This window comes from Methanosarcina baikalica (genome assembly GCF_031461075.1).
In the GTDB taxonomy this organism is placed as follows: Archaea; Halobacteriota; Methanosarcinia; order Methanosarcinales; family Methanosarcinaceae; genus Methanosarcina; species Methanosarcina baikalica.
The window spans coordinates 1-40,562 of record NZ_JAVKPK010000031.1 but is presented as its reverse complement, the minus strand read 5'-3'; the positions used below and the strand labels follow the sequence as shown (position 1 = coordinate 40,562).

The window sequence follows — 40,562 nt, the reverse complement described above, 5'->3', positions numbered from 1 at the left end:
ATATCAATCTTGAGGAGAATTTCCAGTAGGAGAAGGATTAGTTTCACATTATATAATTAGTATTTATTTATATAAATAAGCTAATCTCAGAAATCAAAATTGATTCTCGAATCTCGGATTCTGGAAAATTAATCAAGGTTTCTGTTAATGAAAATTATTTTTGAAAATCTTACTGCTTAGGGATAAAATTGGTTTTGGGAGGAGCTCTATTTATAAAAAATTATAAAAATTGCTCCCAAAATCAGAAATTTATCGGAATTATCCATTTTTACTTTCCATCAAACCTTTTGAGAGAGCGAGGTGCCTCTTTGCCCTGCAGTATATCTTTCTGAGTTTGCGTATTCGACAAGTTTCCCACTTTCGAGCACGGATATTGAACCATGCCCACAGCAGATCAAGCACTTTTTACCTTTTTCGGCGAGTTCTCCGTCAATCTCAGAAATAAGAGAAAGGAGGGCATTTCGTTCTTCCCTGGCAAGCTTGCTATCGACATTTACAGAGGTCATAAGGTAATCAGCCAGAACATTATATTCTGTCCTATCGGGACTCAGGCTTTTGAAATTGATCACTGCGTCTTCAGGAAAGACCAACCCCTCTTCAGGGCAGAGATAGAAGATTTCTCCATGCATATGCCCACCCAGTCCTGCAAGGGCTTCAAAATTAAGGTCCCCCACCTGAAATCGAGCAATAACTGGAAATGTGCCTCGCCTTTCAATTTTTTTACCTGAAAGGGAAATTTCGGGAAAGAGTACTACGTTTGAAGGAGGAGTAAACCTGGAAAAAAGGTTAATTATCTTCGTATAAACTTCTTCCAGAATACAACCCTGGTTGCTGGACCCATAGGCTCTGCTAGTTTCCCGCGTAATCAGAAAAGTTTCGCGATTAAGATAGGACGGGACCGGAAAACAGCCTGCAGCTCCACAGTGATCGGCATCAGCGTGAGTAATGTAAATCCTTTTAAGCCGGCTTAAATCCCCAAGCCCGTAATGTTGGAGCATATTCAAGACGTCCTGGTAATAGATCCCATAACCGGTATCAATCATGACCCTTTCGGAAGGAGTATCGAAGAAATAGATATTCCCCCCGCAAGGAAGCTGAAAACAGAAGAGCTCGATATCGTTTTTTATTCTGACCCTCTGTACATCAGCGTAAAAATTCTCTCCAGACGTTCGCTTAAGGCAATCGCCGACTTTCAGAATACTTTCGAAAACCTCGATAGGGTCTTTCCGGAGATTAGAGAGTTCCTGAGCAATATGGTTAATATCATGCAGGAATCTCATCAAAAAAGCATCTTCAGCGCTTCCAATGAATGACCTGAGTTTCTGAGCCAACCGAAGATAAAATACCGTATCGTCAAGTTTCTCCCCGGTTATATCGTACTCCAGAATATCGAGCCTGTACTCGGACTTTAGATGGTTCAGAAGGGCATCTATCATGTCGGTATTTTCGATATTAAGGCCTACTACAAGCCTTTCAGGATGCTGTCCCCGGTCATCGAAATCAAGAAAAGTAATGTTTGCAGTCGAAGAGGTGATAGAATTCAGAAAATCAAATAAAGCCCCTGGACGATTCGGGAGGTAGACATGAAACTTCAGGAAAGCTACAGGCTGCAGGAAAGTCTGGAAATAACCTATTTCCTCCAGTTCTTTGCGGATTTTTTCATAAGCTTGTGAAGCAGCAGTCACCTCAAAAAAAACGGTATGCTTGTCGATCCTGCGGTCGTACTGAATCCTGTTAATGTTTCCTTCTTGTCGCGTGATAATTTCGGCTACCCTATGCAATGCTCCGGGTCTGTCAGGCATGCAGGCAATAAAAGAGAACTGTTCCATTAGACATCCCCTGATCAAATAATTTTATTTTTGATAACTTAGATAAAACCCGATTACCTTAAGCTTTCCTGTTAACATCAAAGAAAAGAAAATGGAAGGCTCACAGTTCAAGCATAAACGCAGAAAGCCCCAAAACTTCAAAAACTTCAGTGATCTCAGGAAAAGGGTTTTTCTTTCTGTAAAAAAGATGAGAATTACAGGCACAATCCGTACACCCGAAGCCGGATACCGAATCCCCTCCGATCCTGCTGGCAAGTGTACATTCAAGCCGGGCAGAAGTTGGGGCACAAACTGCTGAGATCAGCCTGAAAGAAGGGTTCAGATGAAGATAATCTACGTGCCATCTCGGATTCCTGTCTCTTTTTTTGGATAAATCAATGTGCCTTTTTACTCTTTTCAAACCCCCAGACCCCAGAGCTGAGCCTACATATATATGAAAGCCTGCAAGGAACGAAAACTCACCTTTCTTCCCTATCTCAAACTTACAGGCGCGATTCTCGAATATCAGACAGTAAACACCTTTTTCGGAAAAATCCATTTTCAAGACCTCACTTTAGTTCCTGAAACCTGAAAGTACTTTTCAAGCAGAGGCTCAACAATTTCTTCCAGTTTATCCTTTTCCCTGAGGGCTTTAGCCCAGGAAACAGGTACGGCTTCAACCCCCAGCTTTGCCCCAAGGATGCCTCCTGCCACGCTCCCGACTGAATCCGAATCCCCTGTAATGTTAACTGCGGTCTGTACTGCTTTTTTGTAATTATTCGGATAACGTAATATGCAGAAGTATGCCAGGGCAAAAGTTTCATCCGCATACCAGCCCTGCCCGAGTCTCTTCAAACCGTCTTTGTCTCCGATGCCACTGTAAGCCGTATTATAAGAACTTTCCAGGGCATGAGTGAATTCCTGAGAGATTCCCTGAGTCACCTCAAAAAGCGGTTCAAACATTTTCTCTGGTTTCACTCCATCAAGAGCCAGTTTCACTGCATATGCGCCTGCAATAGACGCAGCATCTGAAATCGGATGAGAGTGAGTGATTCTGCCTGAAATCAAAGCAGCTTTAACCAGTTTTTCAGGATCATTCCTATAGATGAAACCAAGGATTCCAATTCGCATCAGGCCTCCGCATGTTTTAGACCTGATCCCTGACTCGCTCCAGTGAACTCCTTTCCTGAGATTCAGCGCTGCACCTCTGGAAGTTGCTCCTGCTCCGAGGTCAGGTTCATCCAGCCAGATAACAAGTTCCTGAGCAATATCTTCCATTAGCTCGGGAATTTCACGTTCTGCTCCCCGAAGCAGGCCCCTTGCAAGTACAAGCATCAACTGGGCATCATCGGTCCAGGGAGAATCTGGAGGGATTTCAAGAATGCCTTTTTCTCCATATTTTTCTTTAATCTGCTCAAGGGTAAGGTGTTCCACAGGACTCCCCAGGGCATCTCCGCAAGCCATGCCAAAAAGATAGCCTCGAAGCTTTTTCTCGACATCCAGAGTATCCAGCAGGTTTCCTTTTCTCATTGTTTCAATCCTATGTTTCTCTTGATTTTTTTAATCATTAAGGCATATAAAGAAAAATTATCACACAAAATTCTCAGTAATAAGAGTGAGAAAGTGAGGAATGAATGTGTTGTTCAGTAAAATCAAAAACTCACTGAAAGTAAAAGAACTGGTTGCTAAGCCTTGAAGAAGAAAAAAATGAAATTTGCACAGAATCGCAGGAAGCCTGTACCCCATGCTCTTGAACATTTTATATTTCTTGTAATACTCTTTTAATTTTGATTTTCTTGCTATCTTTGCCTGGAATAAGCTCTTAGTAACCGCCGTGAAATAACTTGAGTAATACATTTTTATTTTTGAACAAAATCAATTAAGTCGCTGATGAAAATATTTAAGTACAGTGTAAAAATGTCCTTAAGTTATTTCGCAGTGGTTACTTACTTAATTTCTTAGCTCATCTTCATCCATTCAAACAACTACACCTATAGCTGTGTCTTTTTCCCCTTCAGGAGGGATCTTTTTTCCTCTTTCAGACAAATTTTCGTTAAAAGTATCTTCGAAATTCATAGTCGTTACATTTGCCCCCTCCGGCACATCAAACCTAAACTCAGAGTCCGGAATGCCAGTGTTGACTTTAAGATTTTGAATTTTTATTTCTACTTTCTGTGTACCTGCGTAGATCTCATATTTGAGAGGCATCCATGTTTCGTTGTCAACCCAGACTTTCATCCTGTCGATTGAATAGTCCTGGACGTCTCCCCCGGTTTCTTTTGGTTTTGCTTCAAGCAGATATGTATTTCTTCCGTCAATGATCTCAGTTCCAAGCAAAGAGACATTATATTCATTTAAGGTATTATTGAAGAACTGGAAATAATCAATTTCCGGTTCTTGATATTCGTCAGAGATTATTATTTTTTGAACGCTATTTGTCTCGGGATCATAATTCCATTCGACACTTCCATCCAAAACCATTAAAGTCTCTTTTCCCGCTTGCTTTGTAACTGTTTTCTTCATATTCGGCTTTTTGTACGTGATATTAAACTCATTTTCCTGGGTTTTTTCTCCATCAGAGTACATTGTCACATACACTGTATATGAAGAATCGTTAATGCTTTTTTCTTTTTCCTGCATTTTTGCAGAAATTTCTTCCATACTCAGCTCGAGTTCCTTTGTGTCTGGTTTGTCCATACATCCAGACACAAAAATGATATAGCCTGTTAGTAAAATAAACATGGCAACCATTTTCTTCTTTACCATATTCCCTGCTCCGATTGTTTATAATCAACCTCATTCCAAAATATTCATTGTTCCTTGCCCGTAAATTGAACAAAGACACAAAATATAAGACAGCTTGATTATCAATGCTGATAAAAGTACTTGCAGTTACATTGTTCACAATGTAATAAATCAGCAAATAATCATTTGTTCTTGTTATCAAAAATGAACTTAAAGTTGTGATTATATTTTCGAGCATATGGAATTCAAATGCACTTTTGGAGAGTAAAATTGAATTCGCAAAATCACTTTCCGTTAACTGTTTATAAATATTGCTAAATAAGTCTTAAAAATGACTGTTTGTATCAATTTTCGAATTTACAATTGTTCAATGATCCTTTCTTACTAGAAATTTAGAATAGCAGGCTTTATAATTACATATTCGGAAAATGAATTTCTAAACACTCATCTTTTGTCATCGGTTAACGAATTTTATGCACAACTTCGAATACCACGTATAGCGATTTTCCAACAGAATCCTCTTTAGATGTTGCATAAAAAATAGCATTTTTTGACTTTTTGTTCCTTAACCGAATACAAATGAATAACATTATAGATATAAATGACATTTAATCCAATTTTCAAAGGTAAGATATCCACAGGACGCCCCAGGGCATCTCCGCAGGCGGTGCCAAAAAGGTAGCCTCGAAGCTTTTTTTCGATACCGTCGGGTTTAGAGTGCATATCTACCATTATCTTGTTTTCAGCAATTAACCTTTCAGGTTGATACTTTCATTCTGGGAACATAAACAATGTGAATGGAATAAAAAAGAAAAATAGCGTATAGAATAGGGGCTCTTCGTTGTTTTATATGGGTTGAAAATAATTTCGTAGTTGCACAGTTGCCCGGCCAAAAGAAAAACATTAAGCTTGGATGTGATTTTCAACAACAAACTTTTCTAAATATAAGATATCTCACTCTCACATATAGGAAGTGGGTATAAATTACCCACTCAAAACAGCGAAGAGCCTAAATAGGGCAAAACATTAAACAAGTGCTGCCGATCAGCTTTTTTGTTTTGTGTCTTGGTGAGGGTAGAGAAGCCCTTTTGGCAAATGAAAAAGAAAGCATCCCTTATACTTCAATTAGTCATTAAGACGGCAATCAGGTAGTGATGGACGGCAGATATCTAATACAAACTAAATAAAAAAGGAGCACCTACCGAATCACTGCAACTAAAAGGCATCGGGAAAATTCTGGCAATTTCGGTTATGTTCATCCTATTACACAGTAAGGGCCGAGATATCAATCAACTGCGTAGTCCTGAAAACAAAACTGCACGAGCGTACCTATTACTTTCAATTAGGTGCGCCAAGACTCAGTTCCAAAATCTAATGATTTTTGCATTTTTTGATCGAAATCTTGAATTTCCAAGAAGAATTCAGTCTTCAATAAAACTAAATATTCGAGATCTTCCGGCATCAATCAATAGGTTATGTTCAAAATATTGTGACCATTTTCAAAATCTAGTGATTTTTAATTTTATGTTCATCACTAGATTTTGGCATTGTGTCTGCGCCAAGCAATTTTAATTAAAATAAGTTCTAAGTTGTGTTCTATTTCTTACTTTTAACCGGTTTACATCACATACTTAATCACTTATCTTCCAGGAAATCCCAATCTTAAGTTTTAGATCTTTGCCCGTAAAAGTGCCTGATTCCGGCCCGTAAGCTCCCCAGTTCGCATCTGCATTGTGCATATTAAACTCACCGGTTGATTCATTGGGTTCTAACCATACAGGGCCTGCCAAGATATCTCCCCTCGCATCACAGATACTCAGTTTCATAAAGTAATCGCATACATTTTTAACATTGGTGATCTCTGCTATTTTAGAGTCTGGCAGTGAAAGAAAACTACGACCGGTATACCAAATTGTGCGGTTGGGTGCTTCGTCATTAAAATATGCCCCCAAAAATATTTCGTATGGATTGGGTTTGGAAAACCGTTGAGATTCTATAACCAGATCTCTTACGGAGATAGGATCGGACATGCCCATCTCAATAGCGAATTTGCGTACACTATATGGTTTTCCAGAAGGATAAATAGAATTTAGGTTATCCAATACATTCATAAGGCTAATCATAAATATCATCACTGTAGAGCTATTAAAATTGGTATCAATTCCCGTCCTGTTTTTAGTGAACGTAATGCCTTACCAATAACCGCACCGAATGCTTTTACTGGATTATCTGCCTTCATTGCATGCCCTGGAGTTAGAGATGTTGTCAGCAGATCGCCAACTTCAATTGATGCATAATCTGCGTCTATTTTACAGTTCGCTCTTCCTATTAAGGCAAGAGGAACCCTATTTAAGTGTCCTTGTTGTCTGCGCAAAATAAGGCCTGGTTTCAGATCACCAGCTCCAGAAACGACACCTGCAACTTTCTTATCATATGGTTGTTTACTTTGTACCAATTTGCCGTCATCGTTGAGTGTCATGACAGTGCCTGGCTCAACAGGATCCAATGACGAAATTTCGAAATCTTCTGCGCAATCGGCTCCGCCCGTTAGAATTACATCTCCGGTAACCTTTAGATCCCCATTCACTTCTAATTTGGCTTGTGGTGTTGCCGTACCGATACCTATACTTCCATCGCTACCTCGTATAAACAAGCGCGATTCGGGATTAATACTGCCATTTTCATTTGTATTGCCATTTGCTGCATAAAAATGGATGTTGCCCCAGGTAGCGTGCATTCCAGCATATCCATAGTTTGCAGTGTGTGTACCAGCAGTTTTTAATTGATTATTAAAATCCATATATATATTGGTACCAAAAACGCCATTTCCGCCAGCTGAACCTGAAACTAATCCCCCGAAATTACCCTGCGCCATAATTGTTGGCCGATCTGTTGCTTCCACATGCAAGGCTGAAGCATTAATCGTGCCATTAACATCCAACTTACATTTAGGAGCTGTCGTCCCAATACCGACAAAGCCATCGCTACCTCGTATAAACAAGCGTGATTCGGGATTAATACTGCCATTTTCATTTGTATTGCCATTTACTGCATAAAAATGGATGTTGCCCCAGGTAGCGTGCATCCCAGCATATCCATAGTTTGCAGCGTGTGCACCAGCAGTTTTTAATTGATTATTAAAATCCATATATATATTGGTACCAAAAACGCCATTTCCGCCAGCTGAACCTGAAACTAATCCCCCGAAATTACCCTGCGCCATAATTGTTGGCCGATCTGTTGCTTCCACATGCAACTTCGCTTTCGGGTCACTTATTCCGATGCCGACATTGCCAGCAGCATCTATCCTCATTCTTTCTACAATAGGGTCTGGACTCTTTCTGGTCTCAAATGTGATGCCGCAACTGCCGTCATTTGATCCGATAGTATACATTGCTGCAAATTTATTCCAAGTTGGTATACCAGCAATGACACAATTACCTCTGACGATACCAATTTTCTTGGCTAAATCTGTTTCATTCAAAATTATACTTTCGGCCATAAGGCGATAACCTTCTAAAAATTCGTCGATATGTTCTTGAATCTCTTCTGGAAGTTCTGCACTATTTTCAACTTTTCCAAGAGTACTAAAGTCTACACCTATTTTCCCAGATTTAGCTGTTGGGGGATATTGATCATTTGGCATAATTCTTCCTCCATTATCTTAAATTTGTAGGCATTGCCCCCTTTTTTAGTAACAGTCTTATTATAGTTACACCCTCGGTTTCTTGAATTTGGGATTCAGTATATTATTACAGAGACTACACTAAGTGTCATTTTTTACAGATCTTGTCATACATGAGTTTACCAAAGATTCTCATAACTTACACAATAGAGGCTAAAAATTAAGTACAATAAACACTACAGTTTAAATTTACATTTTAGGCAGTTACAAGTTTAATGATATTGATTTTTTAGTTCAACTATGCAAGCCCCACAGTAATCTTCTGCTGTAAACAGAGCTAATATAGAATACTCATTTAAAAATAGGTTATCCGCATAGCGTACGTTTAGTTTACGCATAATTCACTTTGTATACATATAGGAAAACTTTTGAATTAAGTGAGAAGTATAGAAACTCGGTGTAGTATTTTGAAAACGCATCGCATTTCCACCACAATCTCGCAGAAACACTGGGAATTGTTGAAAAAGCATACAGAAGAATTCGAAACACAACAAAAAGTATTAGAAATCGCGCTGGAAAGCCTGGAAAAAAGCTCAAAACAGAGTCCAGCATTAACTGAGGAAGAAAGAATTTGGTTGACTCAAAGATCAATGAAAACGATATGTTCTATCCTGAAAGATAGCTTAAAAATACTATTGGAAACTGTTAATATTGAGATGTTTAATGAGTACTTGAACAAGTATAAACCCTTAGAATACATGATGGAGTACTACTTTCAGAAGCCTCTTAAGGAAATTAGTCTAAAAGAACTCCTCGATGGGATAGTTATTACGGCGGGTATGTCAAACTGGTTCGATACGATAGATAATACGGATGATGACGATCATTATACACTCTTAATTACTCATAGTTTGGGACTTAATAATTCTAAACTAAACAGGATGGTGATTGAAGACTCTCTTGAAACTTATGGAGTCAAAGTCGAGAGCACAATTTCTGAAAAGACGATTTTTATGAAGGTATATAAAAATTAATGATTAGTAACCTCACTTTACCTATCAAAGGACACTCCATTCAATGCTTCACGCCATTTATGTCGTTTTCTGCCACAATTAAATATATTCTTTCTAACTTACACACTTAAAGTATAAGATCAAATAAAATAGATAGTGTGTTTAAATTTAAATTTTGAGAGATATAGTATTAGTATTATTAGTATTAGATCTTTAAGTTCAACTGAGTAAGTCCTAAAAAAAGTCAAAAAAGGTTGTAAAAAAGAAAAGTGCTCCGATGGGGATTTGAACCCCAGTCGCAGGAGTGAGAGTCCTGAATGATTGGCCGAGCTACACTATCGGAGCGTGTTGTTATTATGCCTTGTCTCTCAGGCAGCATATCTTCAAGTAATTGATAAAATATAAATCTTTCGTCTGATTCCTGGAGAAAAGTAAAAATATAAAATTGTCGGAAGGACTTTTGTTCCTATCCGGCACAACTAAAGGAAGGCTCTCCTTCAGCTTGAAGGCGGCCCTCCGTTTCAGCTTCCATGACCTTGTTATACGAACATAGCCTGAGGAATTGAGGGTTCCTGAACGTTTACAACCTTTTCATAGGCTTTAAGGAAATCTGCCATGGTGATCTGTTTGCCGCGCCTGCGCAGCACGAAGATTCCGGCTTCTTTGGTAATGACACTAATCTCTGCCCCGCTCATACCATTCATGACTTTTGCGAGTTTCTCAAAATCCACATCATCGGAAAGGTTCATCTTGCGGGTATGGATCTTAAGAATTTCAACCCTGCCCCTCTCATCAGGAAGCGGAATTTCAATGGACCGATCAAACCTACCAGGCCTCATGAGGGCAGGATCAAGGAGATCAATCCTGTTGGTTGCAGCAACCACTTTTACATTGCCTTTGGGGTCAAAGCCGTCCATCTCAGCAAGGAGCTGAAGCATTGTCCTGTTTACTTCTGCAGAGCCGCTGGTACCGTCATAAGTCCTCATGCTTCCAACAGCATCGATTTCATCTATAAACAGGATACTTGGGGACTTGTCCCTGGCAAGCTGGAAAATGTCCTTGACAAGTCTCGAGCCTTCACCTACGAACTTCTGGACAAGATCAGACCCTGACATTCGGATAAAAGTTGCTTTTGCCTGAGAGGCTATTGCCTTTGCAATCAGGGTCTTGCCCGTACCCGGAGCACCGTGAAGCAGAACACCTGAGGGGGGTTCGATTCCCAGATCCTCAAAGAGTTCGGGTTCTGTAAGCGGCAATTCGACGCTTTCCCGAACTTCCTGGAGTACCTCGTCAAGCCCGCCAATCATGCTGTAGTCTATACCAGGAGAATTAATGAGTTCCATAACTTGAGCCCTAACATCGGCAGCCCTGCTAACTATAGAGATAACTGAGTAAGCCCCGTTTACAGCCACCCTCATCCCAGGCTCGATCTTTCCGAGGCATTCCTCAGGGATCTGGGTGAGAACTTCCTGGTTGTTTCCGTGCTGCCTGATAAGAGCAATTTCCCCATTCACCTCAAGAATAGTTGCAATAAAGAGAGGAGGCTCGGTAAGCTGTTCCAGATGAGCTTTTAATTTATTGATTTCCTGAAGGTGCCTGCCTGTTGCTACGCTTGCTTCAAGGAGCCGGGCCTTCATGTTCTCATTCTGGACTTTCATGATTTCTATTTCGGTTAAGAGAGACTTTACGTCTTCAGCATTGATCTCCCCGCACTCAACCTGAAATTCTATCCGTGTTTTTATATCTTCCAGAGAAGATCTTATCGCACCGTCTTCTGACATTTGACTACACCTTTTTTATCGTATAAAATTGATTTCATATCACAATTTAGAGGTTAATTTACTTTAGAATCATTGGTTTTGCGGATCAGTTGATTTAAAGGTAAATTTGCTTGCGAATTTATTGCTCTGCAGATTATTAAGTAGTGGGTTAATTAAGCATTAAACGTTTGAGCTGTGGATCTGTCATCGGTGATTTATGCACCTCGGGGATTTATTTAATCCCTTGCTTTTACAAAAGAATAAAAGCCTGAAAACGGGAAACTCAGAAAAGAACGGTCCTTTTCATAAAATCACCCGTAGAGGATTAATCACACATATCAAAGGTTAAAATGCCATTAAAAGGTTCTCTTATCCATTTAACAACATATATTAAAATATCGTGAATTAATATACATATATAAATATAAAAGGGGCATATATAAGTTGCTGCAACACATGTGGCCCATTTTTAATATTTATCAAATTACTTTCTGATACCCACCTATATTATATCGATTTTTTGTATGCTTCCAGACTTCATATTTCCTTTTTTCTATTATGCGCAACTAGCGATTCTCCGAGTTCCAGCAAATCTTCCCGGAAGAAACCGACACTTTATATGATTTATTAATTCGGATAAAAATCGGACCAAAGACGCCCACATGCGTAAGAAATCCGAAGAATATATAATAATAAAAGCATTATATCAACCCACATGCGTATATCGGAAGATTTTCTAAGAGTAGGTGCGACAGTTATATTTGTCGGTTTCATCGTACTATTATTAGGTGTAGTTCTTACGGTTTTACAGCATCCTGCAAGCAGCCAGATGGGCGGACTAATTATGCTCGGCCCGATCCCGATCGCGTTCGGTTCTTCTCCTGAGATTACAATAAATATGTTGGGGATTGGATTATTAGTAACGATTCTTTATTTATTCCTGTGGAAAACGAAACGTTGATCGAAAGTATGCTGTTTTTGATTGGAATTTTCACAATACTTATCGGATGTTTGCTAATTATAACCGGCATAGTTCTAAACATGTTCCAGGATTCCAAATCAAGGCAGTGTCACTCAAAAATAACGGGCCCATTAGGAAGAGAAGCAGATTTTGAAAATACCCCGAATTCTAAAAGGCCACCCCAAGAGGGAACTCCTGTAAGAAAAGTTGAATCCGGAATAAAGGCTGGAGGAGTAATTATGCTCGGCCCGATCCCCATAATCTTCGGAAGTGACAAAGAAAGTGCAAAAACCGCAGCAATTCTCGCAATAATACTCATGCTTCTTAGCCTGCTGATTTTCAGAGGCTCACTCTTCTAAATTTCGCTGCTGCACGGAAAAGCTATACGGTGTGTCCTTTATCCGGATTTTCTGTAACATTGATGGTTTACACCAATTTTGTAAATTAATCCGTTTAAACGAGCGGAGCGAGTGAAACGGACCGCGTACTTCCGAGGCGCAATTCGCACAAACAAAAAGTTATTAATAGTTAAGCCCGAATCAGGGCGTTATGTTTACGATAATCACAGGCGCGCAGTTCGGTGACGAGGGAAAAGGCAAGATTGTCGACCTCCTCGCAAAAGATTATGACATTGTCGCCCGTTTCCAGGGAGGGAACAACGCAGGCCATACAGTCAGGGTAGGAGATGAGGTTTACAAACTGCACCTGATTCCATCAGGTATTCTGCTTGATGCCAGAGTTCTGATCGGGCCTGGGGTTGTCCTGAACCCTGAAGTTCTGGCTGAAGAAATTACAATGTTTGAGAAACATGGCATAAAAGTAAACGCCGGAAAGCTTGGCGTGGATGCGAAGACAAGCATTATTATGCCATACCACATAGAAATGGACGGGCTAAGGGAAGAATCCAGGGAAACAAAAATCGGGACCACAAAACGCGGAATAGGCTATGCTTACATTGATAAGGTAGCAAGAGATGAAGTCCGCATGGCTGAACTTGTGGACAGTGAACGCTTCCTTTCAAGACTTGAAGAGCTTGCCCCCCAGAAGGAAAAGGAAATAGCGGCAATGGGCGGAGATCCGAAAATTGTCAGAGACCCTGTCCTTATAGAGAGATATCTCGAACTCGGCAGGCAGTTTGCTGCTTATATAACAGACGTTTCCAGGGAAATAAACAAAGCCCTAGATGAAGATAAACATGTAATGGCTGAAGCTGCCCAGGGAACCCATCTCGATGTAATACATGGAACCCAGAAATTCGTAACTTCTTCTTCTACAATTGCAGGCTCTGCCTGTACAAACCTCGGAGTGGGCCCAACGAGAGTGGACAATGTAATCGCCATAGTGAAAGCTTACATTACAAGAGTAGGCGAAGGTCCGCTTCCTACAGAGCTTACAGGAGAACTGGGAGAAAGGCTACAGAAAGCAGGGGGAGAATTCGGGACAACTACCGGCAGAAGCAGGAGATGTGGATGGTTCGATCTACCTCTCCTGAAAAAAGCCATTGCTCTTAACGGGTATACAGAGATTTCTCTGACCAAACTGGATGTACTCACATGTCTTGACCCGATCCGGATCTGCGTCTGCTATAGTTATAAGGGAAAAAATGTGGATTATCCCCCGGAACTCACTGAGGACCTCTCTGAATGCACTCCTGTTTACGAAGACCTCCCGGGATGGGAAAATGACCTTACCGAGATAAAAGCCTTCGAGGAGCTTCCGGAAAACGCCAGGAACTATGTCAAAAGGTTAGAAGAATTGTTGAAAGTGCCTATCAATTATATTTCAGTGGGCCCGGGCAGGGCACAAACCTTTAAAAAAGAATAATTCCATTTAATATACTTGCCAGGCCAGTAACCGAAAAATGTATATATTAACTGATAAGTGTATCAACCTCTTTCCAGTTTAAACTAAAATCATGTTTACCGGCATTATCGGGCCTAAAGCCCAAATTCTAAGAGTCCATAAGTCCAGCAATAAAGACCAGCAAGGACATCTCGAAAGAGAAAGAGTTACCTCGTTTCGGGAAAAAAACCATATTTCTGACAGGTCAGGGGAGAGAATCGGCTTTATCATCCAGGACCTGAAAAATAAGTAATTTGGAAAAGGAGCTAGTACCACATGACAACAGTATTTGATGTCCCTGCAATGGAACTTATCGAAAAGGTTGCAGGCATTCTTAAGGAAAATGAAAATGTCGTTCCCCCTGAATGGGCAGAGAACGTGAAAACCGGGGTTCATAAGGAACTTCCCCCAAGCAAAGACGATTGGTGGTATGTAAGATGCGCTGCAGTCCTGAGGAAGATCTATACTGACGGACCAGTCGGGATTGAGAGACTTCGCTCCGTATATGGCGGAAAGAAGGACGAAGGATCAAGCCCGAGCCACAAAGCAAAAGGCAGCGGTTCGGTTGCCAGAAAGGCAGTACAGCAGCTTGAGACTGCAGGTTACCTGCAAAAGGTAAAGGGCGGAAGAACCGTATCTGCAAAGGGACGTTCCATGCTTGACAATGCAGCAAATGAACTCAAGAAAGAGCTTCTTGAGAAAATCCCTGAACTTGCAAAATACTGAAAGAGATTCTTTCCAAAAGGGACATGAGATATTTCTTCGGAATCCCTTTCAAATATATTATTAATCTTAAGCCAGATTGCTCCGGAAAACCGGTTTTTTTGGGTGATTGCCATGCCTACGATGGATGATGAACTCGACGAGATACGAAAGAGACGGCTTGCAGAAATTCAGAGACAGCAGGCGCAACAGCAGCAGCCATCTGACATGCAGGCAGCTTATCAGCAGGAACAGGCCAGAGCTGATATGGAAGCTCAGAAGCAGGCCATCCTGAGGCAAATCCTTACCCCTGAGGCCAGAGAACGCCTGACAACTCTGAAGATGTCAAGGTCTGCTCTAGGGGAACAGCTTGAAATGCAGCTGATCTCGCTTGCTCAGAGTGGAAGGCTCCAGTCTCAAATCGACGACGAACAGCTTAAAACGCTCCTGATGAAGATGCAGCCAAAAAAGCGTAAGACATCCATAACCAGGGTTTAAATATAATGAGAATCTCGGTCCTATTTAGCGGAGGCAAGGACAGCTCGCTCTCTGCACTTTTGATGGAACCGCTTTTTGAGATAGAACTCGTAACCTGCTGTTTTGGCTTGCTCCCCAATGGAGAACTGGCAGCAAAGACTGCAAAAGAGCTGCGGTTTCCGCATAGGGTTCTCTCTCTTGAACGGGAAATCCTAGAAAAAGCGTATGAGAAAATAATGAAGGATGGTTTCCCGAAAAGCGCTATCAATTATATCCATGAAAAAGCCATAGAAACTCTTGCTTCGGATCCGGAAGTGAAATTTATTGCTGACGGAACCAGAAGAGATGACAGAGTCCCTGTGCTTTCGATTTCACAGATAAGAAGTATTGAAGACCGATTGGGAATTCAGTACATCTGCCCATTGAAAGGATATAATAGAAAGACCGTGAGCATTCTTGTCGAGCGCTATCTGAGAATTGAAGAGGGGCCGAGCGAGAATACTCCAAAAGCAGATTACGAAACGGAATTAAGAGAGTTGATCAGGCAGAGACATGGTGAAGAGAAAATAAAGGAACTGTTTCCTGCCCATATCCAGTCCCATGTGCTTTCCAGAAAAGAACTGCCCTGATGAAGTAGGAAATCGGGAAGTCTTCCGAAAAGGTAAATTCTGGAATAAAGATTTATACGATAATCGAGTTATATTCAACCCTCCTATACTGCTGCAGATTAACCGAGACCTCATAGAATTTACCGGATATGGATTTAAAAGTTACCATTTAATCCGGTGGGGTAGAATCGCAATTATTAAGGGTTAAGATCACAATCAGCTAATTATCGGATATAGCCAGAAATAATTATCGGATATAACCAGAAATTAACAGAATTAAATTACTTACAAGTTAACAGGTGTGATCCAATTGAGTCATAACATGAAAGGACAGAAGATGCGCCTGGCAAAGGCGCACAAACAGAACACACGCGTTCCGGTGTGGGTTATTGTAAAAACTAACCGGAAGGTAGTGAGTCATCCCAGACGCAGACACTGGAGAAGAAGAAGCGTAGATGTGAAATAAACAAGGAAGGAGGGAAAAGAAATGGCAGACGACATGGTAAAAGAACAGATATATACTATCCCCCTCAGGGCAGCAAGGAAAGTGCCTACATGGAAAAGAGCCAACAGGGCAGTTATCGAAGTAAGGAGTTTCCTTGTAAGGCACATGAAGGTAGAGTCCATAAAGGTAAAGCTGGACAAATCCATTAATGACCGCCTCTGGGAAAAAGGCTGTGAGAAGCCTCCTCTCTCCATCCGGGTCAGAGCTGTAAAATTCGCAGATGGTGAGTTACAGGCAGAGCTCGCCCAGTAAAATATAACATAAAAATAACATAAAAACGCGAAGCTTCAACGAATATGATTCGAACAATGGATATCTACGATACCCCAATGATAGGGGTCTTTGCAACCTGTACAGAAAATGTTGTTCTCGTCCCCACCGGGACAAAACCCGAGATCTGTACCATACTTGAGGATTCGCTGAATGCAAGGGTAGTTAAGACTCTTGTAAACGGAAGCGTTGTTGTTGGAGCCCTTTCCAGAGGAAACTCAAACGGCTTCCTTTTTTCATACGGAACCGATGCCAGCGAAATGCAAGAACTGACAGGAGTTCAGGCAGAGGTCCTTCCCGGTAAGTTGAATGCAGTCGGGAACATTGTGCTTGCAAACGATTCCGCAGCACTTGTGCACCCCGAACTGTCAGACTGGGCTATTGAGGTCATTGCCAGAACCCTCAAGGTAGAGGTTTACAGGGGAACAATTGCCGGGATAAAAAACGTAGGGATGGCAGGAGTTGTCACCAATAAAGGGCTTCTGGTACACCCGAAAGTGACACCTTCCGAAAGAGAAATTCTGGAAAAGATCTTCGAGCTTCCGGTAAATATAGGGACTACAAACTTTGGGACTCAGATGCTTGGCTCAGGCCTGCTTGCGAACTCAAAGAACTATTTAGCAGGTTCCGACACTACAGGACCCGAACTTGGGAGAATCGAAGAAGCACTCGGATTCTTAGAATGAATAATCATCCATCTGTCGGATAAAGCTACAGCAAGAATGGTGACCAAGATGAAGAATTTTGTTGTTAAAGGAAAATTTAAAGCAGGAAATACCTGGGAAAATTTCACAAAGAAGATCGAAAGTCAGAATGAAAAGAACGCAAAAGATAATGTCTATTCTGTCTTTGGAAGCAGGCACGGTATTAAGAGAAGCCAGATCCTGATCGAAAGCGTCGCTGAGGAGTGAAGGATATGGCAGAAGTCAGTGAAGATATCCGAAATCTGGCAGCCAGGCATCAGGAGTTCCAGAGACAGGCCGAAGCCTTAAGGCAAGAAATGAACATGGTCCAGGCTTCCATTTCAAGCTGTGACCAGACAATCATAACCATCAACGAGCTGAAAACAGCCTCAGCGGAAGGTAAGACTGCAGAAACGATGGTTGCTGTAGGTTTTGGCTCATTTGTTCACGCTGAAATCAAAAATGCAGATAAAGTCATTGTGGACCTGGGAGCAGGCTTCAGCGCAGAAAAGACCGCACATGAAGCCATTGAGACCCTGAACCGCCGCAAAGAACAGCTTACGAAAATTCTAGAACAGATGAATGCTTCACTGACTAAATATATACAGGGTATGCAGGCCCTGGAAGCTGAGGCTACAAAACTTCAGCAACCTGGCCAGGCCTGAGAAAGACCTGGTTCAGGAAAGATGAATTGAATTCAAAAACCCATTTGGGAAGAAATCATTTACTTTAAATTAATTTTAATTACTATTTTTACTGAATTTCTTTGGGATGGATCCTGTGTTTAACAAATTCAAAGAGAAACTTGGGAGTTTTAAAAAGGCGCTCAGCAGAACTATTGACGATAAAGCTACAGCTATTGAACCGATAGTTGAACCTGCACCTGAGGCAGAAGAGGACTTTGAAGAGGAGATTGAGCCCTATCTAGAAGAAAAAGCTTTAGAAACTTCTCTTGATGAGGAAAATCCCGAAGTAGAACTTGTAGAAATCAAACCTGCAATGGCTTCGCCTGAAACTGTAGGGACAGAAGACAGGAAAAAGGCAGAATACAGGAAAAAACTTGAAGAGAGAAAGAAGGTGGCAGAGAGCGAGCCTGAAGAAGAGAAAGTACCTGAAGAGAAAAAATCTTTTTTCAAAAAGGTCTCGAAGATTGGATTTGCACAGAAAGCAAAAGCCCTGGTCTTTAATAGAGAAGTCTATCTGGACAATAAAGACCTTGAAGAGCCTCTCTGGGAACTTGAAATGGGCCTTCTTGAAAGCGACCTTGCCCTCTCAGTCTCCGAGGCAATTGTAGAATCCGTGAAAAAACAGCTTACAGGCACCACAAAGCATATTGGCAGCAATACCGGAGAAATCGTAGAGGCAGCCTTGAAAAAAGCAATTCTTGATGTGGTGTCTGCGAATACCTTTGATTTTGACGAGTATGTGAAAAACAAAGAAAGACCTGTCCATATTGTCTTTGTTGGAATTAACGGAACAGGAAAAACGACATCTATTGCAAAAATGACGCACAGGCTGCTTAAGTCGGATTACTCAGTCGTTTTGGCTGCAGGAGATACCTTCAGGGCAGGTGCCATTGACCAGCTTGGGATTCATGCAAGCAGGCTCGGAGTAAAAATGATCAAGCATCAGCCTGGAGCAGATCCTGCTGCAGTCATTTACGATGCCGTCCAGTACGCTAAATCCCATAAAATAGATTTCGTGCTCTCAGACACTGCAGGCCGTATGCATACAAACCTGAACCTTATGTCACAGATGGAAAAAATCTGCAGGGTAAGCACTCCGGACCTCATAATTTTTGTAGATGAAGCCGTCGCAGGGAACGATGCAGTCGAAAGGGCTGCCCAGTTCAATGAAGCTGTGCCAATTGACGGATCAATTCTGACAAAAATCGATGCGGATGCCAAAGGAGGAGCTGCAATATCCATAGCTTATATCACAGGCAAGCCGATTCTGTTTTTCGGGATGGGGCAAGGCTACGAGGATTTGAAAAAGTTCGATCCCGAATGGTTTATAGACCAGCTTTTCAACCAGTAAAATAGATAAGTTATCATTAAATAGTGAACCTCCCGAAGTAATTCGGGAGCATTATTCGTGAACTTTGCTACAGGATCGCTGTGGGAAGAAAAAATTATATTTCCTCAGAGAAGCCTCAGGGTTCCTCAGGAATTATAATCCATGCTATAATATAAGCAACCAGGCCGGCTCCCACGCTCATTACAGAAACGAGTAACCATAAAAGCCTTACAAGTGTAGGGTCAATTTTAAAGTATTCGCTTATCCCACCACATATGCCTGCAATAATCTTATTCTTCTTTGATCTATACAGTTTATTCATTTCACCACTCCTAATTGTAAAGCGACTTAATAAGCCACATAATAGATTGCTTATATACGATTTATAAGTAACTCTGGGGATTACGGATTTTATCGCAAATCCCTGTGTGTTTGCAGGTATGAGCTAATTTTTTCTTCAACATCTTCTCTTCTCATAAAGCCGCATCAGACATGGGAGTTCTCAGATTTTAACCCACTCGCTGGTTAGGTTTTCGGATACCATGTCCTCCCCGGATGCCCGCACATATATCCTGAAGCTTTCCCCTGCAGGAACAATAAGACTTTTTGCAGTATAATTGTAAATTTCTTCCGGCTCAACCTTTATGGGAGAACTTTCAACTTCATCCCACACAGTAGTTTCATCTGCAGCCTGAAGGGCAACGTAAACAGTTGTATTTTCAGCTATCTGAGAGCCCACGTTTCTTACAGTGACATTAATATTCACAGCTCCTTCTTTTTTTGAGTATTCACATTTGGCTTTGAAGTCAAGATTAATCATGGGTCTCCTGTAGACAGGAATGACCTGTACAGGCTGGCCTGCATATTCGTCAGGAATTTCTCCTATCTGCCAGTTCCTGCCTGTGGTCTCCACATAGTAGTAATCGCTGCCTTTGTACTCGAAACTTTTGCATTTTTGTTCAGGATCGCACTTTATCCCGAGAGCCATATGCCCAGGGAGTTCCAGAAGTACAGCATCATAACCCATCTCCTGAAGAATTGCAACGCAGAGAATTGAAGTATCTTCACAGTCCCCGCCGCTTATATATAGAGTTTCATAAGGGAAACGGGGGTACTGGTCGTAACCCGAACTTGCGAGATCCGAAGTGTAATTTAAGGACTGGACAAACGAGATACAAAAAGCTGGAACTTTGCTCTCTTCAACCTCGCAATCTTTTGAAAGAGATAGTAAAGTATCTGAAATATTTTTAATTAACCAGTCGTCGGAAGGATCTGAAGCAAACAGGTCATAGTCCCTGTTTCGGGTCCTGGATTTATAGTTATCATAGAGCTCATCGTCAAGAGGCAGAGTAAGATGGCAGCTTGAGCCTTCGTAATTCCATGAGTAAGTTCGGGACGGTTTTCCAGAAGTAATTGACTCCTCTGTAATCGAGACATTACAAGGCTCAGAATTTACGATATCTATTCCGACAAAATTCTCCCCCAGATCATCTGCTATACCGGAATCCCCCGAAGCTTCAGGAGAAGACCAGGAGAAGAGAAATTCGGCCAGATAAATGAGAAAAACGAAACAAAGAAAATTGGTTACACTTTTCATAAATTATCCCCCATCCAGAATTGCATATCTATGAGACTCATTTCCAGAGATCTTCCCTCAAGTGAGAGTTTATCGGGTCTACTTCTATCAGCCCTTCAGGATAGGGTTCAAAAAAGGTCTGATGCATAAGGTATTGATCCTCAAAGCGCACTATCCATGACCGGATTGTATTTATTGCCGGACAAAGAGAGGTTTTCCCCTCCCTGTACTTCTGAATCCAGTCAAAAAACAAGGCTTTTTCCCCGTTCGAAAGATTCTCTGAAAAATGCCCGAGAGCATGCATGAGCACGTTAATGCTCGAAGTGTATCTTGGAGATTTGGTGAAAGCATTGTAAAGGTGTCCTTCGTAATCGGAAATCAGTCCCTTAAAGGGTTTTTTTTCTTTATTTGCAACAATTGCTCCCAGTTTCCGAAGTTCTGCCTGGCTATAAGCCATGAGAAGATACTTATTGTCAGTATGAAACCTTACAAGATCCTTCATGCTACCTTCGGACTTTACTTTCCGAAAAGCAGCAAGTACAAAGAGCTTTGTCAAAAAATGCTCTTTTATGCGAGAGTTTTTGAGCCTTCCTTCATCCTCGACGGGAAGGAAAGGATATTTTTTCAGGACTGCTCCCCCGAAATATCCTGAAGTTTTCTCAATTGCCCCTGACTTGCCAATAGAAGGGTAAACTTTGATGTCCTTAAATCCACAGGAAGGAGACCTGAATTTCAGGATAAAACCGTCAACTTCTCCTACCGAATCAAGAAATTTAGTACAAAAGGCCTTCATATCCTCAGTTACATCCTTACCACTTACAGGCTGAACCAGCCGGTGTTCTCCGTTGTCAAGAATTATTCTCACCGGACTTCTTGGAATACCAAGCCCTATCTCCACTTCCGCACAAACAGGCAAGAAATCAACATGCTCCTTAAGCTTTGCCACGATCGGACTGCTTATCATATCCCCGTTATATCGGCAGTGATCAAACTCAAGGCATTTACTAACCACGACCTTTGGCCGAACAAACTCCCTCATTTAACCCCCATATAAGAAAGGATTTCCAGCATAAATTACTTTCTAGAAGAAAGGCGCAGGAGACTCCTTTTTAAAAAATAAGAAGTTAGAAAGTGAGGATCTTTAGAAGAAGTTTTTAAAAGACTCGATAAAGAAGAACAAGAGTTTATAATGGAAAAATAGCTCAAAAAGAGATGCATAATATATATGCTTTAAAAAAATAAATTATAGAAAATAATGACGTTTAAAAGCAGGGCCTCGAACAATAGAAACATTTTGTCCGCTTTTCGGAATGAATATAAAAATAGAATAACTATAAGATAATAGAATAACTATAAGATAGTTTTATAGAGATCGGAATAAAATTCTCAATACTGAAAAAAACGACATGGTCTTTAAAAATAGGTGAGAATATGGTAGAAACCGAGTATGAACAGATACATATGCCTCTGATAGGAGACGATGCGCCCTCGTTTACAGCAGTTACGACTCAGGGACAAATTAATTTTCCAGAAGATTATAAAGGCAAATGGGTAATACTCTTCAGCCATCCTGCAGATTTTACACCTGTATGTACTACTGAATTCATGACATTTGCGAATATGCAGGAAGAATTCAGAGAAATGAATACAGAACTCATAGGACTTTCGATAGATAGCGTTTTCTCCCATATTGCCTGGCTCAAAAGGATTGAGGAAAAAATCGAGTACAATGGAATGAAAAACGTAGAGGTCAAGTTCCCGTTGATAGCTGACCTGAAAATGGACGTTGCGAAGAAATACGGCATGGTTCAGCCAAACGCATCAACAACCCAGGCAGTAAGGGCAGTATTTATTATAGATCCCGAGGCAAAAATTAGGGCAATGATTTATTATCCTTTATCAACCGGAAGAAATATGCAGGAAATCAAGAGGCTCGTAATTGCCCTGCAGAAAAATGAAGCCGAAAAAGTTGCAACCCCGGCTAACTGGCAACCAGGAGATGATGTTATAATTCCTGCACCCAGCTCGATGGAGGCAGTAAAAGAAAGGCTTGGAAATATCGAAGAAGGAAATTATTGTCTTGACTGGTTTTTGTGCCTGAAAAAGGAAAGCAAGAAATAAGCAAGAGAATATAAAAATTTACTTTTTTAATTAAGCTTATCCTGAAAACTCTTAAATTAAAAAAAATATACCCTATATCTTCAACTCTAAGTGCTCAGTGTTAATTTAATGCAAAAATAAGATAGGGAAAACTTATATATGGAATTTACCCAGGATTTGTAATAAATGCTCATTAAAGTATGAAATTGAAGAGAAGATCTGGATAAAACCGAAATACAAAAAGAGAAGATTATCTTAAAATAGAGCTACATCCGGATAAATTCACGATAACACATGTAAAAATTAAAAATATAAGAATGGAAAAAATTTACTTTTTTCCGAGTTCTTTTGAGCGCTCACTTGCCCTTATAACCGCATTCATAAATGCAGCCCTAATGCCTGCTTCTTCAAGAGCGTGAATGCCCTGAATGGTAGTCCCCGCAGGAGAAGTTACCATATCTTTGAGTTCTCCGGGATGCATACCTGTCTCAAGTACCATTTTTGCAGCCCCGAGTACAGTCTGGGCTGCCAGAGTAAGGGCACTTTTTCTGTCCATTCCTTCAAGCACAGCCCCATCAGCCATTGCCTCAATCACCGGAAAGATGAATGCAGGCCCGCTGCCTGAAAGACCTGTCACAGCATCCATGAGAGACTCAGGCACCTGAACTGCAGTGCCAACTGCAGAGAATATTGCAAGTGCAGCTCTCAAGTCTTCTGAGGTTGCGTTTTTGCCTGGAGAAATTGCTGAAGCTGCTTCCGAAACTGTGGCTGCTATATTAGGCATCACACGTACAACTCTGGTGCTTTCGGGGAGGGCATCCTCATAGGTAGAGAGAGGCACACCAGCTGCAATTGATATTACAAGTTTATCGGAAGTTATGTAAGTCTTAAGATTTGCAAGCACCGAACCCAAAGTCTGGGGTTTCACTGCAAGGATAAGGATATCGGATGCCTGGACAATAATAGCATTGTCGGTCGATACCTGGATACCCAGCTTTGTCTTCAGTTCTTTCAAAAAAGGCTCGTACACATCGCTTGCACTAATATTTTCAGAGTTTACAATTCCAGCTTTAATAATGCCCTGCATTAGAGCAGAACCCATTTTTCCTGCTCCGATAAATCCTATTTTTCGGTTTTCCATATTTAAATCTCCTAATTTCCAAGATAAGTATGATATCAAGAGGCATTTGCCTCAAAGCTAACTGCTATTAATTGTCGAATAATTTTAAAGAACTTAACAGACTCAGAGTCTATTCCAGATCAGAAGAAGTTAATTAGAACCCTTCAGAAATCCGAGATATTTAATTATATATATTTAATTTAATTCTTCCAGTATGCCGATATTTTCTTTTTTTATAACATTACCGTAGTTGTTATAGCCCAAAATACTCTCAATTTCGTTTGTATGGGCTCCTTTTATTTTAATAAGTTCCTCAGAGGTGTAGTCTGTAATTCCTTTCGCAAAGACCCTGCCTTCACACTCGAGTCTAACCACGTCCCCCCTGTCAAAACTTCCTTCAACCTCTACAATACCTGCAGGAAGAAGGCTGTTTTTCCCGAGAACCGCAGCTTTTGCCCCTGCATCCACATGGACAGTGCCTGATGCCCTTGCCAGAATTATCCAACGGGCACGATTCTTCTGGATATGCCTTTCAGCCAGGAAAAAGGTTCCGATTTCTTCCCCGGAAAGGATCTTCAGGATCACATCCTCAATTTCGCTGTTTGCAATCAATACATAGCAGCCTGCCATGCTGCAGATCTTTGCAGCTTTTATCTTAGTTCTCATTCCCCCTACACCCTTGAAGCTTGTAGGATCACCACCATAACTTTCTATTTCAGGTGTGATTTTTTCCACAAGAGATAGGAGCCTGGCATTACTATGTGTCTTTGGGTTCCTGTCAAAAAGACCGTCGATATCCGAAAGAATAATCAGGAGATCGGCATCGATTTTGCTTGCAACCATTGCAGAAAGCTTATCGTTGTCTCCGAAAATCGCTTCAATTTCATTTGTACAGGTACAGTCGTTTTCGTTTATTATAGGAACTACTCCATATTCCAGAAGGGTGGAGATGCTGTTCCTGAGGTTCAGGTAGGATACCCGGTCCGAATAGAATTCATAGGTAAGAAGAATCTGAGCAACTTTCATTCCGTACTTTGAAAAAGCTTCGCTCCAGTACTGCATCAGGATGCTCTGTCCGACAGCTGCCGCTGCCTGCCTTAGGGGGATTTCACGGGGTTTGGGAGCAATGCCCAGTTCGTGGAGGCCTACGCCTATTGCCCCCGAACTTACCAGAATTACTTCTTTTCCACGCCTTCGAAGCTCGGATACCTGGGCAGCGATGCTTTCCATAAAGGTCGGATCAATGCTGCAATTTTCCTTTGTACTGTCACAGCCCTGTTTTGTAATCGAGGAAGTACCGATTTTGATAACAATTTTATTAATATCATTGAGAAATTGTTTTCTATCTGTCAATCACAATGCCTCGGGGAGTATTTTGGAAGTGCGGCTAAAATGATCGGTAGCCGCAATTCGGATTTCCATCATTTGCACTCAATTTGCGGTGGTATTTCAATTCGAATATATAAAGATATCATGAATAGTCAGCAATGTTTTAATTCACGTCTTCAAACTTAAGGTCAAGTTTTCTGTGGGTATAGGGCTTTGCATCATCTCCTGCATAATCTGCAACGACCTGCCCTTTTCCCAGCAGGATGTATTTGTAGATCAGTAGACCTTCCATTCCTACAGGCCCGCGTGAATGGATCTTATTCGTGCTAATTCCGACTTCAGCGCCTTTCCCATAACGGTAGCCGTCCGCAAAACGGGTTGAAGCATTTACCATAACGCTTGAAGAGTCAATAAGCCCTATGAACTCTTTTCTCCTTGAGGCATTTTCAGTTATTATCCCATCGGTGTGGTGGGAACCGAAAGTGTTGATGTGGTCAATGGCTTCCTTTATATTATCAACGAGCTTTATCGAAAGGATGAGGTCATTGTACTCAAGACTCCAGTCCTCTTCAGTAGCCTTTGCGAGAGGAGAAAGTCCTCTTTTTTCAAGCAGGGAGTAGCTGTCCTCATCGCAACGAAGTTCAACCCCTGCTCCGAGGTACATTTCAGCCATCTTCGGCAGGAAAGCATCTGCAATCTTGCGGTTCACGAGGAGGGTTTCGATGGCATTGCATACGGCAGGATACTGCACTTTGGCATCGAAGCAGACCTTCCAGGCTGTATCGAGATATCCATACTCGTCCACGTAGATATGGCAGATCCCGCTAGTGTGTCCGAGCACCGGGATTTTCGTATTTTCCTGGATAAATTTGACAAACTCATTAGAACCCCTGGGAATAAGAAGGTCGATATAGGCGTCAAGGCTTAAAAGGTCCATTACCTCTTCCCTGGTTTCCATGAGCTGGAAAGCACCGCTGGGCATGCCCTTTGTGGATTCAATGGCTTTTACAAGAATATTGAAAATAGCGCGGTTGGACTCTCTGGCCTCGCTTCCGCCTTTGAAAATGGTCGCATTTCCGCTCTTCAGGCAAAGGGACATGACCTGAGGTACTACGTCGGGTCGGGATTCAAAGATAACCCCTATAAGGCCGATTGGACAGCTTACCTGGTAGAGTATAAGGTCTTTGTCCAATTCAAGGGTAGAGAGGGTATCTCCTACAGGGTCCCTGAGCTTAATTACATCTCTGATTCCTGCGATCATTCCATCGACTTTCGAGTCGCTTACCTTAAGCCTGTCTACAAGAGCCTGAGTAAGCTTCCCTTTTTTTTCCAGTTCCACTGCATATTCAAGATCCTTTGAATTTGCATCCAGAATCGCTTTCCTCTCTTTATCCAGAGCGTTAGCCATAGCCTCAAGTGCTCTGTTTTTTACTTCCGTACTCACGCTAGAAAGCTCAATTGAGGCTTTTTTTGCCTTTATTACTTTGGTTCTGATATCTTCAGCCATATGATCACCGTCTTGTGTAATAACTTCCAAATATCCCAATTCGGCAGCTGAACAGCCAAACTTATTTAATTGTACCAATAAAATACACGGGACTCAGTGTTAATTCGGTACCGGGACATAAATAATGAGCCTTATTATTGAATTATGGTATTGAAATAAAACTGGGTATTGAAATAGAACTAAGGAATGACGAAAATTTAATTTCAATTATTTTGCACCGGTATTGTATTTGATGGTTATTTATGAAATGGAATTATATGGGCCATTACCAAAGTGAAAAATTGAAGTTATTTATCAATCATTCCTAAAGATTAATTTCTCATTAAAATTTCTCATTAAATATTCAGAGGTATATTCATAATTCGAAAGAGGTGTTAAGTCTCCCCGCTAAATGTAGAAAGCAGGTATGGACGAAAAAAGAGTACAGACAGTTCTGCAATATCTTTTTTGTACACTGTTTCGGTATATGATACAGCAAGGTTCTAAATAAAAGATACCATTTAATTGAATAATTTTTTAGCTTAAATAATATAAATTGACAGGTAAACTTCAGCTAATTTTATCTGGCGGATCTATTCCTGCAGCACAAATTTTGTTTAAATATTTCCTCATTTTAAATTTACCGGAGTTATGGTCTTTAATCTAATTAAAATCAGTAATTGAGTATCCAGAAACTATAGTTCCTGACGCAACGTATTACATATATTAATTCTTAGATTCTCTTATGGTGGGGAAAGAACAAATTGTTATTGATCGTAAAGTAACCTTTGATAAGCGAGACTTTTTATTATTTTCTGGTCTTCAGACTTTCTCTCATATCATGCAAAACAATAAAATTTTAATTATATTGATATAATATAGTTGTGAATGGTAAAAGGGAACCTCGCAATAGACAAATCAATGGCAAAAACGGTTGTTGACGGAAAAATAATAATTCCTTTACCAAAGGTTTTGGTTGAAAATCGATACTACCCTATGTTCTTTGTATATTCTCCTACTCATTGTGATGATTGTGGAAGTAAATTACATGTAAACTCTCACTACACTCGTTTTATTTTATCAAGTCACGGTACTATAGCTCGCGATGTTACATACTGGACTTGTTTTTCTTGTAAGAAACATTTCCATGATCAGATTATTGGTGTTCCTGGTTCTGCAAATTACAGTTATGAGTTCTATGAAAAACAAATGTCTGTTAGATACGATGGGCGATGCAGTCTAAACAATTCTCGAAAAATTGGAGAAACATAAGAAGGATTTACTGATTTCTGTGGAAGAGCTCCTTGTGCAACTTCACTATGGTTATATGAGCAACAACAAGCAGAGCTTTCAAAGCAAGAACTTTTAGATCAAAATATTGCTTTTGACAGAACATTGTATGTTGATGGAGATTGGATCAAGAAAGGGTGGAAAACAAAGTTTGAAGCTCTGTTGGGAAGAGAAATTTCAGAAAAAGAATGGAAAAAGATGCGATATAAATCTGTTTACGTTATCGCCACAAAAGAAAAGGTCGTTTTGGATTTTGAGATAACTGACAGATTACCAACAATTGAAGCTCTGATACCTCTTTTCATACGAATAAAAAACCGATTTCCTGAAGGTAAAATACAAAGGATCGTCTCTGATGAAGATAAAGCAATCATTGGAGCTGTAAAAAGTGTCTTCCCTGAAGTAGCTCACTCCTTTTGCGTGTTCCATCAATTGAAAAACGTTAGCAAGAGATATATTGAAGAATTCAGATCTACCAAAAATATTCCCGAAAATGATGAGCTTGTGTACAATGAAATATGTCAATTAATACGTTCGGATACTGTTGTCAGTGCTGTTGTATGTTTTCAAAAGATACGAGAATTGGACTATAATCTGGAACTTTCAGAAGCGTCTCGAAAAGCGATTTCTTATGCAGAAGAGATTTTCAAGAAGAATGTAAACTTCTTGAAAAAAGGTTTCACACCAGAAACGGATAATACAATGGAACAAGTCTTTTCCTTGATAAGTGATATCGTAGACAAAGCAAGATCATTCAAAACTGATAGTGGGCTAACTAATTTCTGTTACAATTTGTTTACTTATTTCAACAAAAGGTGTTTCAGTACTGGAAAATGGAGAGGATTCTCACCTTTAATGAGGGCAAGATTCCAATATGGATAAAGGTAGAAGAAAAAAAATAACTCTTCAATTTAAAATGGAATTCCTATAGCGGTAGCTGATGAAAATCTACATAAAAATAGGGTATGTAACAAAAAAAATTATATAAGTTCTTGCATCAATAAATAAACTTTCTCAAAATGAGTAGATTAGTTTACTCAAATTATAATGAAATTTCTTGATTTTTTCAAAATTGAAGAAGATCCAGAAAAAATTAAAAAGACTCTAAAGTAACCTTTGATAAGCTTAACTCTTTAATCAGACATGAAAACAATTCCAGAATACGTTTGTTCAAATTAGCAATATGTAATAGGCTTCCTTGATGAATATTATCATTTATAGAATATACCTCTTTAGCCAATAGCTGTCAAAAAAAGCACTATTGGTCATCGTTTAACGAATTTTATGCACAACTTCGAATACCAGGTATAGCGATTTTCCAACACAATTCTTAAAGAAAATAGCATAAAAAATAACACTTTTTGGCGTTTTGCACCTTAACCAAATCAACATGAAAAAAGCAAGAAAAACATGGAATTAAGGAAGCAAAGGCACAATTATTCTGTGCTTTCGGTGTTTTCAGTGGTTATAAAGCGTGGAACGAGTTTTCCCGTGCCCTTCCGTTTTGGATGTGATATAAATATTCTGATTTAAATAGTTTGAATTTCTATTGTACTGTTTTTCAGTAAAACTACTTTAGTCCTAGATAATAATAAAATGAGATGAGGCTCATTCGCTGGCCTTTTTAAATGGATGCCGGTCAATTTTAGTCCTGCTTCTGTAGTCCGGCGAAGGACTGTGCGAATGAGTCGTCATCGGTTCTACATTTTATAGACTGTTTTTAAATGTGTAGTTTATTTTTTATTCTCCACTATTTAGACAGACGATTTCTATCTAAACAGCTTAGTTTGTGGTGGATAGTCAGCAGCAGCGATTGGAATCACTGCCTAAACTCGCTTAGTCCCACCAGCCGCCCCTACCGCCACCACAGCGTTCTGATACACAGCCGCGGATGTTAAAGAACTTGGTCTTGACCCTGTCGCGGAAGCCGCCTCCACAGCCTCCTCCCCAGCCGCCATCAAATCCGCCACAGCCTCCGAAGCCTCCGCCACAGCCTCCGCCACAGCCTCCGCCACAGCCGCCATCAAATCCGTCTCTTCCTCTTAAGAATGGAAATCCTCCAAATCCTCCCATAGTATTTACCTCCACGTTTGTTGTATACTTACTATTGTTTTTTTAAATTATTCATTTCGTACGTCTTTTCTACTCTTTTTGCATATAGGAGAAGATAAAATTAGAGTGCGCAATTTACCAGAGTGTAGGATTAAGAATGCGCAATTACCAACGTATACACGAATGCATACGATTCTCTAATTAAATTTGTTATCAACTCCGAAGTCCATTATTACTCCTGACAATTACGCTTATCTACTTCAATATATAGAGAAACGGATCTGACTTAAATTGCCAGAAGTACAGATAATTATTATAATAATAAATTATATAAATACAATAGAATAATAAATTCTTAACATTAAATAGTCATTGAAAAATCAGGTAAACTATACACTAACAAATTACATTTAATTTATATTTAATTTACAAATTTTATTTGTTAATATCCCAATAAAATAAGGAGTTCTAAACTGCAATTTGATATTTAGGCAAAAATAAAACCCTTATGATATAAATATACTATATTTTCCAATTATAATCGATTTGAAGGCTCAAAAAAGGTGTATTTAGCCGAAAAAAATAGTACTACTCATTTTGTTTTTAAACTTCGACGCTTTAGTTACTTTGTTTAAAAGTTAATTATTCATATTTATTCTTTTTCAAAGTTAGTTGTTCCTTTAAAAGTAACTCCTATTTTTATAAATGGCTAATTATGAGAGGCGAATTTTCGATTTTACCTATAAATAAATTTGAGAATTCGTCAATTCAGTGCATCCAAATTATACTGAATAGAAACCGTTCGCCTTCAAACACATGAGGCTTGCAGTTGCTAATTCCCAGGTAATAAAGTATATAGCCATCAATTCAAGACGAGACAATTAATCCGAAATTGTCTTCCTGGTTTTGAATTGATGGCTATTATGTTATTTCATTCATACTCCGTATTCTTGGGTTCAGCGATTGGCTTAGCGATTACTCTTAGCACCAATCGTTCCAGCCGCCGCAACGACCCCAGCGGCCCCAGCGGCCCCAGCCACCACAGCCGCCCCAGCCACAGTTATTCCACCACATTATATTTACCTCCAGAATTTTGCGATGTTATTTTAGATTTTTTGAGTGTTGTAGAAGGTGGACTTTCAAAGATTAGAGAATTGCATACCCTAGTGTTATACTATGGAGAATTGCGACTCTAATCAAATTTCTTCATCCACCCCCAATCATACTCTCATGGCAATTTTTTTAGAAATTATTCGAATTACTTATTTCCATCTGAAGAGGAACACTTCTGCCATGAAAGCATGATTATAATATAATTTAGAATTATATAAAAGATATAGAATAACTGTTTCTTAATATTAATAGACTTTGAAAAACTGAGTAAACCCTCTGTCAATAAAACAAGCTTACTTTTACATTTATTCTACAATTCCTAATTCTATTAAAGCTCTCAATAAATCAGGAATAAAAATCTGTAATTCAATATTTAACCAAAAAATATACTCTCAATAATAGTTATAAGCTATATTTCCTGCTTAAATACGATTTAAAACCTTAAAAGATGCGCATTTAGTTGAAAAAGTTGCGTAACTCTTTTTATTTTTAAACTTCTTCACTTCAGTCTTTTCCGTTCTGAGTAAAATATCCATATAAAGGGCGACTATTCAACAGGAAAAGTTTTTAGATCCGGATAGTAAATTAAAATAGAATAACTTGTCAATTAGTTATGTATATAAGATCTTTAATTGGATTGTTTGAATTTTAAAAATCTGCAATCCCTATCAATTTCTTTGCCCATTTTAATTTATTTTTCTTGGTCGAGTTTACATCGTTATCTTCAAAATCAAAACCTTCTAGCTTAATTAATTTAGCTCCAAATTCCCTGGATAAAAAAAGTATCTGTCTCCACCGCTGAATCCACCGAAATTGTACACCTTATCAAAAGGTCTTGCCTGAGTAGTTGCAATAAAGAGTTTAAAACAGGACGCATATTTTTCGAGCTTATCAATATTGTCTCCGTGGACAGGGATCAGGACTATTTAGCCCTTTTAACAGGCGAGAATTTCGTTTTCAATGTCAGCTTCGGAACTACCGTCAAGGTAGGTGCAGATGACTTCAGGCACAATGCCTATATCCATGAGGACTGCGGTTGCTCCGTCGGCTACAATTTAACCGTAAAATCAGGAAATTGATCTCCTAAAAGTCGTTTTCAGCTTTTGATTTTCTTGGATTCTTAATTATATTTAGTTAAAGAATATATTTTATAGGACTTACGCACTTGAAGTACCAAATCAAGTACGAGCAGCATCACCGGAATTAGTAGGATTTAGACAGTTAAGTATTTAGTGTTGCTGTTTTTCTGTTCAACTGCGTAAGTCCTATTTTATTAATATAGTTTTTTAATATATAATTTAAGATTGAGGCTCTTTATGTTTTTTCTGGATTTTTGATAGATTGTAGTCAAAAATTTTCCAGTTGAAAATTACAAAACGGAAGTTACAATAAAGTTTCGTCTTGATCGGCGGTCTTGCACGATAAACCAAGAAATAAATTTGAAAGCAGAAAAGGAGTTTGAGTAATGGCAACTTTAACAGTTCTGAAGTTTGAAAACGCTTTAGATGCAGAAAATGCACCTGACGTTATTGAGGATTTAAGCAAGAAAAACCTGATTAACCTGCATGATGCAGCCGTAGTTACCTAGCCTGAAGGAGAAAAGAAGCCAAAAACAAAGCAATTGCACAATTTAGCAGGTGCAGGTGCAATGAGTGGCGCTTTTTGGGGCATGCTATTTGGCATCATCTTCTTTGTTCCTATATTTGATCTGGTCGTTGGGGCCGCAATGGGGTCCCTGACCGGTTCAATGGCTGATGTAGGAATTAATGATGATTTTATCAAGTCTGTCCGCAGCAAAGTAACTGAAGGTACGTCAGCCCTCTTTTTGCTGACCACTGATGCAGTGAAGGATAAGGTCTTCGAAGCCATGAAACAGTTCAAGTTTGAACTCATTGCTTCCAATCTATCCAAGGAAGAAGAAAATAAGCTGCGTACAGCCTTTGCAGAAGAACAAACTCAGTCGATTAATCAGGTTCCACCAGAGAGTTACCTCTCTGGAACCCACATTAGTTTTTCGGAATCGATAATCAGGCAAGGAAATTGCGAATTTTAAATAAAACAAACGGCTGGCAGGAGCGCAGTTTCTTTTCCAATTTGCCTTTGTCTCCAGAGCTCTTCAAAAGTATAGCCAGCGATTGGAGAGACATATATGCCATCGAAAGAACAGAAACAAGGCACTACTTTCCCAGGTGTGATAGGACGCTGCAGACCGGTCAGAACCAGCCTTACCGGAACCCAGGGCGCCAAAGAGAATGCTTCCAACGTTCTGTTCATTATACTTTAGGACTTACGCACTTGAAGCACAAAACCAAGAATATTCGACGTTGTGACTGGTTTAGTGTTTTATACAGTTAAGGGTTTAATGCTATTGCTTTCTGAGTTCAACCGCGTAAGTCCTATACTTGATGATACAGGCTTTGGACAATTTGGGTGCTATGGTAGCCCTATCCAAACACCCAACCTGAATGGCCTGGTTGCGGGAGGCCTTGATATACTATATGCATATGACTGAGCTTTGATTCCCTATCCGTTCATGCATGATTACTGGCCGAAACCATCATTTGAACAATATAGTCTGCATTACCAAGGGCTCAACTGGCTATCCAGGCTATAACGGCAATATATCTTTTGAGAATGGCTTTTTTTGTCAGAGACACTTCTGCAGCATGGTTACTTATGGTCGATGACCTTTGAGAAGGGGTTTTGAGCGCTTCTACGGCTTTTTGAGAGGCAAAGCTTACATTACCTTAATTGGTTTACTATGATTACTTTGCAAATCTTCCCAAAAATCCCGAAGGAGGCTACACCCTGAATGAGGATCTGACGGACAGAGCTATCCAGTTAGTCGCTGACGCCAAGCAGGTCACACCCAACAAGCCTTTTTTCATGTACTTATGCAGGAGCCATGCATGCTCTCCATCATGTTCCAAAAGAATGGGTAGATAACTATAAAGGAAAGTTCGATGACGATTGGGAAGCGTATCTGGAGAAAACATTCGCTAGGCAAAAAGGACCCCGCAGTGAGGACCGGTCTTAATCTGATTTCTATGCTCTGTAACAATAAGACTTACAGGAGGAATGTCAAAAATCTGTCTTCTCTCATAAGATTTGATTTCGGTATGCTCAAGATTATGTCCACATTCTTTACAGCAGTTCAAAGAATGATCTATACCTAATCAGGATCATTAACTCTGTCGAGAATAGATCCGGGATGACCGTCTTGACCCCCAGATTTTTGCCACTCTTTTTACGGCGACTCTTTGGATTGGGTTTTTCTTTCAGTAAAAAATCAGTAGAAGGAGGTTTACTGCTGTTTCTGCTGTTTTGATTTTAAAGATCAAAATAAGATTCAATTTATATGCAATTTTTCCTCGAGAAGAGGAAAAATTGTAGTATTTCAAATGTTACCTGAGTAGTTACAGATTAACTTATATATTCACCTTATTAAACCTCCACATAGCAGCAGATAGCATTGCAAGGGCAAAGAAAATGAGGCCCAGGAAAGATACGCTGATATCGGCTGTGGTATAAATATAGTGGTTTCCCATCACAGAGAAATTAGACCCTAAAGCAAAATAGCGGATCCCATCTGCCAGAAGGGTGAGCGGGTTAAACATCGAGAGAAACTTGAGGACAGCAGGAAAGGCATCAATAGGATAAAGGGCGTTACTTACAAAGAAAAGAGGCATGCTAAGCAGAGTAAGAATGGACTGCATTCCTTCCGGATTTTCAATGGTGATTGCAATAGAACCTGACAGGAAAAGGAAGCCTAAAGAAAAAATTGCCACCAGTAACATTATGCCTGAAAATGCGATAAAAGTTTCAGTAAGGGTGTATCCCTTAAAGAAGTCCATTCCTATAAGTTTGCCGAATCCTATTATTATGAATGTTTGAATAAAAGCTTTAGTCACACCGGAAAGTCCGATACCGAAAATTATATGAGATCTTGGAACAGGACTTGCGAGAGTTTCCCTCAAAAGGCTGAATTTTTTGTCAAACATGAGGGTAGTTCCCCCAAATAGGCTGCTGAACAGCACATCCATTGCAATTATTCCTGCACCCATGTAGGAAAGGTAATCTACTTTAGGAACACCGGGTATATCTGGAATAAGTGAAGTCAGTTGGTCAAAGCTATGTGACATCGCAAGCCCAAAGAACGCCAGCCACATTACAGGCTGAATCAGTGAACTGAAGAGTACTGATTTGAATCTGAAAAATTTAAGCATCTCTCTCCAGTATATGGCACGAAATTCAAAGCTCATTCAGAAACACCCTCCGTTTCCATTTCTTCATATTTCTCCTTTGTATCTCCTTCCCTTAACCCATGTCCTGTGTAATGAACAAAAACATCATCCATAGAAGGCTTTTTAATATTTACAGTTGTGATATCTATCCCTTCCTCCCGTATTTTCTCCATAATTTGAGGGAGTACATGCGTAACATTTTCCCCTATCATGACTCTCAGGGACTTTGTATCTTCTGTTACGGTTTTTACAGAGTTGAGTGACCTTAAAATCTCTGCAGCAATCTTATTGTTACTGGTTTCCAGGTAAATAAGATCTTTACCAAGTTTATTCTTTAATTCCTCCGCATTTCCGGTTACGATTATTTTCCCATGGTCGATTATGCTTATTCTGTCGCTCAACTGATCTGCTTCTTCCATATAGTGTGTTGTCAGGAATATGGTAGTGCCTTCTCTTTTAATTTCTCTAAGATATTCCCACATTCTCATTCTCGTCTGGATATCAAAACCTACAGTTGGCTCATCAAGGAAGAGGACTGCAGGTTTTGTCATTAATCCTCTGGCAAGCTCAAGCCTTCTTTTCATGCCACCGCTCAGTTCTTTTCCCAGGGTATCCCTCTTGCCTTCCAGCTCGGTCAATTTTAAGAGTTCTTCGATACGTTCTTTTCTTTCTTTTTTAGGCATCGAATAGATTTTGCCATGATATTCAAGGTTCTCAGATACGGTCATTTCATGATCAAGGCAAAGCATCTGAAAAACGATACCTATTGATCTTCTTACGGATTTTGATTCCTTGGCGACATCATACCCGTTAACTCTGGCTTCGCCTTTCTGGATTTTTCGGAGTGTCGTGAGAATATTAATCACGGTACTCTTGCCCGCCCCATTTGGGCCAAGAAAGGAAAAAATCTCCCCTTGTTTTACAGTAAAACTGATATCGTCAACAGCTTTTACAGATCCATATGCATACTCAAGATTATTTACTTCTATGACGTTTCCGGTCATTCGTAAATCAACCCCTTTCCTCTATCATATCGGCTCACTTTATCACTCATATTAGACCCCCAATCTTGAGTGAGTGTGGATTTAATAAGTAATTTATTGCAACTATTAAGTTTGAATAAATATCTTGATAGTTATATAGAAGTAGTTGTGCCTCGGATGGTTTATACAAATAGGAAATAAAGTTTCTAAACTAACTTCTGAAAAGCTATTCGTTTTCGTGTCAGACATTTTTAATAGTCAATTAATGTTTTTAATTGTGCTGCAGACGTGCAAATAAATGAAATATAAAGGGATCTACTGATATTTACTGACATTTAGGCGTTTTAAAAAGTTAACCGTATAAAAAATGACTTAAATAATCCACATGAGCTTTAACACTTTCAGGATCCAATGAATTATACAAAAATTTTTGTAGAGTATAAATATAAAATGTAAAAACTATATTAAGCTTCATAAACGAAGTGCTAAGTCCAAGTTCTATTTATGTAGAAATTCTCATTAGAACCTGCGATAATTTGCTAACATTTTCCTAAAACGTATTAAAAAAGTAAGAATAAATATTCATAAGTTCCAGAAAAGACGGTTTTTCAGGAATCTTTCCTTCATGCCTTGAAAAATGGCTATCATTCTTTTTCTTTTCATAGTCAGTAATTCTTTCAGACTCGACCGTTATTATTACCAGTAGCAGTCACAGTCCCTACCAGTAGCAGTCGCGGCCACGGCCCCAGCCACGGAATTTATTGAAGCAGTCGGGATCCTGATATATTTTAATTCTGTTGTCCTCTTTAAAGCCCGCTACGGACGTGTGCTTATCTTCTACTATATGAAAAACACCTATCTATTGACTTCAATTTTCGAATGTAAGGTTTGAAAAGAGATAGAAAAAAGGTAGCAGGGTCAATTAATAAACCAACGACTGGACAGGTGGCCTTCAAATCTGGCAAAAAGTTTGGGTGGTTAGATTTGATAATGATTTCCCACACCATCTGCAATAGTTCATCTTTTTTATCTTTCTTACAAAAGAATGCACCAAGCATATAGGTAATATTAGAAGCTATTTCAAAGCCAGAAGTTTTTGTGTTTCCTTTCCCAAAAGCGTCTGAACTTCACGTATACTCAGGCTTCGATTCAACATTTGATCCTGTTGTAACAGCTTATTTGCAGATTTATTTATCGAGTCTGATTTCCTATTCATTCCGCTTTAATTTTATCTCTAATCCCTTCAGCTTTTGTTAAATTTTCTGAAGAACTTTGATTCGAATAAAGGTTAGAGATGATATATTTTTCTGCACAGTAGATGTCACTTGAATTATTTTATTTAACAACTAAGTTGATATCAGTTGCATTCATAGCTGGCAAAAATATCATGCTTAACAGCAGTATTACTAAAATAGCGTTCCTATTCCAAATTTTCTTATAGCCATTATCTTACTGTGTATTACCGAGGAGGCGGATCAAGTAAGCCTTAAGTATTCTCAAAGCTAACATTATTATGTCTTTTAGGGCACGTGGAATTCAGGTGATTCTGAAAAATCTATTTGAACTCCATAAATTCCTTTTTGTTAGTTCTGTATAAGTTTTCTGTATAAAGTATTAAACTACGTGATTTTCATGCTCATTTAATGTCCCTGCTTATCTCCTGATCTTTGATTATTAGAAGCGTTGGCTAGAAAGGACATATATAAGCAGATTGCCTTAACTCATATTCAGACATATATATAAAAAAATAATTGTGAAATTTTAAAGTTTTTTAAGCCCATATTTTAAGTAATTAATGTTAAATTTAGACATGGACCGTATCTAATCGAGACAAATTGGTAAATAAGCGCATATATTGCCGGAATTATCCAGTGAATTATAACCGCAAGGATGAGAAATAGACAGCAGTTAGAGGATGCCCCTATTAATAATACAATATAACTAAATAGCTTCTTCAGTTAATATTATTAAAGGGAATATAATTCGGTTAAAAATTAGACAAAACAGAGGGTAAAAAGGAAAGATCAAAAAAGTGTTCATAAAAAAATAAGATATTATTTCAAAACGAATATATATACGATGAATATAACTATAGAATACGCTACTCCATTACCTGGAAGCGCATACTACATCTGAAAAAAGAAATTGCAAGGCACTCCTATAATTTTTGAAGACCTTTTGCATAAGAGTAAAGATAAATAAGATTTTACGACCCAGAGTTCAGACTATCTGCAACACCGTAAAAGCGGTTAAGATGCCATTTATGTCCTGAAAGTCCAGGTCGTTCAGCATCTCTTATACACAAAGATTATTATAGGGGTAAATCCATATCGAAATGGGGATAACTTCAGTATATTGGTGGTGTGTAAAAAATGAAATCATTCGCATTAGTCCGGGCAGACGACTCGGATAAAGTAAAAATAGCATTACATGATCTGGAACGATACGGACATATTCAATTTTCAGCAACTCCAAAGTGCATAGAACCAAACTATGCTGATGAGCTTCTTGTTAGTGTAATGGGCGTATCCCTCAAGTCAAAATGTAACTCTGCGGCATTAGTTGAATTGAATAATCACGCAGGGGCGGCAATTAGCAGGCTGAAGAAAATTCATCCTCCTGCTCATATAATTATTATAAGTCCAAGACACAAAATGTTTGAAGAACTGGCTGGTAAGTTTCCAAAATATCCAGAATTCGACCGGACATTCAATCACCAAAAGGGCCCACAAAGTATGGAAATAATTCAGGAGAAAGGGGAATCTTCCAATCCCATGCACAAAGAATAAAATTAATCCGCTAAATATTAACACTAACTTTTTCTTTTTTGTATTAATGAAAACAGCAGTTAACTCAAACGGTTAACTTATTTACAAACAGTTGATTACAAACAGTTGACTTATTTATGCGCTTTCTTCTGTGTCTTTTATAAAGTTTTTCATTTTATATTTAAATTAAGTCTCTGGAGATGAGCTTTCGAACCTTACCTTTACGGAAGGTCCTGCTCAAAGCAGGAACCAGTCTTCAATTTCAGCCTGGAGACGTAAGTATACAGGCTTTCCACGTCTTTAATCTCTTTTTGAGACATAAGCCTCAATTTATTCCGAATCTGAAGCTCGGGTTTCAGACCAAAGTTTTCGAAATATTCTGAAAGCTTTACAGCCAGCAGGTCTCCCCGCCTGTCCCAATCTGTTAATATAACTACTTCGCTGCCAAGTCCGGCAATTCTCTCCGAGAAATTAAAAAGAGAGTGCCTGGTTGCAAGTTCAAAATTGCCTTCGATCCCAAGCCTTTTAAGTGAGAGAATATCTCTTTTTCCTTCCACAATAATAATTGCTCCCCTTCCGGAATACTCTGAAAGCTCGGAGAGCAGCTCTTCAATTCTTTCAAGCCTTTTTCTGTAAACATCAAGATTGACCACGTTGTTCTGCAACCTATTTCTAATTATAATTTTAAGAAACTGTAACGAAACCTTAGTTTTACTTCTTAAGAGCCGGAAAACTACTCTTAAAACTCTGTCCTTTCTTAAAATCCGGGATTTATTTCATTAAGTGTGCTCTAAAAATAGAAACTGCCTGCTTGTAAGAAATTCCTTTTATCAGTAGAGACTTCTTACTGCTTGTTGCTCCGCTGCTTATTAAAATGTTCGAACTGCTGATTCCGAAGAGTTCGGCAAGGCATTCTACTAATTGTTCATTTGCCTTACCCTTCTGGGCATTTCTGGTCAGCTTTACTTCAATTCTCTTACGCCATTCATTATAACCGCTCGGAACTGAAACTGACCTGGAACCGGGCGTGACCTCGATATCAACAATAATAGCGGAGCCCAGGTCTTTAATTGCCTCTTCGAATGACATATGTATTATCTTTTTGGAGGTATTCTATAAATCAATAACGAATTAACCCGTTAGAACAAAGAAATAATCAGAAAATAGTGAGAAGTTAATCAGACATCAAAAAGAATTTATGTATCTATTGGCCAGGCAACTCGTATGAAAGTTTTTGAAAACAGGAGAGAATAGTGCTGTAGCCCGGACGCACTAACTCCGAAAGCTCATCCTCTGGTTTTCCGCAGTCACTTTCAGTTACCCTCGTGCCGGGCAATGTCACACTATTGATGTACCGCATTGGGGTTGTCTGTACACTCACAGTCAGGGTTTCCCATTATCTCGTGCAAGGACCTATACAATGCGACGGAACGACATATATCATTACCAATATATAAAAATAATGGTAAATGATGGATTCAATACT

43 protein-coding genes, 1 tRNA gene and 1 pseudogene are annotated in these 40,562 nt (G+C 39.5%); 24 read left to right on the top strand and 21 right to left on the bottom strand.

All coding sequences use genetic code 11. The annotated features are described in order from the left end of the window. Positions 1–278 precede the first annotated feature (278 nt). The 7 genes from RG963_RS09110 to RG963_RS09080 form a co-directional block, all read right to left on the bottom strand. Positions 279–1,829 (bottom strand): MBL fold metallo-hydrolase, encoded by a 1,551-nt coding sequence (locus tag RG963_RS09110; protein ID WP_310575952.1) that lies wholly within the window; start codon positions 1,827–1,829, stop codon positions 279–281. Positions 1,830–1,929: 100 nt separating this feature from the next. Next, entirely contained in the window at positions 1,930–2,367 is a 438-nt protein-coding gene (locus tag RG963_RS09105) for a GIY-YIG nuclease family protein (RefSeq protein WP_310575951.1), read from the bottom strand. 2 nt (positions 2,368–2,369) lie between these two features. Continuing rightward, positions 2,370–3,338 carry an ADP-ribosylglycohydrolase family protein gene (locus tag RG963_RS09100; RefSeq protein WP_310575950.1) on the bottom strand — a complete coding sequence of 323 codons (969 nt, stop codon included), beginning with the start codon at positions 3,336–3,338 and terminating at the stop codon, positions 2,370–2,372. Between the two features lie 447 nt (positions 3,339–3,785). Next, positions 3,786–4,574 carry a LolA family protein gene (locus tag RG963_RS09095; RefSeq protein WP_310575949.1) on the bottom strand — a complete coding sequence of 263 codons (789 nt, stop codon included), beginning with the start codon at positions 4,572–4,574 and terminating at the stop codon, positions 3,786–3,788. A 501-nt stretch (positions 4,575–5,075) separates the two neighbouring features. Beyond that, a complete protein-coding gene (locus tag RG963_RS09090; RefSeq protein WP_310575948.1) occupies positions 5,076–5,276 on the bottom strand; it encodes a hypothetical protein in 201 nt (66 codons plus the stop codon). Positions 5,277–6,184: 908 nt separating this feature from the next. Further along, positions 6,185–6,589 carry a hypothetical protein gene (locus RG963_RS09085; protein ID WP_310575947.1) on the bottom strand — a complete coding sequence of 135 codons (405 nt, stop codon included), beginning with the start codon at positions 6,587–6,589 and terminating at the stop codon, positions 6,185–6,187. A gap of 95 nt (positions 6,590–6,684) precedes the next feature. Beyond that, positions 6,685–8,199, bottom strand: a complete 1,515-nt coding sequence (locus tag RG963_RS09080) for a hypothetical protein (RefSeq protein WP_310575946.1) — start codon at positions 8,197–8,199, stop codon at positions 6,685–6,687. Positions 8,200–8,645: 446 nt separating this feature from the next. On the opposite strand from RG963_RS09080, the gene RG963_RS09075 reads away from it, so the two are divergent. Further along, complete coding sequence (locus tag RG963_RS09075; RefSeq protein ID WP_310575945.1) at positions 8,646–9,212, top strand: hypothetical protein; 567 nt, start codon at positions 8,646–8,648, stop codon at positions 9,210–9,212. A 249-nt stretch (positions 9,213–9,461) separates the two neighbouring features. On the opposite strand, the gene RG963_RS09070 is transcribed toward RG963_RS09075, so the two are convergent. Together RG963_RS09070 and RG963_RS09065 are read right to left on the bottom strand one after the other, a co-directional pair. Beyond that, a tRNA-Glu gene (locus RG963_RS09070) sits at positions 9,462–9,536 on the bottom strand. Positions 9,537–9,730: 194 nt separating this feature from the next. Continuing rightward, complete coding sequence (locus RG963_RS09065) at positions 9,731–10,972, bottom strand: proteasome-activating nucleotidase (protein ID WP_310575944.1); 1,242 nt, start codon at positions 10,970–10,972, stop codon at positions 9,731–9,733. 694 nt (positions 10,973–11,666) lie between these two features. Here RG963_RS09065 and RG963_RS16570 point away from each other — a divergent pair. The 13 genes from RG963_RS16570 (at position 11,667) to ftsY (ending at position 19,036) form a co-directional block, all read left to right on the top strand. Next, positions 11,667–11,912 carry a TIGR00304 family membrane protein gene (locus tag RG963_RS16570; protein ID WP_396654710.1) on the top strand — a complete coding sequence of 82 codons (246 nt, stop codon included), beginning with the start codon at positions 11,667–11,669 and terminating at the stop codon, positions 11,910–11,912. Further along, on the top strand, positions 11,894–12,271 hold the full coding sequence (locus tag RG963_RS09060; RefSeq protein WP_310575943.1) for a TIGR00304 family membrane protein: 378 nt from the start codon (positions 11,894–11,896) through the stop codon (positions 12,269–12,271). Before RG963_RS16570 ends, RG963_RS09060 begins: the two co-directional genes overlap by 19 nt. 190 nt (positions 12,272–12,461) lie before the next feature. Continuing rightward, entirely contained in the window at positions 12,462–13,736 is a 1,275-nt protein-coding gene (locus RG963_RS09055) for an adenylosuccinate synthase (protein ID WP_310575942.1), read from the top strand. 91 nt (positions 13,737–13,827) lie between these two features. Continuing rightward, positions 13,828–14,007: a hypothetical protein gene (locus tag RG963_RS09050; RefSeq protein ID WP_310575941.1), complete on the top strand. Its 180-nt coding sequence runs from the start codon at positions 13,828–13,830 to the stop codon at positions 14,005–14,007. Between the two features lie 23 nt (positions 14,008–14,030). Continuing rightward, on the top strand, positions 14,031–14,480 hold the full coding sequence (locus RG963_RS09045) for a 30S ribosomal protein S19e (RefSeq protein ID WP_310575940.1): 450 nt from the start codon (positions 14,031–14,033) through the stop codon (positions 14,478–14,480). 102 nt (positions 14,481–14,582) lie between these two features. Then, entirely contained in the window at positions 14,583–14,954 is a 372-nt protein-coding gene (locus RG963_RS09040) for a DNA-binding protein (protein WP_310575939.1), read from the top strand. A 5-nt stretch (positions 14,955–14,959) separates the two neighbouring features. After that, on the top strand, positions 14,960–15,562 hold the full coding sequence (locus RG963_RS09035; RefSeq protein ID WP_310575938.1) for a DUF7411 family protein: 603 nt from the start codon (positions 14,960–14,962) through the stop codon (positions 15,560–15,562). Positions 15,563–15,851: 289 nt separating this feature from the next. Beyond that, the gene (locus RG963_RS09030; protein ID WP_310575937.1) at positions 15,852–16,007 is read left to right on the top strand and encodes a 50S ribosomal protein L39e; all 156 of its coding nucleotides are present in this window, start codon (positions 15,852–15,854) and stop codon (positions 16,005–16,007) included. A gap of 21 nt (positions 16,008–16,028) precedes the next feature. Next, the gene (locus tag RG963_RS09025) at positions 16,029–16,298 is read left to right on the top strand and encodes a 50S ribosomal protein L31e (RefSeq protein ID WP_310575936.1); all 270 of its coding nucleotides are present in this window, start codon (positions 16,029–16,031) and stop codon (positions 16,296–16,298) included. A 44-nt stretch (positions 16,299–16,342) separates the two neighbouring features. Then, positions 16,343–17,002 (top strand): translation initiation factor IF-6, encoded by a 660-nt coding sequence (locus RG963_RS09020; RefSeq protein ID WP_310575935.1) that lies wholly within the window; start codon positions 16,343–16,345, stop codon positions 17,000–17,002. A 48-nt stretch (positions 17,003–17,050) separates the two neighbouring features. Next, positions 17,051–17,227, top strand: coding sequence for a 50S ribosomal protein L18Ae (gene rpl18a / locus RG963_RS09015; RefSeq protein ID WP_396654709.1), 177 nt, complete (start codon positions 17,051–17,053; stop codon positions 17,225–17,227). Positions 17,228–17,232: 5 nt separating this feature from the next. Continuing rightward, positions 17,233–17,664 (top strand): prefoldin subunit alpha, encoded by a 432-nt coding sequence (gene pfdA, locus RG963_RS09010; protein ID WP_310575933.1) that lies wholly within the window; start codon positions 17,233–17,235, stop codon positions 17,662–17,664. Positions 17,665–17,779: 115 nt separating this feature from the next. Further along, on the top strand, positions 17,780–19,036 hold the full coding sequence (gene ftsY, locus RG963_RS09005) for a signal recognition particle-docking protein FtsY (RefSeq protein WP_310575932.1): 1,257 nt from the start codon (positions 17,780–17,782) through the stop codon (positions 19,034–19,036). A gap of 115 nt (positions 19,037–19,151) precedes the next feature. On the opposite strand, the gene RG963_RS09000 is transcribed toward ftsY, so the two are convergent. From RG963_RS09000 to RG963_RS08990, 3 genes are all read right to left on the bottom strand, one after another. Then, on the bottom strand, positions 19,152–19,337 hold the full coding sequence (locus tag RG963_RS09000) for a PspC domain-containing protein (protein WP_310575931.1): 186 nt from the start codon (positions 19,335–19,337) through the stop codon (positions 19,152–19,154). A gap of 180 nt (positions 19,338–19,517) precedes the next feature. After that, on the bottom strand, positions 19,518–20,612 hold the full coding sequence (locus tag RG963_RS08995) for a COG1361 family protein (RefSeq protein WP_310575930.1): 1,095 nt from the start codon (positions 20,610–20,612) through the stop codon (positions 19,518–19,520). Between the two features lie 37 nt (positions 20,613–20,649). Further along, a complete protein-coding gene (locus tag RG963_RS08990) occupies positions 20,650–21,630 on the bottom strand; it encodes a YbgA family protein (protein ID WP_310575929.1) in 981 nt (326 codons plus the stop codon). Positions 21,631–22,022: 392 nt separating this feature from the next. Between RG963_RS08990 and RG963_RS08985 the strand changes: the two genes are divergently transcribed. Next, the gene (locus RG963_RS08985; protein ID WP_310575928.1) at positions 22,023–22,712 is read left to right on the top strand and encodes a peroxiredoxin; all 690 of its coding nucleotides are present in this window, start codon (positions 22,023–22,025) and stop codon (positions 22,710–22,712) included. 307 nt (positions 22,713–23,019) lie between these two features. On the opposite strand, the gene proC is transcribed toward RG963_RS08985, so the two are convergent. The 3 genes from proC to RG963_RS08970 all read right to left on the bottom strand — a co-directional run bounded on the left by proC (position 23,020) and on the right by RG963_RS08970 (position 26,647). Further along, complete coding sequence (gene proC, locus RG963_RS08980; RefSeq protein WP_310575927.1) at positions 23,020–23,832, bottom strand: pyrroline-5-carboxylate reductase; 813 nt, start codon at positions 23,830–23,832, stop codon at positions 23,020–23,022. A 174-nt stretch (positions 23,833–24,006) separates the two neighbouring features. Continuing rightward, positions 24,007–25,164, bottom strand: coding sequence for a glutamate 5-kinase (gene proB, locus RG963_RS08975; RefSeq protein ID WP_310575926.1), 1,158 nt, complete (start codon positions 25,162–25,164; stop codon positions 24,007–24,009). A gap of 139 nt (positions 25,165–25,303) precedes the next feature. Continuing rightward, positions 25,304–26,647 carry a glutamate-5-semialdehyde dehydrogenase gene (locus RG963_RS08970; protein WP_310575925.1) on the bottom strand — a complete coding sequence of 448 codons (1,344 nt, stop codon included), beginning with the start codon at positions 26,645–26,647 and terminating at the stop codon, positions 25,304–25,306. Between the two features lie 867 nt (positions 26,648–27,514). Between RG963_RS08970 and RG963_RS08965 the strand changes: the two genes are divergently transcribed. Further along, positions 27,515–27,898 (top strand): hypothetical protein, encoded by a 384-nt coding sequence (locus tag RG963_RS08965; protein WP_310575924.1) that lies wholly within the window; start codon positions 27,515–27,517, stop codon positions 27,896–27,898. 123 nt (positions 27,899–28,021) lie between these two features. Continuing rightward, positions 28,022–28,798, top strand: coding sequence for a hypothetical protein (locus RG963_RS08960; RefSeq protein WP_310575923.1), 777 nt, complete (start codon positions 28,022–28,024; stop codon positions 28,796–28,798). 954 nt (positions 28,799–29,752) lie between these two features. Here RG963_RS08960 and RG963_RS08955 read toward each other — a convergent pair. Then, positions 29,753–29,989 (bottom strand): hypothetical protein, encoded by a 237-nt coding sequence (locus tag RG963_RS08955; RefSeq protein ID WP_310575922.1) that lies wholly within the window; start codon positions 29,987–29,989, stop codon positions 29,753–29,755. 1,997 nt (positions 29,990–31,986) lie between these two features. Between RG963_RS08955 and RG963_RS08950 the strand changes: the two genes are divergently transcribed. The 6 genes from RG963_RS08950 (at position 31,987) to RG963_RS08925 (ending at position 34,027) form a co-directional block, all read left to right on the top strand. Next, complete coding sequence (locus tag RG963_RS08950) at positions 31,987–32,160, top strand: hypothetical protein (RefSeq protein WP_310575921.1); 174 nt, start codon at positions 31,987–31,989, stop codon at positions 32,158–32,160. A gap of 386 nt (positions 32,161–32,546) precedes the next feature. Further along, positions 32,547–32,669 carry a hypothetical protein gene (locus RG963_RS08945; RefSeq protein WP_310575920.1) on the top strand — a complete coding sequence of 41 codons (123 nt, stop codon included), beginning with the start codon at positions 32,547–32,549 and terminating at the stop codon, positions 32,667–32,669. A gap of 33 nt (positions 32,670–32,702) precedes the next feature. Further along, entirely contained in the window at positions 32,703–33,134 is a 432-nt protein-coding gene (locus tag RG963_RS08940) for a DUF1269 domain-containing protein (RefSeq protein ID WP_310575919.1), read from the top strand. A gap of 96 nt (positions 33,135–33,230) precedes the next feature. Further along, on the top strand, positions 33,231–33,365 hold the full coding sequence (locus RG963_RS08935) for a hypothetical protein (RefSeq protein WP_310575918.1): 135 nt from the start codon (positions 33,231–33,233) through the stop codon (positions 33,363–33,365). 78 nt (positions 33,366–33,443) lie between these two features. Next, entirely contained in the window at positions 33,444–33,593 is a 150-nt protein-coding gene (locus RG963_RS08930; protein ID WP_310575917.1) for a hypothetical protein, read from the top strand. A gap of 239 nt (positions 33,594–33,832) precedes the next feature. Continuing rightward, positions 33,833–34,027 (top strand): hypothetical protein, encoded by a 195-nt coding sequence (locus RG963_RS08925; protein ID WP_310575916.1) that lies wholly within the window; start codon positions 33,833–33,835, stop codon positions 34,025–34,027. Positions 34,028–34,089: 62 nt separating this feature from the next. Here RG963_RS08925 and RG963_RS08920 read toward each other — a convergent pair. The 3 genes and pseudogenes from RG963_RS08920 to RG963_RS08910 all read right to left on the bottom strand — a co-directional run. Further along, positions 34,090–34,411: pseudogene (locus RG963_RS08920) on the bottom strand (IS66 family transposase zinc-finger binding domain-containing protein); the annotation flags it as partial. 98 nt (positions 34,412–34,509) lie between these two features. Beyond that, complete coding sequence (locus RG963_RS08915; RefSeq protein ID WP_310575915.1) at positions 34,510–35,343, bottom strand: ABC transporter permease; 834 nt, start codon at positions 35,341–35,343, stop codon at positions 34,510–34,512. Further along, complete coding sequence (locus RG963_RS08910) at positions 35,340–36,329, bottom strand: ATP-binding cassette domain-containing protein (protein ID WP_310575914.1); 990 nt, start codon at positions 36,327–36,329, stop codon at positions 35,340–35,342. The genes RG963_RS08915 and RG963_RS08910 overlap by 4 nt, the downstream gene beginning before the upstream one ends. 2,351 nt (positions 36,330–38,680) lie before the next feature. Here RG963_RS08910 and RG963_RS08905 point away from each other — a divergent pair. Next, positions 38,681–39,097, top strand: coding sequence for a DUF356 domain-containing protein (locus RG963_RS08905; RefSeq protein ID WP_310575913.1), 417 nt, complete (start codon positions 38,681–38,683; stop codon positions 39,095–39,097). A gap of 200 nt (positions 39,098–39,297) precedes the next feature. Here the strand turns inward: RG963_RS08905 and RG963_RS08900 are convergent, their stop codons facing one another. Then, the gene (locus RG963_RS08900) at positions 39,298–39,729 is read right to left on the bottom strand and encodes a toprim domain-containing protein (RefSeq protein ID WP_310575912.1); all 432 of its coding nucleotides are present in this window, start codon (positions 39,727–39,729) and stop codon (positions 39,298–39,300) included. Between the two features lie 118 nt (positions 39,730–39,847). After that, positions 39,848–40,165 carry a DUF167 domain-containing protein gene (locus RG963_RS08895; RefSeq protein WP_396654708.1) on the bottom strand — a complete coding sequence of 106 codons (318 nt, stop codon included), beginning with the start codon at positions 40,163–40,165 and terminating at the stop codon, positions 39,848–39,850. Between the last annotated feature and the right edge of the window lie 397 nt (positions 40,166–40,562).

Bases quoted from the DNA above. Each gene is read 5' to 3' on its own strand.
- RG963_RS09110 (WP_310575952.1), bottom strand. From the start codon at position 1,829: ATGGAACAGTTCTCTTTTATTGCCTGCATGCCTGACAGACCCGGAGCA.
- RG963_RS09105 (WP_310575951.1), bottom strand. From the start codon at position 2,367: ATGGATTTTTCCGAAAAAGGTGTTTACTGTCTGATATTCGAGAATCGC.
- RG963_RS09100 (WP_310575950.1), bottom strand. From the start codon at position 3,338: ATGAGAAAAGGAAACCTGCTGGATACTCTGGATGTCGAGAAAAAGCTT.
- RG963_RS09095 (WP_310575949.1), bottom strand. From the start codon at position 4,574: ATGGTAAAGAAGAAAATGGTTGCCATGTTTATTTTACTAACAGGCTAT.
- RG963_RS09090 (WP_310575948.1), bottom strand. From the start codon at position 5,276: ATGCACTCTAAACCCGACGGTATCGAAAAAAAGCTTCGAGGCTACCTT.
- RG963_RS09085 (WP_310575947.1), bottom strand. From the start codon at position 6,589: ATGGGCATGTCCGATCCTATCTCCGTAAGAGATCTGGTTATAGAATCT.
- RG963_RS09080 (WP_310575946.1), bottom strand. From the start codon at position 8,199: ATGCCAAATGATCAATATCCCCCAACAGCTAAATCTGGGAAAATAGGT.
- RG963_RS09065 (WP_310575944.1), bottom strand. From the start codon at position 10,972: ATGTCAGAAGACGGTGCGATAAGATCTTCTCTGGAAGATATAAAAACA.
- RG963_RS16570 (WP_396654710.1), top strand. From the start codon at position 11,667: ATGCGTATATCGGAAGATTTTCTAAGAGTAGGTGCGACAGTTATATTT.
- RG963_RS09055 (WP_310575942.1), top strand. From the start codon at position 12,462: ATGTTTACGATAATCACAGGCGCGCAGTTCGGTGACGAGGGAAAAGGC.
- RG963_RS09050 (WP_310575941.1), top strand. From the start codon at position 13,828: ATGTTTACCGGCATTATCGGGCCTAAAGCCCAAATTCTAAGAGTCCAT.
- RG963_RS09045 (WP_310575940.1), top strand. From the start codon at position 14,031: ATGACAACAGTATTTGATGTCCCTGCAATGGAACTTATCGAAAAGGTT.
- RG963_RS09035 (WP_310575938.1), top strand. From the start codon at position 14,960: ATGAGAATCTCGGTCCTATTTAGCGGAGGCAAGGACAGCTCGCTCTCT.
- RG963_RS09025 (WP_310575936.1), top strand. From the start codon at position 16,029: ATGGCAGACGACATGGTAAAAGAACAGATATATACTATCCCCCTCAGG.
- RG963_RS09020 (WP_310575935.1), top strand. From the start codon at position 16,343: ATGATTCGAACAATGGATATCTACGATACCCCAATGATAGGGGTCTTT.
- rpl18a (WP_396654709.1), top strand. From the start codon at position 17,051: ATGAAGAATTTTGTTGTTAAAGGAAAATTTAAAGCAGGAAATACCTGG.
- pfdA (WP_310575933.1), top strand. From the start codon at position 17,233: ATGGCAGAAGTCAGTGAAGATATCCGAAATCTGGCAGCCAGGCATCAG.
- RG963_RS09000 (WP_310575931.1), bottom strand. From the start codon at position 19,337: ATGAATAAACTGTATAGATCAAAGAAGAATAAGATTATTGCAGGCATA.
- RG963_RS08995 (WP_310575930.1), bottom strand. From the start codon at position 20,612: ATGAAAAGTGTAACCAATTTTCTTTGTTTCGTTTTTCTCATTTATCTG.
- RG963_RS08990 (WP_310575929.1), bottom strand. From the start codon at position 21,630: ATGAGGGAGTTTGTTCGGCCAAAGGTCGTGGTTAGTAAATGCCTTGAG.
- RG963_RS08985 (WP_310575928.1), top strand. From the start codon at position 22,023: ATGGTAGAAACCGAGTATGAACAGATACATATGCCTCTGATAGGAGAC.
- proC (WP_310575927.1), bottom strand. From the start codon at position 23,832: ATGGAAAACCGAAAAATAGGATTTATCGGAGCAGGAAAAATGGGTTCT.
- RG963_RS08970 (WP_310575925.1), bottom strand. From the start codon at position 26,647: ATGGCTGAAGATATCAGAACCAAAGTAATAAAGGCAAAAAAAGCCTCA.
- RG963_RS08965 (WP_310575924.1), top strand. From the start codon at position 27,515: ATGGTAAAAGGGAACCTCGCAATAGACAAATCAATGGCAAAAACGGTT.
- RG963_RS08955 (WP_310575922.1), bottom strand. From the start codon at position 29,989: ATGGGAGGATTTGGAGGATTTCCATTCTTAAGAGGAAGAGACGGATTT.
- RG963_RS08945 (WP_310575920.1), top strand. From the start codon at position 32,547: ATGGCAACTTTAACAGTTCTGAAGTTTGAAAACGCTTTAGATGCAGAA.
- RG963_RS08935 (WP_310575918.1), top strand. From the start codon at position 33,231: ATGCCATCGAAAGAACAGAAACAAGGCACTACTTTCCCAGGTGTGATA.
- RG963_RS08930 (WP_310575917.1), top strand. From the start codon at position 33,444: ATGCTATTGCTTTCTGAGTTCAACCGCGTAAGTCCTATACTTGATGAT.
- RG963_RS08915 (WP_310575915.1), bottom strand. From the start codon at position 35,343: ATGAGCTTTGAATTTCGTGCCATATACTGGAGAGAGATGCTTAAATTT.
- RG963_RS08910 (WP_310575914.1), bottom strand. From the start codon at position 36,329: ATGACCGGAAACGTCATAGAAGTAAATAATCTTGAGTATGCATATGGA.
- RG963_RS08905 (WP_310575913.1), top strand. From the start codon at position 38,681: ATGAAATCATTCGCATTAGTCCGGGCAGACGACTCGGATAAAGTAAAA.
- RG963_RS08895 (WP_396654708.1), bottom strand. From the start codon at position 40,165: ATGTCATTCGAAGAGGCAATTAAAGACCTGGGCTCCGCTATTATTGTT.